General features: G+C 66.9%; 50 protein-coding genes (1 of these 50 running past the window's edge). 33 read left to right on the top strand and 17 right to left on the bottom strand.

Translation table 11 applies throughout. The annotated features are described in order from the left end of the window. Positions 1-1,158, bottom strand: the 5' portion of a protein-coding gene (locus ACNTAO_RS10560; RefSeq protein WP_435161970.1) for an O-acetylhomoserine aminocarboxypropyltransferase/cysteine synthase family protein. 168 nt of this gene lie to the left of the window's left edge; only the first 1,158 of its 1,326 coding nucleotides appear in the window; the start codon lies at positions 1,156-1,158; the stop codon falls past the left edge of the window. Positions 1,159-1,435: 277 nt separating this feature from the next. Here ACNTAO_RS10560 and ACNTAO_RS10555 point away from each other — a divergent pair, with 277 nt between their 5' ends. From ACNTAO_RS10555 to ACNTAO_RS10545, 3 genes are all read left to right on the top strand, one after another. After that, positions 1,436-3,103 (top strand): COG1361 S-layer family protein, encoded by a 1,668-nt coding sequence (locus tag ACNTAO_RS10555; RefSeq protein WP_435161969.1) that lies wholly within the window; start codon positions 1,436-1,438, stop codon positions 3,101-3,103. A gap of 81 nt (positions 3,104-3,184) precedes the next feature. Further along, positions 3,185-5,740, top strand: a complete 2,556-nt coding sequence (locus ACNTAO_RS10550) for an efflux RND transporter permease subunit (protein ID WP_435161968.1) — start codon at positions 3,185-3,187, stop codon at positions 5,738-5,740. A 103-nt stretch (positions 5,741-5,843) separates the two neighbouring features. Further along, a complete protein-coding gene (locus ACNTAO_RS10545) occupies positions 5,844-7,052 on the top strand; it encodes an SPFH domain-containing protein (protein ID WP_435161967.1) in 1,209 nt (402 codons plus the stop codon). A gap of 88 nt (positions 7,053-7,140) precedes the next feature. Here ACNTAO_RS10545 and uvrB read toward each other — a convergent pair whose 3' ends face one another. Further along, entirely contained in the window at positions 7,141-9,192 is a 2,052-nt protein-coding gene (gene uvrB, locus ACNTAO_RS10540; protein WP_435161966.1) for an excinuclease ABC subunit UvrB, read from the bottom strand. Positions 9,193-9,491: 299 nt separating this feature from the next. Between uvrB and ACNTAO_RS10535 the strand changes: the two genes are divergently transcribed. After that, positions 9,492-9,722 (top strand): hypothetical protein, encoded by a 231-nt coding sequence (locus ACNTAO_RS10535; RefSeq protein WP_435161965.1) that lies wholly within the window; start codon positions 9,492-9,494, stop codon positions 9,720-9,722. Positions 9,723-10,105: 383 nt separating this feature from the next. Then, the gene (gene hisG / locus ACNTAO_RS10530; RefSeq protein ID WP_435161964.1) at positions 10,106-10,996 is read left to right on the top strand and encodes an ATP phosphoribosyltransferase; all 891 of its coding nucleotides are present in this window, start codon (positions 10,106-10,108) and stop codon (positions 10,994-10,996) included. A gap of 41 nt (positions 10,997-11,037) precedes the next feature. On the opposite strand, the gene ACNTAO_RS10525 is transcribed toward hisG, so the two are convergent. Both ACNTAO_RS10525 and larB read right to left on the bottom strand, forming a co-directional pair. After that, positions 11,038-11,307 carry a GIY-YIG nuclease family protein gene (locus ACNTAO_RS10525; protein ID WP_435161963.1) on the bottom strand — a complete coding sequence of 90 codons (270 nt, stop codon included), beginning with the start codon at positions 11,305-11,307 and terminating at the stop codon, positions 11,038-11,040. Next, entirely contained in the window at positions 11,304-12,140 is an 837-nt protein-coding gene (gene larB / locus ACNTAO_RS10520; protein WP_435161962.1) for a nickel pincer cofactor biosynthesis protein LarB, read from the bottom strand. The genes ACNTAO_RS10525 and larB overlap by 4 nt, the downstream gene beginning before the upstream one ends. A 227-nt stretch (positions 12,141-12,367) precedes the next feature. Between larB and ACNTAO_RS10515 the strand changes: the two genes are divergently transcribed. Then, positions 12,368-12,535, top strand: a complete 168-nt coding sequence (locus ACNTAO_RS10515; RefSeq protein ID WP_435161961.1) for a DUF1931 family protein — start codon at positions 12,368-12,370, stop codon at positions 12,533-12,535. Between the two features lie 87 nt (positions 12,536-12,622). On the opposite strand, the gene rpiA is transcribed toward ACNTAO_RS10515, so the two are convergent. From rpiA to ACNTAO_RS10500, 3 genes are all read right to left on the bottom strand, one after another. Beyond that, positions 12,623-13,333 (bottom strand): ribose-5-phosphate isomerase RpiA, encoded by a 711-nt coding sequence (gene rpiA / locus ACNTAO_RS10510; protein ID WP_435161960.1) that lies wholly within the window; start codon positions 13,331-13,333, stop codon positions 12,623-12,625. Between the two features lie 56 nt (positions 13,334-13,389). Beyond that, a complete protein-coding gene (locus tag ACNTAO_RS10505) occupies positions 13,390-14,517 on the bottom strand; it encodes an ORC1-type DNA replication protein (RefSeq protein WP_435161959.1) in 1,128 nt (375 codons plus the stop codon). Between the two features lie 87 nt (positions 14,518-14,604). Next, positions 14,605-15,663 (bottom strand): TIGR01177 family methyltransferase, encoded by a 1,059-nt coding sequence (locus tag ACNTAO_RS10500; protein WP_435161958.1) that lies wholly within the window; start codon positions 15,661-15,663, stop codon positions 14,605-14,607. Between the two features lie 162 nt (positions 15,664-15,825). On the opposite strand from ACNTAO_RS10500, the gene ACNTAO_RS10495 reads away from it, so the two are divergent. From ACNTAO_RS10495 to ACNTAO_RS10485, 3 genes are all read left to right on the top strand, one after another. Next, positions 15,826-16,386 (top strand): TATA-box-binding protein, encoded by a 561-nt coding sequence (locus ACNTAO_RS10495; RefSeq protein WP_435161957.1) that lies wholly within the window; start codon positions 15,826-15,828, stop codon positions 16,384-16,386. Between the two features lie 150 nt (positions 16,387-16,536). Further along, positions 16,537-16,953 carry a DoxX family protein gene (locus ACNTAO_RS10490; RefSeq protein WP_435161956.1) on the top strand — a complete coding sequence of 139 codons (417 nt, stop codon included), beginning with the start codon at positions 16,537-16,539 and terminating at the stop codon, positions 16,951-16,953. Positions 16,954-17,093: 140 nt separating this feature from the next. Next, complete coding sequence (locus tag ACNTAO_RS10485; protein ID WP_435161955.1) at positions 17,094-17,453, top strand: DUF7473 family protein; 360 nt, start codon at positions 17,094-17,096, stop codon at positions 17,451-17,453. Between the two features lie 66 nt (positions 17,454-17,519). On the opposite strand, the gene ACNTAO_RS10480 is transcribed toward ACNTAO_RS10485, so the two are convergent. Beyond that, a complete protein-coding gene (locus ACNTAO_RS10480; protein WP_435161954.1) occupies positions 17,520-19,709 on the bottom strand; it encodes an ATP-dependent DNA helicase in 2,190 nt (729 codons plus the stop codon). A 129-nt stretch (positions 19,710-19,838) separates the two neighbouring features. On the opposite strand from ACNTAO_RS10480, the gene trpY reads away from it, so the two are divergent. The 13 genes from trpY to argF all read left to right on the top strand — a co-directional run bounded on the left by trpY (position 19,839) and on the right by argF (position 35,021). Beyond that, positions 19,839-20,339 (top strand): TrpY family transcription regulator, encoded by a 501-nt coding sequence (gene trpY, locus ACNTAO_RS10475; RefSeq protein WP_435161953.1) that lies wholly within the window; start codon positions 19,839-19,841, stop codon positions 20,337-20,339. A 233-nt stretch (positions 20,340-20,572) separates the two neighbouring features. Next, positions 20,573-21,604, top strand: coding sequence for a DNA repair and recombination protein RadA (gene radA, locus ACNTAO_RS10470; RefSeq protein WP_435161952.1), 1,032 nt, complete (start codon positions 20,573-20,575; stop codon positions 21,602-21,604). A 462-nt stretch (positions 21,605-22,066) separates the two neighbouring features. Further along, on the top strand, positions 22,067-23,719 hold the full coding sequence (locus ACNTAO_RS10465) for an ammonium transporter (RefSeq protein WP_435161951.1): 1,653 nt from the start codon (positions 22,067-22,069) through the stop codon (positions 23,717-23,719). A gap of 151 nt (positions 23,720-23,870) precedes the next feature. Then, complete coding sequence (gene hemL / locus ACNTAO_RS10460) at positions 23,871-25,208, top strand: glutamate-1-semialdehyde 2,1-aminomutase (RefSeq protein WP_435161950.1); 1,338 nt, start codon at positions 23,871-23,873, stop codon at positions 25,206-25,208. A gap of 329 nt (positions 25,209-25,537) precedes the next feature. Continuing rightward, positions 25,538-26,767 (top strand): argininosuccinate synthase, encoded by a 1,230-nt coding sequence (locus ACNTAO_RS10455; RefSeq protein WP_435161949.1) that lies wholly within the window; start codon positions 25,538-25,540, stop codon positions 26,765-26,767. Then, positions 26,768-28,300, top strand: coding sequence for an argininosuccinate lyase (argH, locus tag ACNTAO_RS10450; RefSeq protein WP_435161948.1), 1,533 nt, complete (start codon positions 26,768-26,770; stop codon positions 28,298-28,300). It begins immediately after the preceding gene. A 299-nt stretch (positions 28,301-28,599) separates the two neighbouring features. Then, complete coding sequence (gene lysW / locus ACNTAO_RS10445) at positions 28,600-28,788, top strand: lysine biosynthesis protein LysW (protein WP_435161947.1); 189 nt, start codon at positions 28,600-28,602, stop codon at positions 28,786-28,788. 26 nt (positions 28,789-28,814) lie between these two features. Next, the gene (lysX, locus tag ACNTAO_RS10440; RefSeq protein ID WP_435161946.1) at positions 28,815-29,723 is read left to right on the top strand and encodes a lysine biosynthesis protein LysX; all 909 of its coding nucleotides are present in this window, start codon (positions 28,815-28,817) and stop codon (positions 29,721-29,723) included. Continuing rightward, positions 29,720-30,832: an N-acetyl-gamma-glutamyl-phosphate reductase gene (gene argC, locus ACNTAO_RS10435; protein WP_435161945.1), complete on the top strand. Its 1,113-nt coding sequence runs from the start codon at positions 29,720-29,722 to the stop codon at positions 30,830-30,832. Before lysX ends, argC begins: the two co-directional genes overlap by 4 nt. Further along, on the top strand, positions 30,829-31,734 hold the full coding sequence (locus ACNTAO_RS10430; RefSeq protein WP_435161944.1) for an acetylglutamate/acetylaminoadipate kinase: 906 nt from the start codon (positions 30,829-30,831) through the stop codon (positions 31,732-31,734). Before argC ends, ACNTAO_RS10430 begins: the two co-directional genes overlap by 4 nt. Continuing rightward, positions 31,731-32,858: an aspartate aminotransferase family protein gene (locus ACNTAO_RS10425; protein WP_435161943.1), complete on the top strand. Its 1,128-nt coding sequence runs from the start codon at positions 31,731-31,733 to the stop codon at positions 32,856-32,858. Before ACNTAO_RS10430 ends, ACNTAO_RS10425 begins: the two co-directional genes overlap by 4 nt. Next, entirely contained in the window at positions 32,855-34,102 is a 1,248-nt protein-coding gene (locus ACNTAO_RS10420) for a [LysW]-lysine hydrolase (RefSeq protein WP_435161942.1), read from the top strand. The genes ACNTAO_RS10425 and ACNTAO_RS10420 overlap by 4 nt, the downstream gene beginning before the upstream one ends. 19 nt (positions 34,103-34,121) lie before the next feature. Continuing rightward, positions 34,122-35,021: an ornithine carbamoyltransferase gene (argF, locus tag ACNTAO_RS10415; RefSeq protein WP_435161941.1), complete on the top strand. Its 900-nt coding sequence runs from the start codon at positions 34,122-34,124 to the stop codon at positions 35,019-35,021. 219 nt (positions 35,022-35,240) lie between these two features. Here the strand turns inward: argF and ACNTAO_RS10410 are convergent, their stop codons facing one another. After that, positions 35,241-35,549: a rhodanese-like domain-containing protein gene (locus ACNTAO_RS10410; RefSeq protein ID WP_435161988.1), complete on the bottom strand. Its 309-nt coding sequence runs from the start codon at positions 35,547-35,549 to the stop codon at positions 35,241-35,243. A 15-nt stretch (positions 35,550-35,564) separates the two neighbouring features. Between ACNTAO_RS10410 and ACNTAO_RS10405 the strand changes: the two genes are divergently transcribed. After that, on the top strand, positions 35,565-35,693 hold the full coding sequence (locus tag ACNTAO_RS10405) for an AbrB/MazE/SpoVT family DNA-binding domain-containing protein (RefSeq protein ID WP_435161940.1): 129 nt from the start codon (positions 35,565-35,567) through the stop codon (positions 35,691-35,693). A 5-nt stretch (positions 35,694-35,698) separates the two neighbouring features. Next, positions 35,699-36,937: an RNA-guided endonuclease InsQ/TnpB family protein gene (locus ACNTAO_RS10400; RefSeq protein ID WP_435161939.1), complete on the top strand. Its 1,239-nt coding sequence runs from the start codon at positions 35,699-35,701 to the stop codon at positions 36,935-36,937. Positions 36,938-36,950: 13 nt separating this feature from the next. On the opposite strand, the gene ACNTAO_RS10395 is transcribed toward ACNTAO_RS10400, so the two are convergent. After that, positions 36,951-37,082: a rhodanese-like domain-containing protein gene (locus ACNTAO_RS10395; protein WP_435161938.1), complete on the bottom strand. Its 132-nt coding sequence runs from the start codon at positions 37,080-37,082 to the stop codon at positions 36,951-36,953. Positions 37,083-37,203: 121 nt separating this feature from the next. On the opposite strand from ACNTAO_RS10395, the gene ACNTAO_RS10390 reads away from it, so the two are divergent. Then, entirely contained in the window at positions 37,204-38,583 is a 1,380-nt protein-coding gene (locus tag ACNTAO_RS10390; RefSeq protein ID WP_435161937.1) for a phosphoglucomutase/phosphomannomutase family protein, read from the top strand. Positions 38,584-38,810: 227 nt separating this feature from the next. Further along, a complete protein-coding gene (locus ACNTAO_RS10385) occupies positions 38,811-39,554 on the top strand; it encodes a DNA polymerase sliding clamp (protein WP_435161936.1) in 744 nt (247 codons plus the stop codon). Here ACNTAO_RS10385 and ACNTAO_RS10380 read toward each other — a convergent pair. From ACNTAO_RS10380 to nasA (ACNTAO_RS10370), 3 genes are all read right to left on the bottom strand, one after another. Then, entirely contained in the window at positions 39,523-41,295 is a 1,773-nt protein-coding gene (locus ACNTAO_RS10380) for a histidine kinase N-terminal 7TM domain-containing protein (RefSeq protein ID WP_435161935.1), read from the bottom strand. The genes ACNTAO_RS10385 and ACNTAO_RS10380 overlap by 32 nt on opposite strands. Positions 41,296-41,335: 40 nt before the next feature. Further along, entirely contained in the window at positions 41,336-42,634 is a 1,299-nt protein-coding gene (locus ACNTAO_RS10375) for an MFS transporter (protein WP_435161987.1), read from the bottom strand. 521 nt (positions 42,635-43,155) lie between these two features. Further along, positions 43,156-45,258: an assimilatory nitrate reductase NasA gene (gene nasA / locus ACNTAO_RS10370; RefSeq protein ID WP_496923242.1), complete on the bottom strand. Its 2,103-nt coding sequence runs from the start codon at positions 45,256-45,258 to the stop codon at positions 43,156-43,158. 455 nt (positions 45,259-45,713) lie between these two features. Between nasA (ACNTAO_RS10370) and ACNTAO_RS10365 the strand changes: the two genes are divergently transcribed. The 3 genes from ACNTAO_RS10365 to ACNTAO_RS10355 all read left to right on the top strand — a co-directional run bounded on the left by ACNTAO_RS10365 (position 45,714) and on the right by ACNTAO_RS10355 (position 50,020). Beyond that, positions 45,714-47,492: a nitrite/sulfite reductase gene (locus tag ACNTAO_RS10365; RefSeq protein WP_435161933.1), complete on the top strand. Its 1,779-nt coding sequence runs from the start codon at positions 45,714-45,716 to the stop codon at positions 47,490-47,492. A gap of 132 nt (positions 47,493-47,624) precedes the next feature. Beyond that, positions 47,625-49,739 carry an assimilatory nitrate reductase NasA gene (nasA, locus tag ACNTAO_RS10360; RefSeq protein WP_435161932.1) on the top strand — a complete coding sequence of 705 codons (2,115 nt, stop codon included), beginning with the start codon at positions 47,625-47,627 and terminating at the stop codon, positions 49,737-49,739. Positions 49,740-49,744: 5 nt separating this feature from the next. Beyond that, positions 49,745-50,020, top strand: coding sequence for a DUF6360 family protein (locus ACNTAO_RS10355; RefSeq protein ID WP_435161931.1), 276 nt, complete (start codon positions 49,745-49,747; stop codon positions 50,018-50,020). An 88-nt stretch (positions 50,021-50,108) separates the two neighbouring features. Here ACNTAO_RS10355 and ACNTAO_RS10350 read toward each other — a convergent pair whose 3' ends face one another. Continuing rightward, on the bottom strand, positions 50,109-50,702 hold the full coding sequence (locus ACNTAO_RS10350; protein ID WP_435161930.1) for a DUF7474 family protein: 594 nt from the start codon (positions 50,700-50,702) through the stop codon (positions 50,109-50,111). Between the two features lie 169 nt (positions 50,703-50,871). Here ACNTAO_RS10350 and mdh point away from each other — a divergent pair, with 169 nt between their 5' ends. The 3 genes from mdh to ACNTAO_RS10335 all read left to right on the top strand — a co-directional run bounded on the left by mdh (position 50,872) and on the right by ACNTAO_RS10335 (position 53,083). After that, on the top strand, positions 50,872-51,786 hold the full coding sequence (gene mdh, locus ACNTAO_RS10345) for a malate dehydrogenase (RefSeq protein ID WP_435161929.1): 915 nt from the start codon (positions 50,872-50,874) through the stop codon (positions 51,784-51,786). Positions 51,787-51,850: 64 nt separating this feature from the next. Continuing rightward, positions 51,851-52,249 (top strand): DUF5790 family protein, encoded by a 399-nt coding sequence (locus tag ACNTAO_RS10340; RefSeq protein ID WP_435161928.1) that lies wholly within the window; start codon positions 51,851-51,853, stop codon positions 52,247-52,249. A 549-nt stretch (positions 52,250-52,798) separates the two neighbouring features. Further along, positions 52,799-53,083, top strand: coding sequence for a DUF7967 family protein (locus ACNTAO_RS10335; protein WP_435161927.1), 285 nt, complete (start codon positions 52,799-52,801; stop codon positions 53,081-53,083). Between the two features lie 4 nt (positions 53,084-53,087). On the opposite strand, the gene ACNTAO_RS10330 is transcribed toward ACNTAO_RS10335, so the two are convergent. The 3 genes from ACNTAO_RS10330 to ACNTAO_RS10320 form a co-directional block, all read right to left on the bottom strand. Further along, positions 53,088-53,840 (bottom strand): creatininase family protein, encoded by a 753-nt coding sequence (locus ACNTAO_RS10330; protein WP_435161926.1) that lies wholly within the window; start codon positions 53,838-53,840, stop codon positions 53,088-53,090. Between the two features lie 81 nt (positions 53,841-53,921). Then, positions 53,922-55,871 carry an ABC transporter ATP-binding protein gene (locus tag ACNTAO_RS10325; protein ID WP_435161925.1) on the bottom strand — a complete coding sequence of 650 codons (1,950 nt, stop codon included), beginning with the start codon at positions 55,869-55,871 and terminating at the stop codon, positions 53,922-53,924. 176 nt (positions 55,872-56,047) lie between these two features. After that, positions 56,048-56,317 (bottom strand): DUF7538 family protein, encoded by a 270-nt coding sequence (locus tag ACNTAO_RS10320; RefSeq protein ID WP_435161924.1) that lies wholly within the window; start codon positions 56,315-56,317, stop codon positions 56,048-56,050. Between the two features lie 184 nt (positions 56,318-56,501). Here ACNTAO_RS10320 and rnz point away from each other — a divergent pair, with 184 nt between their 5' ends. Beyond that, positions 56,502-57,434 carry a ribonuclease Z gene (gene rnz, locus ACNTAO_RS10315; RefSeq protein WP_435161923.1) on the top strand — a complete coding sequence of 311 codons (933 nt, stop codon included), beginning with the start codon at positions 56,502-56,504 and terminating at the stop codon, positions 57,432-57,434. Positions 57,435-57,671: the final 237 nt, after the last annotated feature.

Below are 57,671 nucleotides of genomic sequence, written 5' to 3'. Positions count from 1 at the left end.
GGCGTCCCCGACGTTCGCGACGAGCGAGGCGAGGTCGGCGTTCTCGACGGTCGCTTTCGCGGCCTCGTAGCCGGCCTCGAGCCCGAACGCGATCATCCCGCCGTAGCCCCCCTCGAGGTACTCGGTGGCTTCCGCGTGCGTCTCGTGGGCTTCGAGACCGGGGTACGTCACCCAGGCGACGTCGTCGTGGTCAGCGAGGTACTCCGCGACGATCCCGGCGTTCTCACAGTGGCGCTCCATCCGCAACGGGAGCGACTCGACCTGTTGGAGCGTGTTCCACGCGTCGAACGGGGCCTGCTGGTTGCCGAGGTCGCGCAGGCCGCGGGTGACGGCCGCGTAGGCGAACGCCGCGTCGCCGAACGCCTCGACGAAGTTCACGCCGTGGTAGGCGGGGTTGTCCGTCGCGATCTCGGGGAACTTCTCGGGGTACTCACCCCACGGGAACGACCCCCCGTCGACGAGCGCGCCGCCGACCGTGGTGCCGTTGCCGGTGAGCCACTTCGTCGTCGACTCCCAGACGAGGTCGGCACCGTGTTCTAACGGCCGGCAGAGCGCGGGCGTCGCGAACGTGTTGTCGACGAAGAGCGGCACCCCGTGGTCGTGGGCGATCTCGGCGACGCGCTCGATGTCGGGGGTGACGAGCGCGGGGTTCCCGATCGTCTCGAGGTGGACGTACGCGGTGTGCTCGTCGATGGCGTCGGCGTATCCCTCGTAGTCGAGCGTGTCGACGAACCGCGTGGTGACCCCGCGGCGCTCGACGGAGTGGGTGAAGTAGGTGTAGGTGCCGCCGTACAGCGCCGAGGAGCTGACGATGTTGTCGCCGGCGGACGCGAGCAGGAACGTCGCGAGGTCGAGCGACGACATTCCCGAGGCGGTGGCGACCGCGGCGACGCCGCCCTCGAGCGAGGCGAGCCGCGCCTCGAGTGCCGCGTTGGTCGGGTTCATGATCCGCGAGTAGACGTTCCCTGCCTCCTCGAGCGCGAACAGCCGTGCGGCGTGGTCGGCGTCCTCGAACTCGTAGGCGGTCGTCTGGTAGATGGGCGTCGCCCGCGCGCCGGTCGCCGGGTCGGGGTCCGTTCCGGCGTGGACGCTTCGCGTGCGGAACGACTGCCCGGTCGACTCGTCGGCTGGCCCGGTCGAACCGTCGTCTGTTGGCATACCCACCGCTCCGGTCGCCACCGGCTAAACCGAACCGACCCGTACAGGAACTGCCGGTAGCTCGGAGCGTCGGGTCGCGTCCCGGTGGCACCCTCGACCAGTGGCCGAGGCGGGCTCATTCTGTTGTGAACAATACGTCCACGACCAATCCGCCGCCGCCCCGCCCAGGCCGACGCTCAGATCGGCACAAATCGCATCTGTAGGCGCTACTGCTCGCGGAACGGATCAACAACTATATCAGCATACGGACGTAGTATTGTACACAGCACGATATACTATGGACGAGAACTCACGCTCACCTGACCCGGCGGCGACCCCGCAGGGACCAACGACGCGAACCGTAGCGACGCTCGCCATGGTCGCGCTCCTCCTCACCGCAGGAATGGCAGCGACCCTCGGCGTCGCAGGAGCCCAGTCGGCGAGCGGCGGCGACCCGGACCTCGAGGCGTACGCGCCCGACCCGACGCTCACGCCGGGCACCGCGTCGACGCTGACGATTCAGATCGCGAACGACGCGACGACACGGTACGATTCACCGCCGGAACGCGCTCGGGTGACGACCGCACGAAACGTCGTCGTCGAACTCGACGCGGCCGACGCGCCGTTGACCGTCGAGACCGCAGAACACTCCGTCGGCTCGATCACCGAGAGCCAGCCGCGGTCGGTGCCGTTCGCCGTCGACGTCCCCGAAGACGCCGCACCCGGCACCTACGAGGTCGACGTGGAGATGACGTACTCGTACACCTCGTTCCGCCGCGCCGACACCGGTGAGAACGAACGGACCTACACCGTGACCGACACCGTCGACGTCGAGATCGACGACGCGCCTCAGTTCCGGCTCACCACGGCCGACGACAGCCAACTGCAGGTCGGTGAGTCCGGACCGTTCGCGGTGACCGTCGAGAACGTCGGCGGGGAGCCCGCACGGAACCTCGCGGTGTCGCTCACCTCGCAGAGCTCGATGGTCGGCTTCGACGGCCAACAGAGCGACGTCGCCCGCATCGACCGGCTGGCGCCCGGTGAGACCGCCGACGTCACCTACGAGGCGGTCGTCAAGCCCGACGCGCCGGTTCGCCAGTACGAACTCGACGGCTCGGTGCGGTACACCGATCCGCAGGGAATAAACGACCGTGACACCGACCTCTCCGTCGGCATCGAGCCGGCCGCAGAACAGGACTTCGCACTCGAGTTGGTCGAGAGCAGCCTTCGCGTCGACACGGAAGGCGACGTGGTGGTCCGCGTCACGAACGACGGTCCGTGGACCGCGAACGACGTCGCACTCGACTTCGCTCGCGAGTACCCGACGCTGCGGCCGCTCGAGGGGTCCGTCTCCGCGGGGACGCTTGAGGCGGGCGAGTCGTCGACCGTCCGGCTCCCGGTCGCGGTGAACGCCGACGGTGAGGCCGTCGAGAAGTCACTCGACATGGTCGTCCAGTACCGGACCGACGCCGACGAACAGCGCCGCGACGAGGACGTCTCGCTCGTGACGCCGATCGCGCCACGGCGTGACGACTTCACCGTCTCCGTCACCGACCCGACCATCGGGGTCGACTCCACCCGGCTGATCGAAGTCGAGGTCACCAACAACCGCAACCAGACGCTCACCGACATCGAGGCGAGCCTCGGTACGAGTGACCCGCTCGACAGCGACGACGACGGCTACGTCGCGTCATTAGAGCCAGGTGAGTCGGCGACGATGACGTTCGAACTCACGACGACCGCGGACGCCAACCCCAAGACGTACGCGGCGAGCATCGACTTCGCGTACGAGGACGAGCGCGGCAAGTCGATGCTGTCTGAGGCCTACCAGCTCCCGATCCGCGTCCAGGACGGGAGCGGTGGCGGCATCCTCTCCGTGCTCCCGTTCGTCGGCCTCGGACTCGTCGGCGTCGGCGCGACCGTCTACGTTCGACGCCGCGGCGGTGGCTTCCCGTGGAACGCGTAAGCCCGTGACGCCATCCAGCGCTTCCACCGCACGGTCCACCGAGCATCACCCACAGACCACTCACCGCACCACCACTGACGCATGACCGACGACGAAACCCACCCACTCCGCGACCGTCTCGAGCAGGTCGGCCGATTCTCCGCCGAGAATCGCCGGACCGTCTTCGCCGTCGTGGCCGCCCTCGTGCTCGTCTCGCTCGTCATCGCGGGCGCGTCGGTCCAGATGAGCCTGGGGATGGAGCTGTACATCGACGACAGCTCCCAGACGAACCAGGACTGGCAGGAGGTCAAAGGCGAGGACGCGTTCGACCTCGGCAACAACGTCTTCGTGATGGTCGAGACCGACCACCTCTACGAGCCGGAGACGATCCGGACGATCGACCGGCTCGACAGGCGATACGCCGCCGCAGACGAGTTCACGAGCGTCACCAGCCTCGCGGACGTGGTTCGTCGGGGGAACGGCGGTGAGATCCCGTCGACCGAACGCGAGGTGCGCGCGTCGATCCGCCGCGTCGAGACGATGGACCCGAGTGCCGCCGCGCTCGTCAGTAACGTCAACCCCGACCGCGAGACGGCGCTCATCGTGGCGACCTACGGTGAGGTCGACGTTCCCGACTCCGAAGACCAGTACTTCGGCTTCCTTCCGGGGACCGCCGCGGGCTACGTCACGGGGGAGGTCGCGGACGCGACCGACCACGTCCGCGTGCCGCCGAACGTCGACGTCACGGTCACCGGCGCGCCCGTCTTCGAGAACGCCGCGTTCGGCCTGATGCTTCCGGAGATGATCCAGCTGTTCGCCGTCGCGTTCGCGATCATCTTCACCGTCGTCTTCCTCGTGATGCGCGGCCGGCTTTACCGCACGTGGAAGGTGCTCATACCCGTCGGGACCGCGATGGTCTCGCTCGTGTACATGCTCGGGATGATGGGCGTCGTGGGGTTCAACTTCAACGCCATCATGCTCGGGGTGTTGCCGATCGCGTTGGGGTTGGGGATCGACTTCAGCCTCCAGTTACACACCCGCTACATCGAAGAACGCGAGAAGGGGCGCGAGCCGGTCGACGCCGCGGGCGCGGCCGCCCGCACCACCGGCAACACGCTGCTTCTTGCGATGGCGACGACGTCTATCGGCCTCGGTGCGCTGTTGGTCTCTGCTGTGCCCCCGACCCGTCAGCTGGGAGCGACCGCGGCCTTCGGCGTGATAGCGGCGACCGCGCTGTCGCTCACGCTGCTCGTCGCGTTGTTGGTTCACTTCGACGACGACGAGTACGAGCTGGTGACCGATTCGGGTGATGCCCCCGCCGACGCGCCGACCGCAGCCACCGACGGCGGCGAGCCGACTGACGACGACCGGTCACGCGACGGCGACGAACCGATCGACGGCTCGTCACCGGACGGCCCAGCTCCGCTCGACCCACCGTCGGCAGACGGCGGCGGTGGCGACGGACCGCTCCCCGAACCCTCGGCCAGCGGCGGTGACCGATCTGATTCAGACGAGTCCTCTACTGGCGTCGTCGGCAGCGACGACCCCGCCTTCGAGCGCTTTATCGGCGCGCTCTCGGGCGGTATCGCCGCCGCGCCGTTGTTGGTGCTGTTGTTGATGGTCGGGGCCATCGGCGGGGGCGCGACCGTCTATCACGACGTGCCGACCACCCAGGAGATGCTCGACTACTGGCCGGACATCGAACAACGCGACGACCTCGAGAGCCTCGAGGACACAGCAGAGAGCCCGAGCGTGATGTACCTCGTCGTCGAGGGCAAAGACGCCTACTCGCCGACGACGTTCGAGCGCGCCTCGGCGTTCGAGACCGAGATCGAGGACCATCCGGACGTGAACGCGGCGATGAGTCCGGTGACCGCCGTCGAGATGGCGAACGACGGGGAGATTCCGGAGAGTCGGGCACGCGTGATCGGTCTCGCCGAACAGCAAGCCGCCTCCGAGCTCATGCCGATCGGGAGTCGCGAGGAGACGCCGGACCGGTTCATCATCCAGCTCTTCGTCGCCGACATCGAGGGCGAGGAGGTTCGACACCTGATCGACGACACCGAGGCCATCGCCGACAAACACCTCTCGACCGAGCGGACGGCGGTGACCGGCAAGCCGGTCGTCAACCGGAACGTCATCGAGAACGTGACGTCCGGGCGCGACCCGATGACGGTGTTGAGCTTCGGGATGGCGACGATCTTCCTCGCGTTGGCGCTTCGGTCGCTGCGTGAGTCCGTGTTGCTCGTCGTCAGCGTCGCGATCAGCGCGGTCATGCTGATCTCGATGGCGATGTACGCCCTCGAGATCCCGTGGAATCCGCTCACCGTCGCGACCGGATCGATCGCACTCGGGGCCGGGATCACCTACGGGATCCACGTCCACGAGCGGTTCAAAGAGGAGCTGTTCACCCACGGGTCGACGCCGACCGAGGCGATGCGCGAGGCGATGGTACGGAAGTCGCGTCCGGTGGTCGGCTCCGGTGCGACCACGCTGTTCGGGTTCGGCGCGCTCGGGATCTCACAGTTCCCGGTGCTCGCGAACTTCGGCATCGCGGTCGCACTCGCGATGACGTTCGCGCTCGTGACCGCGTTCGTGTTCCTCCCGGCGGCCGCGCTGGTGTTGGCGACCCGGACGAACACGTACGCGACCGCCTGAGCCGACCCGACGACGGTCGTCGCGAGACGACCCGACCCCGCGTTTCGCCCCTTCACGCGCGCCTCGTGCGAAGCGTTAACAGCGTCGACCCCCACCAGTGCGTATGGGAACGAACGGGTCTCCGGGCGAACCGCCGACGCTCTCCGCGCTGCTCGGGGCGGTCCCCGACAGCGTCTGGCAGTACACGGCGGTCGCCGCTGCCGCCGTCATCGGCGTCGCCGTGTTGCGTCAGAGCCTCGTCTTCGGCGTCGGCGTGCTCGCGATCCTCCTCGCGCTCGTCACCGTCGCCAGCGCGGTCGAGGTCGTCGACGCCTACGAGAAGGAGGCGCTCACCGTCTTCGGCGAGTACCGAACGCTGTTGTCACCGGGCGTCCACCTGATCCCGCCGTTCGTCTCGCGGACGTACGCGTTCGACATGCGGACACAGACGCTCGACGTGCCGCGACAGGAGGCGATCACTCGGGACAACTCGCCGGTGACCGCCGACGCGGTCGTCTACATCAAGGTGATGGACGCCACGCGTGCCTTCCTCGAGGTCGACGACTACAAGAAAGCGACCTCGAATCTCGCACAGACGACGCTCCGGGCCGTCCTCGGCGACATGGAGCTCGACGACACGCTCTCGCGGCGCGAGCAGATCAACGACCGGATCAACGAGGAACTCGACGAGCCGACCGACGAGTGGGGGATCCGCGTCGAAGGCGTCGAGGTCCGCGAGGTGAGCCCCTCTACCGACGTCAAGCGCGCGATGGAACAACAGACGTCGGCGGAGCGTCGTCGTCGCGCGATGATCCTCGAGGCGCAGGGTGAACGACGCTCGGCGGTCGAGCAGGCGGAGGGTGACAAACAATCGAACATCATCCGCGCGCAGGGCGAAAAACAAAGCCAGATCCTCGAAGCACAGGGCGACGCCATCTCGACGGTGTTACGCGCACGTTCTGCCGAGTCGATGGGCGAGCGAGCCATCATCGAGCGGGGGATGGAGACGCTCGCAGAGATCGGTCAGGGCGACTCGACCACGTTCGTCGTGCCACAAGAGCTCACCAGCCTCGTGGGTCGCTACGGAAAGGGTCTCTCGGGCTCGGACGCCCAACAGATGGAGGGACTCGAGGGGCTCGAGTTCGACGACGACACCCGCGCCATGCTCGGTCTCGACGACATCGACGAGATGCTCGAGGAGCTCGAGACGGTCGGCGACGACGAGGCGGCCGTCACAGATGCGGCCGTCCCCGATGCCGACGGCGACGAACTCGAGCGCGAGGCGGACCGCGACGTGGAGTTGGAAACGGAGAGCGAGCGCCCTGGTCGATGAACGGTGGCTGTGACGCACTCGACACGACGCGGTTGTGGTCGAATCGGACCCACGTTGGAGCTCCGGCGCTCGCTCGCGGCCGCCGTGCTCACTCCTCGCCGATGGGCGCGGGGACGCCGTCGTCCGCCTCGAGTTCGAACGTCTGACGGAGCTCCCGAATCCGGTCACGGATGTCGGCGGCGAGCTCGAACTCGAGGTTGCTCGCGGCCTCGTTCATCCGGTCTTCGAGCGTCTCGATCTGCGCGCTCGCCTCGGCTTCGCTCTCGACATCGTCGACGCGCACCGACGAGGTGTCGGTCTTCGAGCCTGGCAGGTTCGTCTCGCCGACCGGCTTGTCGATCGTCGTCGCCTCGTGGCCGTGCTCGTCGTTGTACTCGAGCTGGATCGCCCGCCGCCGCTGGGTCTCGTCTATCGCCGCCTGCATCGAGTCGGTCACGCGGTCGGCGTACAACACGACCTCGCCGTTGACGTTGCGGGCGGCCCGCCCCATCGTCTGGACGAGCGTCGTCGTCGAGCGGAGGAACCCCTCCTGGTCGGCGTCGAGGATCGCGACGAGGCTCACCTCCGGGATGTCGAGTCCCTCCCGAAGGAGGTTGATCCCGACGAGGACGTCGATGGTCCCGAGCCGGAGGTCGCGGATGATCTCGTGGCGCTCTAAGGTGTCGGTCTCGTCGTGCATGTACGCGACGTCGACGCCGGCCTCCTCGAAGTACTCGGTGAGGTCTTCTGCCATTCGCTTCGTGAGCGTGGTGACGAGGACACGCTCGTCGCGCTCGATCCGCTCGGCTGCCCGGTCGAGGAGGTCGTCGACCTGACCGGTCGCCTCGGTGACCTCAACCTTCGGGTCGACGAGGTGTGTCGGCCGGACGATCTGTTCGACGACGTTCGCCGACTGCTCGCGCTCGTACTCGCCGGGCGTCGCCGAGACGTACAGCGTTCGGTCGGTCTTCGCTTCGAACTCCTCGAAGGTGAGCGGGCGGTTGTCGTAGGCGGTCGGCAGCCGGAAGCCGTTCTCGACGAGCGAGTCCTTCCGAGACTTGTCGCCGGCGAACTGCCCGCGGATCTGCGGGAGCGTCTGGTGTGACTCGTCGATCACGGTGAGGAAGTCGTCGGGGAAGTAATCGAGCAGCGTGTACGGCGCGTCACCCGGGTCGCGGTCGTCCATGTGGACGGAGTAGTTCTCGATCCCCGAGCAGTACCCAGCCTCGCGCAGCATCTCGACGTCGAAGGTGGTGCGCTCTTCTATCCGTTGTGCGGCGACGAGGTCGCCCTGCCGCTCGAAGTACCGCACGCGTTCGTCCATCAGCGTCTCGATCTCCGCTATCGCCTGCTCCAGCTGCTCGTCGGGGATCGAGTAGTGTTCTGCGGGGTGGACCATGACCGCCGGCTCCTCGCTTACGACCTCGCCTTTCATCGGGTCGACCTTGCGCATCCGGTCGATCTCCTCGCCCCACAGCTCGACGCGCACCGCGTACCGGCCGTACATCGGGTAGATCTCGACGGTGTCCCCGCGGACGCGGAAGGTCCCCTGGGCGAAGTCAACGTCGTTGCGCTCGTAGTTCAGGTCGACGAGGTGAGCGAGCAGCGCCTCACGACCCACCTGGTCGCCGACCGCAAGTTCGAGCGCCATCTCTCTGTAGTTCCCCGGGTCGCCGAGCCCGTAGATCGCAGAGACGGAGGCGACGACGATCACGTCGTCGCGGGTGAGAAGCGAGCGGGTCGCGGAGTGACGCAGTCGGTCTATCTCCTCGTTGATCGACATCTCCTTGTCGATGAACGTGTCCGTCTGTTCGACGTACGCCTCCGGCTGGTAGTAGTCGTAGTAGGAGACGAAGTACTCGACGGCGTTGTCCGGGAACAGCTCTCGGAACTCCTCGTATAGCTGGGCGGCGAGCGTCTTGTTGTGGGCGAGCACGAGGGTCGGCTGGTCGAGCGCCTCGGCGACCCACGAGACGGTGTTCGTCTTCCCGGAGCCGGTGACGCCGAGCAAGGTTTGTTCGTCGGCGCCCGACTCGAATCCCGTGACGAGTTCGTCGATCGCCGCCGGCTGGTCGCCGGCCGGCTCGAAGGGGGCGTCGACCCGAAGCGAGCGGTCGACGGTCGGACGGTCCTCAGAGAGGGGGGAGTCGGCGTCGCTCACGATACGCGTCGTTGGGCGGCGAGGCACTTGAGGGGCGCGGCTACGTGGCTGGCGGCGACGAAAACGGTCCCAAGCGGGCGTTTCCATGTGGGGGAAGACCGATTGCTGATCGGACTGCACGCAGATCCGTGTCCCTCCTCACACCGGCCGTCGCGTTCGGCGCGGCCCTCGTCCTGTTCGTCTGGGTCGCGGGTCGGCGCGTGGGTCACCTTCGACGCACACGCCCGCGGAAGCGACCATCTGGGACTCTGGGGCGTGCTCGCTCCGGTCTCGGGGATCGTACTGGCCTGCTACCTGCTGTGGTGGCGCCCCGAGCGCTCCCGCCGTCACGGTGGGAGCGAGCCACCGCTATCGTCGTCGTCGCCGGCCTCGTGGGGCTGGTCGTCGGGAGCCTCGTCTCGCCGCCCGATCCGGCCTCACAGTTGACCGTCTGGCCGGTCGCGTTCGGCAGTTGTCTCCCCGTCGCGTACTGGGTGGTCGAAAGAACGTTCGACCCGACCGGCGACTCGGTGATAAATGATCGACTGTAGATCGGCGGCGGACATCTCCAAAGCCCCAGCCGCGAGGCGGCCAGAGGCGACGTAAGCACCGAGAAGCGAGTGGAACGAGCGACGAGGACGCAGCGAGCGTCTGGCCGCCTCGCGGCTGCCCCTTTGAGTCCCGCCCCGCCCCGCTCCGCACAGCACCTCACGCCTCCCCAGCCTCGTCGGTCGCCGTCGCTTCGCTCGGCGACCGACTCCCTCGCGCGTGCGGTTCGCGGCCAGTCGGCCGCTCTCCGGCACGCGCCACCGCACCACTCGGTGGACCTCGTCTCCCCGTTCCCGCGTTTCCCCGTCCCTCGCGTCTCCCTGTCCCTCGCGTCTCCCCGTTCCCGGACGAAAGCGTTTCCACGTCCCCCTGCGACTCCCCGACTATGCGCATCGCCGTCCCCAACAAGGGCCGCCTGCACGACCCGACTGTCTCACTACTCGAGCGTGCAGGGCTCCACGTCGAGGAAACCGCCGACCGCCAGCTGTACGCCGACACGGTCGATCCCGACGTGACGATCCTCTTCGCGCGAGCGGCCGACATCCCGGAGTACGTCCGCGACGGGGCGGCCGACCTCGGCGTCACCGGCCTCGACCAGGCCGCGGAGTCCGGTGGCGTCGCGCCCACGGCGGCCGCGGCAGACGAGAGCGACCTCGTCGACCTGCTCGACCTCGAGTACGGCTCCTGCCGACTCGTGCTCGCGGCCCCCGAGGGCGACGCGGTGACGACTCCGGCCGACCTCGCGGGCGCGACCGTCGCCACCGAGTTCCCGACCGTCACGCGCGACTACCTGGACCGAGTCGGCGTCGACGCCGACGTCGTCACGGTCACCGGTGCGACGGAGCTGACGCCGCACGTCGACATGGCCGACGCCATCGTCGACATCACCTCGACGGGGACGACCCTCCAGGTGAACCGGCTCGCGGTCGTCGACGAGGTGCTCGACTCGTCGGTGCGGCTGTTCGCCCACCCGGACGTCACGACCGACCCGAAAGTCGAGCAGGTCCGAACCGCCTTCGAGTCGGTGCTCGCGGCGGACGGACGACGGTACCTCATGATGAACGCGCCGAAAGCACGCCTCGAGGAGGTACGAGCTGTGATCCCCGGACTCGGCGGCCCGACCGTGATGGACGTCGAGGCCGACGAACACGGCAACGGGATGGTCGCGGTCCACGCCGTCGTCGAGGCCGACGACGTCTTCGCGACGATAGCCGAGCTGAAGACGGTCGGTGCCAGCGGCATCCTCGTCACGGAGATCGAACGCCTCGTCGAGTGAGCGGCTCGGAGAGTATCCGCCTCCCAGAGCCAGCACCGTGGTCAGTCGTCGGTGCCGGCTCGGTCACGCTCTGCTATCACCCGCTCCTTTTGCGCGCGTGACAGTGACTTGATCGCGTGCTCTCGCGACAGCGCCGCCGAGCGCGAGTCGAACGACTCGACGTGTCGCAGCGTCACCGGCGTGCGTCCGCGGGTGTACTTTGCGCCCTCGCCCGCGTCGTGTTCGGCCACCCGCCGCTCCACGTCGGTCGTGTAGCCGGTGTAGAGGCTCCCGTCGGCACACTCGATCACGTACACGTGGTGGTCGCTCACGACTCGTCCTCACCCACGATCGCTCGAGCGATCAGCCCAGCCTGCGCGCCGGCCACGAACCCGGCCCCGACGTTCACCGTCGTGAGGACGGTACACGACTGGAGCGCGCCGGCGAGCGCCGCGGAGCCGTCGCCCCCCTCACCGTACCCCGAGGCCACGGGCACCGCGATCACGGGTGCGGCGACGAGTCCGGCGACCACCGTCGGTAGCGCCCCCTCACGGCCGGCCGCGACGACGACGACGTCGGCCTCGCGGATTCGCCCGAGCTGGTCGAGCAACCGGTCGAGGTTCGCCACGCCGACGTCGCGTATCCGGTCCACGTCGGCGCCGACCTCGCGGGCGACCACCGCGGCCTCGCCCGCTACCGGCGCGTCAGCCGTCCCCGCGGCCACCACCGCGACCCCCACGTCGAGCGACGGCGGCTCGTACGCCGCCGCGTGGACCACGACGGTTCGCGTCACCTCGTCGTGCTCGACGGTCGCGTCGGGGGCGTCGGCGTCGACGGTCTCGCGGATCGCCGCCGCGTGCTCGGCCGTCGCCCGCGTCACGATCGCTCGGCCGGTGGTCTCGAGCGCCGTCGCCGCCAGTGACGCGGCCTCGATCGGGCGCTTCCCCTCGGCGAGCACCGCCTCTGGAATCCCGCGCCGCCGGTCGCGGTCGGCGTCGAATCGCCCTGCCGCCGTCGTCGCGTACCCCGCGAGTCGTGACTCTGCCTCCTCGACGCCGATGTCGCCCGCCGCGAGAGCGTCGAGCGTCTCCCGGGCCGGCGTCCCGTCCGTCCCCGTCGGCTCACGTCCCGTCTCCTCCTCGTCGGTGCCGTCTGGCGCGTGCATGGCCGATCCTTCGCGGCCCACGGCCTCGTAGCCGTCGATCTGCGCGCTGCGGTGTCGTCCGGTGTGCCCCGCGTCTCGCGTCGGTCCGCGCCGACGGACGTCGCGACACGTCCCCGACGAGTCCGTGCCACGATCCGCCTCCACCCCTCCTGTGATCTGCCGGCACGGGCCCCCTCGCGGCAGAATTCAGGAACGCTTATTAACTATGGCCGGGTAGTCGAGAGCGCATGGCAGACCTCATTGTCAAAGCGGCAGTCAAGGAAGCGCTGGAGGACAAGAACGTCGCGTCGGACTTCTACGATGCGCTGGACGACGAAGTGACCGAGCTGCTCGAAGACGCCGCCCGCCGCGCCGAGGCTAACGACCGGAAGACGGTCCAGCCCCGCGACCTGTAAGGCGCTCACCCTGTCGTTTTATTCTCTCACCCGGAGCGTTGCGGCCGTCTCGGACTCCCGTGTCGGGTCCGGTCGTGGCCCGTCCGGTCACCCCCGGCCTGGGTTCGTGACGTTGACGCCGGTCTCGGTGCCGACGTGAAGCTCGTCTGCGAGCCCGACGAACAGTCCGTGTTCGACGACCCCGGGCGTCTCCGCGAGCGTCCGCGCCAGTGCAGCCGGCTCCGCTATCGGGCCGAAGTCGCAGTCGAGTACGAGGTGACCGTTGTCGGTGACGACCGGTCCGTCCTTTCGCTCGGCTCGCCGCAGCGTCGCGTCGCCGCCCGCAGCCGCGACCGCCTCGGCGACGACCCCGCGGCCGCTCGCGAGCACCTCGATAGGGACCGGGTGTGTGAGGACGTCGGTACACTTCGTCGCGTCCGCAACGACGAGGAACCGGTCTGCGGCCGCGTCGACGAGCTTCTCGCGGGCGTGGGCGGCGCCGCCGCCCTTGATCAGGTCGCCGCCGGCGACACAGTCGGCGCCGTCGACGGCGACGTCGATCCCACCGGCACCCGGACTGGTGACCGCCGCGAGGTCGACGAGCGGGATCCCGGCGTCGAGCGCGAGTTCACGGCTCGCGAACGATGTCGCGACGCCGGTGATCGAGAGCCCGTCGGTGACGCGCTCGCCGAGCGCGCGGATCGCGTGTGCTGCCGTCGAGCCCGTCCCGAGTCCGACCACGTCGCCGTCGGTCACCGCCTCGGCAGCCGACTCGCCTGCCCGCCGCTTCATCGCCTCGCTGCCGCCGCTCGACTTCATGCCCCCTGTGTGTGCGGCGCGATTGAAAAGGCGTCGGCGCGGAGTCACCCCGCCTGTCACTCCAGCCGGTCGAGGATCGCGTCCGCGTCGTACGCAAGCGAGAGTGCCCGCGATCGCCCCCGTCCCTCGACGTCTGCGTACTCGGCGTCGATCACGCCGAGCTGATCGAGTTTGTTGACGATCTCCGAGTACCGGGTGTACCCGAGGTCGGTCTCCGCGTGGAAGGCGTCGTAGACGGTCCCGGCACGTTCGCCGTCGTGCTCGGCGAGCACCCGGACGAGTGCCCGCTCCGTGTCCGAGAGGCCGCGGAGCGACCGCGAGAGGTGGACGTGTTTTGACTTGTCGTAGGCGGCTTCGACGTCTGTCGTCTCGATCGTCTTCGAGGCGCGCATCTCGGCGTTGAGCCCCGCCCGCCGAAGCAGGTCGATGCCCACCCGAAGGTCGGCGCTCTCTGCGGTCAACGCGGCGACCCGTTCGAGCGTCTCCTCGTCGACGACGTCCTCGTGAAAGCCGCGTCTCGCTCGTTCACGGAGGATGTCGACGATCTCCGGGGTGTCGTACACCGGGAAGTACACCTCTTCGGGGCGGAACACCGACTGCACGCGGCCGTCGAGGTCGTCGATGACGTCGAGCCCGAGGTCCGACGAGACGACGACGACGCCGATCTTGGCGCCCGCGTGTGCCTCGTGTGCGCGCAGCAACGAGTAGAGCGCGTCCGACGCCTCATTTTCATAAAACAGGTAGTTCACGTCGTCGAGCGCAACGACCAGCACTTCGTCCTCCTCGACGAGACGGTCGGTGATCTGGCTGAACAGCTTCTTGAACGAAATCCCGGAGGAGGGCGGCTCGTACTCGAAAATTCCCTCGAAGAGCCGTGAGAAGACGGCGTACCGCGTCGAGTCCACCTGGCAGTTGACCCGTACCGTCCGCACCTCGGTCCGGGCGGCGAGCTCGCCGAAGAGCTTCTGGATCGCGGTCGTCTTGCCCGTTCCTGGCGGGCCGCGCACGACCGTGTTCAGCGGCCGCGAGCCGCGAACGGCCGGACGGAGCGCGTACTTCAGGCTCTCGAGTTGGCTCTCGCGGTGGCGGAACGTCTCCGGGACGTGGTCGATCTCGAAGACGGCCTCCTCGCGGAACACCGACTCGTCCCACGAGAGCATGTCGTCGCCGCCGTCCCCGACCATGGTGAACCAACCTCGCGCCGCTCACTTAACCATTGCCCGCGGTGCGGTGACCCCAGACCGCGGCTCGTTCGCCGCCAGCGCGGCCGGTCACCCGCGCGTCAACACGAGGACCCGACGGGTCAGCGAGCGGTGGACGCGTCGGTCGAAGCTCGCGTCGACCACCCACCCGGCACCGCGCGCGAGTCCGCGCCAATCACGGTCGGCGACCACGACGGCGCGCGACGCGACCCTGGCGCTCTCGTCGAGCGCGCCGGCGACGAGGTCGGCCAACTCGTGACGGGCGACCTTCGACTGCCGACCGTACGGCGCGTCGAAGACGACGCCGTCCGCGGCGTCGTCGTCGACCGGAAGCGCCGTCGCGTCGCCACGGAGCACGTGCCACGTCGGCGCTGGGCCCGCTCGCCGCGCGCCAGTCGGTCGATCGCTCGCGTCGAGACACGCGCGGAGATTCTCGCGTGTGCCGGCGACCATCTTCGCCTGCGCGTCACACGCGATGGCGTCTGCGCCGACGAGGCCGGCTTCGATCGGGAGGCCGCCGGTTCCACACATCGGGTCGAGTACCGTCCGTCCGGGGGCGGCTCCGGCGAGGTTCACGTACGCCCGGGCATCTGCGGGCGCCATGCTCCCCGGCTGAAAGAACGGACGATCCGTCGGGTCCGGTGCGAACGCGCGCGACGGCTCGTGGGCGACCCAGCCGAGCGCACACAGCGCCGCCCGCCCCCCGTCTGCCCCGTCGACCGCGTCGTGTTCGGCCCGCGGACCGGCGGCGAACAGCGCCCGCAACACGTGGTCCGGCGTCTCGAGGTCGACGTCGAACCCGCGGCCGACGAGCACACGCCCCAGGGACCGCTCTGCGGCCGTCGTCGAAACCGCCGTCGAGTTGCGGACGTTTCGCGCCCGCACGGCGACGGTACCGGTCCGAGACAACGGAGCCGCCTCGAGGGCAGCGACCGCGGCGTCGACGGACGGGTCGGCTCGCCCGATCGCCGCACAGACTCGACGGGTGTACGCCAGCGCGTCTGCGGTCGAACCGACGCTCCTGGCGCTCGCTATCCCGGGGGCTACAACGCGGACTCCCGCGGCGGCCGTCGCCGCTTCGGCGGCCGCGAACGCGTCCGCCTCGCCGGCCAGCTCGAGCCAGTACACCTCGGTGTTTCGGTGAGCCCATCGCATGAGCGTGACGGATCGGGTGCGCCCGGCTGGCCGGGCCGCGTACGCCTGCACAGCACCTGCACGGGCGACCCCGGAGCGCCGACGGCGACCACTGACCGACTTTGTTAAGTTACCCACCCCTGTAGGTACGCCGGAATGGCCGACCCGAAGGACACGATCACCGTCGAGAACGTCGTCGCCTCTACCGGGATCGGACAGGAGCTCGACCTCCAGAGCGTCGCGATGGACCTCGAGGGTGCCGACTACGACCCCGAGCAGTTTCCCGGTCTGGTCTATCGAACCACGGAACCGAAGTCCGCGGCGCTCATCTTCCGATCCGGCAAGATCGTCTGTACCGGCGCCAACTCGACCGACGCCGTCCACGAGAGTCTCGACCGCGTCTTCGAGAAGCTGCGGGCGCTCCGTATCCCGATCGACGACGACCCCGAGGTCACCGTCCAGAACGTCGTCACCTCCGCGGACCTCGGTGCAGACCTCAACCTCAACGCGATCGCCATCGGCCTCGGATTAGAGCACATCGAGTACGAACCCGAACAGTTTCCAGGGCTGGTCTACCGGATCGACGAGCCGGACGTCGTCGCGTTGTTGTTCGGCAGCGGCAAACTCGTCGTCACCGGCGGCACCGACCCTCAAGACGCCATCGACGCCGTCGACGTGATCACGACGAAGCTCACCGACCTCGGCCTGCTCGGGTGACCGTCCCCTGGCGGCCCGTGCGGTGACCCACGGGTATTCCTCACCAACTAGGGCGTCATACTGCTGGTATCGAGATCCGCGATGCAGGAGCTATCCGTAGCGGCCATCCATCACCCATATTGTTTCCTACAGTGGAGAGTACCTACTCGCATGAACACGATTCTACGCCAATTCAAGCGACCGTTGCTCTATCTGATGGGTCCAGCCTACATCGTCGCAGGCGCGTTGCATTTTGTCGTTCCGGAGTTGTACGTTCAGATTGTCCCACCCATCTTTCCGGCAGCGCTCACGCTCGTCTATCTATCCGGCCTCGCGGAAATAGCGGTTGGGATCGGGCTGTTGATCCCCCGAACTCGACGGCACGCCGCGTGGGCAACGGTCGTGTTACTCGTTGCTATCTTTCCGGCAAACGTCTACATGGCAACGCACGGCGTCGTCATCGAAGGGTTCCCAGGCGGTGGCGATCCGTCCGAGATTGTTCGCTGGGGACGACTCCCACTACAGGCCGTGTTGATTCTCTTCGCACTCTGGTACACTCGCCCATCGAGTGAAACAGACTCCCGGTGATCGATTCTTGACTTCCTCCCACGACTGAAGTCGTGGGCTCTCTCCTCTGTTCTCTGTAGTACATTCGCGCGCTATGACACCCTCCACTAGCGCCAACCGATCCCGTCGGTACTTTGTCGTCCGGCTGCGTACCAGTGTTCATGTCTGCACAGCCCGTGACGCCGGCGGCGGTGCTGGTGACGACCGTCGCGTTCGCGCTGTTTCTCTCCGTGACCGCCCACGTCGCCGCCCGGAACGTCCTCGGCGACGTCGACCCCCGACGCGCGCTCTACGTCGGTCCGCTGCCCGCGATCACGAGCGTCGTCGCCGGTGGGCTCTCGATCCCGGCGGCGGTGACGGTCACCGTCGCACTCGCACTCGATGCGGTCATGTTCCGGTGGAGCTACGAGCAGCCGCCGCGGGTCGTCGCGGTGTTGACGCTCATCCACGCCGTCGTCACCGTCCTCGTCGGCGTCGTTCTCGGCGGTGTCGCGCTGCTGCTCTCGACGCGACCGGGGTGATCTGCACCCTCACCACGTCTCGTGGGGAGATCGACGCCGCCCGGTCGACGTCGCTCGTGACGTCGCTCACGGGTCGGGGGGCGGTCCGTCGTACGCGTCGTGGTCGCGGTAGAAGTTCAACATCGCGAACTTCAGCTTCTCCGGGTCGACGTCTATCAACTCCTCGCGCTCTTCGAGCGGAAACGACCCGCGCACGGAGTACTTTCCCATGTCTGCGGCGGTGTAGCGCCGGTCGGCGAGGATCCGCACCCCGTAATCAGACGGTCCGCGGACGACCCTCCCGAGTGCCTGGCGTGTCTTCCGAATCGTCGGCACCTCGACCGCGTACGCCCACCCAGGGTCGCGCGCACGGTCGTGGTCGGCGAACGCGCGGCCGTACGCCGCCTGGACCGCCTCCATCCGGTCTGAGAGGTGTGGATACGGCACGCCCACGACGACGACGGTTCGGGCGTCGTCGTCGTCGAAGCTTACCCCCTCGGCAAGCGTTCCCCACAGCGAGGTGAACAGCGCGGCGTCGTCCTGCTCAACGAACCTCCGGCGGAGTGCCGCTTCGTCCTCGCCGGGGCCGTCGAGGTAGCGTGGTCCGAGGGTCGCTCCCGTCAGCCCGCCGTCGCCGCCGAGCCGCTCGTAGTACCGCTCGGCTTCCGCGTACGAGGGGAAAAACGCCAGGGTGTTCCCCGGGGTGAAGCGGATAGCGTCCCGAAGCAGCGTCGAGACCGTCTCCTGAGTTTCGGTGTCGCTGCGCTCGGCGGCGAAAAGCGGTGGGGTGTCGACGGCGAACGTCCGACGGTTCGCCTCCGGGTACTCCATCCCGTACGCGAGCGAGGCGGCGTCTTCTAACCCGAGCACCTCTTCTGTCACGTCGAACGGCCGGAGCGTCGCACTCATCAGCACGCTCGCGGCGACCTCCTCGAACAGCTCCGCCGTCACGCGGCTCGGGATGCAAGTGTACAGCTCGGCGCGGCCGTACACCTCGTCCGTCGTTCCGTCGCGCCGGACGGACACGATCGGGTGTTGTCCGAGTTCGGTCCCGGCTTCCATCCACGTCGAGACGAACCGCGCGACCTGCAGGAGCTGACACTCGGTGCGGCTCGTGGTCTCGCCGTCGCGGTACCGTCGCTCGTACTCCTCGTCGAGCGCCTGCCCGAGTTGGACCGCGAGCTCCGTCTCGGCGTCGATCCCCGTCCCTTCGTAGTGGCGGAGGAACGCGAGCGTGAGGTCGTCCCGACGGTCGTCGTTGGCGACGGCGACGTCTTCCCACCGCTCCCCGACGGCCTCGCGCGCCCCGAACCCGAGCGCGTCGTCGTACGTCTCGACGAGCGCGCGCCGGAACGCTCGTACGACGTTCGCCGCCGGCTCGGCGCGCGAGTCGTCGCTCTCCGTTAGCTCCTCGATTGCGGCATCGAGGGTCGTCTCGGTGAGCGTGCGGGTCGCGTGGTCGCGGGCGGCGTCCTCCACGTTGTGTGCCTCGTCGAAGACGGTGAGGATGTCGTCCGGGTCGCGGTCGATCCACCGGAAGAACTGCTCGCGTATCGTCGGGTCGAGCAGGTGGTGGTAGTTACACACGACGAGGTCGACGCCCTCCATCCCTTCTTTGAGGAGTTCGTAGCCGCAGCGTTCTCGCTCGTCAGCGTACGCGTACACGTCCTCGGGCGTGCGAACGTCCTCGAAGAGCCACTCGAAGAACTCGTCTGTGTCCTCTACGAGGTTGTTCCGGTAGTGTGCACAGACGTTCGCCGTCTCGTACTCGTCGAGTTCGCTCTCGAGGTCCTCGAGCTCGTCCATGACCGCCTCGCGGGCCTCGACAGCGCCGGCGTCTCCCTCGCGACTCGCCGCGAGCAACTCGCGCTCACGGGCCTCTAACTCGCGGACGTCTGCTTCCGTCTCGACCAGCTCGCGGGTGGTGTCCCGGAGCGTCTGACACTCCTGGTAGTCGACGCCGATGTGACACATCGACGACTTCCCTTTGAACACCACGGCGCGGATCGGTTCGGTGCGGGTGATCGCGCGAGCGTCCTCGACGAACTGGCGCATTTGTTCGTGGACGTTGGTGGTGATGACGACCGTGCGGTCGTGTTCGCGGGCGTGTGCCAACGCGGGGACGAGCGCCGAGAGCGTCTTGCCAGTCCCCGGCGCGCCCTCGAACAGCACGTCTTGACCCCGTGCTAACGCGTTGGCGACCCGGTCCATCGCCTCGCGCTGGTTCGGGTACGGCTCCTCGTAGGGGAAAAACCGTAGGTGCGACGGCGCTGACACGCCGACGAATTCGTCGGCATCGCGTATAAGCCGTCGGGTGTCACGAGGGACGTGGTCGTCGCCGGCGGTCCGACCGTCGTGTGCGACCGGGTGACTTTTCATCGCGCTCTCTCGAGAGAGGTGTAGCGAATGTTCGACGAGATCCTCGAGAAGTTCGAGGGGTCCCCGAGCCAGCAGGCGGTCATCCGACTGTTCTTAGAGCGCGGCTTCTCGGTCAACGAGGCCGGGCGGGTCGTCTCCGGTGGGATCGAGATTCCGTACACCGGGATCGCCCGCGAACTCGACGTCGACCGTCGCGTGGTCGACTCGACGACGGACGCCATCCTCGCGGATCCGGAGCTCAAACGCATCTTCACGAACATCTCGTCGGTGCCGAGTCTGATGGATCTGGCGCCGGTGCTCGACCTCACGGTGATGACCATCGAGGTCGCGGCCGCCGACGAGGCCGGGATCGTCGCCGAGGTCACCGGGATCCTCGCCGACCACGACGTCTCGATTCGGCAGGTGTTGAGCGACGATCCGGAGTTCACCGACGACCCCAAGCTGTACGTCATCACCGACGCCGAGCTGTCCGGCGACCTGCTCGTCGAGATCCGGTCGCTCCCGTACGTCCACCGCGTCGGCTTCTGAGTCCCACCGCGTCGGCTTCCGACGGCCCTCCGCGGTGAGCCACCCTCCCGTACGAACTCCGTGAGCGTACCAGACGCCCGTCCGTCGCGGTCGTCGAGCCGGCAAACATCCCGTGACACCGGCGACGGCTTATCAGGCACGACGACCCAGTACCCGTCGTCTCCCGCGGCCGTTTTACTTTCACTCGGGTGTAAACCAGACTTTATACCCGAAGCCGCACAAGCTCGGTGTACATGCCTGAAGACGAACTCGAGGACCTTCCTGGCGTCGGCCCGGCGACCGCAGACAAGCTGATCGACAACGGATTCGAGAGCTACCAGTCGATCGCCGTGGCGAGTCCCGGTGAGATGTCGAACACGGCCGACATCGGCGAGTCGTCGGCCGCGGACATCATCAACGCGGCACGCGACGCGGCGGACGTCGGCGGCTTCGAGACGGGCGCGACCGTCCTCGAACGCCGCCAGGAGATCGGCAAGCTCTCCTGGCAGGTCTCGGAGGTCGACGACCTCCTCGGCGGCGGTATCGAGACGCAGTCGATCACCGAGGTGTACGGCGAGTTCGGCTCCGGCAAGTCGCAGGTCACCCACCAGATGGCGGTCAACGTTCAGCTCTCACCGGAACACGGCGGGCTCGACGGCGGCTGCATCTTCGTCGACTCCGAAGACACGTTCCGTCCCGAGCGGATCGACGACATGGTGCGCGGGCTCGACGACGAGATCCTCGCCGCCGAGATGGAGCGCCGAGAGGTCGAGGGGACCCCGGACGACGAGGAGGCGATGGAGACGCTCGTCGGCGCGTTCCTCGATCAGATCCACGTCGCGAAGGCGTTCAACTCCAATCACCAGATCCTCCTCGCCGAGAAGGCCAAAGAACTCGCGGGCGAACACGAAGAGGGCGAGTGGCCGATCCGCATCGTCTGTGTCGACTCGCTCACCGCTCACTTCCGCGCCGAGTACGTCGGTCGAGGCGAACTCGCCGACCGCCAGCAGAAACTCAACAAACACCTCCACGACCTCATGCGAATCGGCGATCTGTACAACACCGCTATCCTCGTCACTAACCAGGTCGCCTCGAACCCCGACTCGTACTTCGGCGATCCGACGCAGGCGATCGGCGGCAACATCCTCGGTCACGCCTCGACGTTCCGGATGTACCTCCGTAAGTCGAAGGGGAACAAGCGTATCGTCAGGCTCGTCGACGCCCCGAACCTCGCCGACGGCGAGGCCGTGATGCGCGTCCAAGGTGAGGGACTCAAAGCCGAGTAGCGACGGGTCGCTCGCTCACACCGCTCGGATCGGGCTGTACGAACGTCAACTTCTCCGGCTATTCGTCGCTACGGTCCGATATTGGGCCGTACACGCGCTCTCGTCGAGTCGCACGCGCGACGCGAATAGCAATATTTGCGCGGGACCGACGCGCACCGGCCCGAACACGCCGATCGTCGCCGTTTTCGACGATCGTGTCGTATCTGTGTCACTACGACCGTCAACCTTCCGTGCAAGAATTGCTCGCCGGCTGTCCAGAATACGACCTTATACATCTTAGATACGTCCTTATATTTGACGCGCTCGATCTGAGCGACAGAATTTTTTCCGGATCTCAACTCAAGTGTTTATATGTGTGGCTTTGCGGAGTGTCTAACGTGATTCACAGCACAAACGCGTGGTCAAACGCCACATTCGAACTGGATCGTACGCGGATCGGCCGGGCCGAGACGGAGGTATCCGATGACTGATATCGCCACGGTCGTCGAGGCGGTCAACCAGACCTGGATACTCACGGTCTCGTTCCTGATCTTCTTCATGCACGCGGGCTTCGCCATGCTCGAGGCAGGGCAGGTCCGCTCGAAGAACGTCGCCAACCAGCTCACGAAGAACATGCTGACGTGGGCGGTCGGCGTCTCCGTGTTCTTCGTCATCGGAACCGGCTTCGAGAGCCTGATGACCGGTGCCGGGTTCGCGCCTGCGGCGGGGGCCGGCGGCTACGTCGGCTGGCTGTACGGGGCCGTCTTCGCGATGACCGCCGCGACGATCGTCTCGGGGGCCGTCGCCGGCCGCGCGAAGCTCCGTGCGTACATAACGTACACGTTCCTGCTCGCGGCCGTGATCTACCCGATGGTCACGGCCATGACGTGGGCTGCACCGGAGACCGGCCTCGTCGAGCAGCTCGTCGGTGCGCCGTTCGCCGACTTCGCCGGCGGCATGATCGTCCACGGCATGGGCGGTATCGCCGGGCTCACGGCCGCGGCGGTGCTCGGTCCACGGATGGATCGCTACAACGACGACGACGGCAGCGTCAATGTCATCCCCGGCCACTCGATGACGTTCGCGGTGCTTGGCACCCTGATGCTTTGTTTCGGCTGGTACGGCTTCAACGTCGGCACCGCGGGCGCGTTCGACCTCGGTGACGGCGCGAACACGCTCAGTCTGGTCGCGATGGGGACGACCATCGCCATGGCAGCCGGCGCCATGGGCGCGGCGGCGGTCACCTGGATACAGTCCGGGAAGGTCGACACGCTGTACACCGCCAACGGCATGCTCGCCGGGCTCGCCGGCATCACGGCGATCCCGAACACGACCGCGTGGTGGGGCGCCTTCGTCGTCGGCGGGCTCGCCGGCATCCAGCTCCCGATCGTCTTCGACTTCGTCTCCGAGCGGCTCAAGATCGACGACGTCTGTGCCGTCTTCCCCGTCCACGGCAGCGCCGGCGTGCTCGGGACCTTGCTGATGCCGTTCGTGGCCGTTCCCGGTGCGTTCGAAGCGAGCGTCGGCACGCAGTTCGTCGCACAGCTGACCGGCGTCGTCATCATCGGCGGCTGGACGCTGACCGCGACCGCGGTCGTCTGGTACGTGCTCAAGGCGCTCGGGCAGGCGCGCGTCACGCCCGACCACGAGCAGGACGGCCTCGACATCGCCGAACACGGCGTCGAGACCTACCCCGAGTTCGGCGGCGAGCGCGTCGCGACCGACGGCGGACCGACCGTCGTTGACACCACCGAGTCTGGCCCGCGCGCCGACGGCGGCGTCGAGGCAGGCTCGCCGATCAAGATGGTCAGTGCGGTCGTCCGCCCCGACAAGCTCGGTGACATCAAACAGGCGCTCGCGGAGATCAACGCGCCCTCGCTCACCGTGACGAACGTCTCTGGCCGCGGCTCACAGCCCGCAAAGACGGGCCAGTGGCGCGGCGAGGAGTTCACCGTCGACCTCCACCAGAAGGTCAAAGTCGATGTCGTCGTCGCGGACATCCCCGCGGACGAGGTCGCCGAGGCCATCTGTGAGGCCGCCTCGACCGGCGAACCGGGCGACGGCAAGGTGTTCATCCTGCCGGTCGAAGACGCCGTGCAGGTCCGCACCGGCAAGAGCGGCACCGAGGCGGTCTGAGGCTCCGACTCAAACACCTCACCGTCGTCACTCGGATCCACTCGCTTGCGGTGCGGTCTGTTCGCCGTTGCGGTCTGTTTTCGGTTCTCGTCGCCACCTGTCGACGCGGCGGTCGACAACGCCTTTCACCCGGGCAGTCGTACGGCTATCTATGGAGCACCAGCGATCTCGCGACCTGTACGACCGCGCGCTGTCGGTGATGCCCGGCGGGGTCAACTCGTCGGTTCGGGCGACGATGCCGCACCCGTTCTTCGTAGAGCGCGGCGACGGGGGTCACGTGATAGACGCCGACGGCAACCGGTACGTCGACTGGGTGATGGGGTACGGACCGTTGTTGTACGGCCACGACCTCCCGGAGCCGGTGTCCGCGGCCGTCCAGTCACACGCGGCCGCGGGACCGATGTACGGCGCACCGACCGAGATCGAGGTCGAACACGCCGAGTTCGTCGCCAGACACGTCCCGAGCGTCGAATCGATCCGCTTCGTCAACTCCGGTACGGAGGCGACGGTGTCTGCGGTCCGGCTGGCGCGAGGTCACACCGGGCGAGACAAGATCGTCGTGATGCAGGGCGGCTACCACGGCGCTCAGGAGTCGACGCTCGTAGAGGGCGGTCCGGAGAATCCGCACCCGTCGACTGCCGGGATCCCCAAGTCGTTCGCCGAACACACCCTGCCGATCCCGTTCAACGACCCGGACGCGGCCACCGAGGTGTTCGCCGAACACGGCGACGACATCGCGGCCGTCCTCGTCGAGCCGATTCTCGCCAACATGGGCATCGTGATGCCGGTCGACGGCTACCACGAGACGCTCCGCGACCTGTGTACAGACCACGGCGCGCTGTTGATCTTCGACGAGGTGATCACGGGCTTTCGGGTCGGCGGCCTCGGCTGTGCACAGTCGCGATTCGGGGTCACGCCCGACCTCACCACGTTCGGAAAGATCATCGGTGGCGGCTTTCCCGTCGGGGCAATCGGGGGTCGCGCGGACGTGATCGAGGGGTTCACGCCCGCGGGCGACGTCTTCCAGTCTGGGACTTTCTCGGGCCACCCGGTGACGATGGCCGCGGGGAAGGCGAGCCTTGAGTACGCCGCCGAACACGACGTCTACGACCACGTGAATCGCCTCGGTCGGCGGCTCCGGGAGGGTATCACCGAGATCTGTCGCGAACGCGCGCCGGAGTACACCGTCGTTGGCACCGACTCGATGTTCAAGACGGTGTTCACCCGTGAGGCACCCGCCGACGTCGACGCCTGCTGTGCGGGAGGCTGTCGACAGGACGCCACCTGTGCCCGGTACGACCACTGTCCGAAGACCGGGGCCGACGTTGCCGACGCGGCGACCGACCGCTGGGAGCGGGTGTTCTGGCAGCGGATGGTAGACGAAGGCGTGTTTCTCACGGCTAACCAGTACGAGTGTCAGTTCGCCTCGTACGCGCACACCGACGAGGATGTCGACCGGACCTTAGAAGCGTACCGCGCCGCTCTGTGAGCGCCGCACCCGCCAGACCCGCGCCGATCCCGGAATACTCTTGTACGAGGCGACTCATACCGTTGTACAATGCTAGCAGTCGCTCGTCCCGACGCGCCTCGCCGAGGCCGACGAGCGCTGCGACTGCGACGAGGTGTCCGACCGCTGCGACCGGTTTCCGGCGCGGCGCGACGACCGGCCCTCCGTGGCCGATAACTTCTCTCCCTCGTCGCGTTCGCGCCAATTCGCCCCAGAGAGCCGTCGCTCTCTCGTGTGAGCGGCGGCGCTCTCAATAAATTCCAAAAATACTATCGGTGAATTTAATACCGGTCCGCCGGTCGTACACGGTAATGACACGCGTTGCACTCGCGTTCAGCGGCGGACTCGACACCACGGTCTGTGTGCCGCTTTTGAAAGAAGAGTACGGCTACGACGAGGTCATCGGCGTCAACGTCGACGTCGGCCAGCCGACAGACGAGTTCGACGAGGCCGAAGAGACGGCCGACGCGCTCGGACTCGACCTCCACGTGGTCGATGCAAAAACCGAGTTTGCCGACCTCTGTTTCGACGCGGTGAAAGCGAACGCGACGTACCAAGGCTACCCGCTCGGCACCGCGCTTGCCCGTCCCGTCATCGCCGAATCGATCCTCGAGGTCGCCGTCGAGGAGGGGTGTGACGCCATCGCACACGGCTGTACGGGGAAGGGGAACGACCAGCTCCGCTTCGAGGCCGTCTGGCGCGGCTCAGATCTCGAGGTCATCGCGCCGGTTCGCGAGCTCGGACTTACCCGCGAGTGGGAGATCGACTACGCAGCAGAAAAGGACCTGCCGGTCGAAGCCGGCGACGGCGGCGTCTGGTCCATCGACGAGAACATCTGGTCGCGTGCGGTCGAGGGCGGGGAGCTCGAGAACCCCGACTACGAGCCGCCGGCGGACATCTACGAGTGGACCGCAGAGCCCGACGGCGAGACCACGATCGAGGTGACGTTCGAGGCGGGCGTCCCCGTCGCCGTCGACGGCGAGGAGATGGGCCCCGTCGCCCTCATCCAGCACCTCAACGAGCACGCGGGCGCGTACGGCGTCGGGCGCACCGACGTGATGGAAGACCGCATGCTCGGCCTCAAGGTGCGCGAGAACTACGAGCACCCGGCCGCGACGGTACTGCTCACCGCCCACCAGGCGCTCGAAGACCTCGTGCTCACGAAGAACGAGCGCTCGTTCAAGGCGGGCATCGAACACGAGTGGGCCGAGAAGGCGTACGAGGGGCTCGTCTTCGCGCCGCTCGTAGACGCGCTCGACGCCTTCATCGACGAGACCCAAGAGACGGTGACCGGCACCGCGACGGTGAAGGTGTCCGGCGGCAGCTGTCGGGTCGTCGCTCGCGACTCGGCGTACGCGGTGTACTCCGAGGAGATGGCGTCGTTCAACACCGAAGACGTCGCCGGCATCGCACAAGAGGACGCCACCGGCGTCGCGAAGTACCACGGGCTCCAAGAGCGGCTCGCGAACGGCGTGGCCGCGTCTGTCTCGGCGCCGGAGCTCGCGACGGACGGACGCGGCGACGCCTCGGGCGACGAGTAGATGCGCGACAGCGAACCCGACTCCGACCGGCAGCCCGACTCCGACGTCGGCTCCGATACCGCCGCGGACGACGAGCGTGGGACGGCCGTTCGTCGCGACCGGTTTAGCGGCGGCCCCGCCCGCGGGTTCCTCTCCAGTTTGGCCGCAGACGAGGCGTTGTTCGTGGCCGACCTCGCGGTCGACCGGGCGCACGTCGTCGGGCTCGCCGAGCAGGGGATTCTCGAGGACGCGGTCGCAGGCTCCATTCTGCGGGCGCTCGCGGACGTGGAGGCCGCCGGTCACGAGGCGCTCCCGGCCGGCGAGGACGTCCACGAGGCCATCGAGACGGCCGTCATCGACCGGGTCGGCCCGGACGGCGGCCGGATGCACACCGCCCGCTCGCGCAACGACGAGGTGGCCACGTGCATCCGATACCGCCTGCGCGAGGACCTCCTCGACGCGGTGGCGGCGACGCTGACGCTCCGCGAGGCGCTCGTCGACGTCGCGGACGCCCACACGAAGACGGTGATGCCGGGGTACACTCACCTGCAGCCCGCACAGCCGACGACGGTCGCCCACTACGTGCTCTCGTACGCGGGTGGGATCGCACGCGACACGACGCGGCTGCTCGACGCGTACGACCGGACGAACCGGTCGCCGCTCGGCGGGGCGGCGTTCGCGGGCACTCCGTTCGATGTCGACCGCGAACGCACCGCCGAGTTGCTCGGCTTCGATGGACTCGTCTTCAACGCGATGGACGCCGTCTCGACGCGCGACTTCCTCGCGGAGGCGGCGACCGCGTCGGCGACGCTCGCGACGACGCTGTCGGGGCTCGCCGAAGACCTGATCGTCTTCTCGAATAAGGGACTCGTACGGCTCGACGACGACTACTCGTCGACCTCCTCTATCATGCCACAGAAGGTGAATCCCGACACGCTGGAGCTGACGCGCGGGGTCGCCGGCGACGCGATCGGAGCGGCGACGGGGACGCTCTCGTTACTCAAGGGACTTCCCCGCGCGTACAACCGTGACCTCCAGCGCGCACACGCGAGTGTACTCGAGACGGTCGACGACGTCCGCGAGGCGACGGCCGTCGCGGCGGGCGCCGTCGCAACGGCCGAGTGGCGGACCGACCGGCTCGCGGCGGCCGCCGGGGCCGGATTCTCGACGGCGACGGGGGTCGCCGACCTGCTCGCGGCCGGTGGGATGCCGTTCCGGACGGCCCACGAGGTTGTCGCGACGGCGGCCGAGACGGTCGACGACGACACGTCACCGTCGGCTGCGGCCGACGTGGTCGCGGCCGCGACGGACGCGGTAGCGGACGAGTCGCTCACGACGTACGCGAGTCGCGCGGCGGTCGAAGCGGCCCTCGACCCGGCAGAGAGCGTCGTGAGTCGCGACTCGACCGGTGGGCCCGCGCCCGATGCGGTCACCGAGGGACTCGGCGTCGCCACCGACGCGCTCACCACGGACCGTGACACGCTCGAGACGCGCCGCGATCGGTTGGCGGCCGCGGCCGAGACGCTCGACCGCGAGGTGGCGTCATATGTGTGATCGCGTGCGCATGTGCTCGGGGGCACGACGCCGACGTGCCCCGACCGCGGACACGCGGCCCGGCGCGGACTCGCCGGTCGAGCGACGTCGACCGCCCCGACGGTTGGCGCCGGCGAGCACCGCTCTGGGGCCGCCTGCGCCGCCGTGTCTCGCACGGATTCGTATTATCGAAAACTGACACTGAATCACACACGAGCGGTCTATCGCCTTCGTGTCCGAGTAGTGTCCTCTCTGCGTACTGTAAACAAAATTATAAGTTCGAAGGGTTTATGTTTTTAGCGACGCGAGTGGTGTGTACGATGACGAGCGAAACCGATCCGGTGCTGGCAGAGGACCCGATCACGGGCGAGGAGATCGAACTTCCCGCCGACGTCGAAGTCGGCGAGATCATCGACAGTCCGGTCACGGGGACCGAACTCGAGGTCATCTCGCTCGATCCCGTCACGCTCGAGGAGGCGCCCGAGCTCGAGGAGGACTGGGGCGAGTAGATGACGGTGACGACAGCGTGGTCGACATGCGTGTAGGCGTGCTCTACTCGCGGATCCGTCGGGACGAGAAGCTCCTGCTTGAAGCGCTCCGCGACCGCGGACACGCCGTCGAGAAGATCGACGTTCGCGACCAGCGGTTCGGCCTGACAGCGACCACCGCTCCCGTCGAGGACCTCGACGTCGTCGTCGACCGCTGTCTCTCGACGAGCCGGTCGCTGTACGCGACGCAGTTCCTCGAGACGTACGGCGTGCCGGTCGTGAACGCGCCAGAAACCGCGGACATCTGTGCCGACAAGGCGAAGAACTCGCTCGCGCTCGCGGCCGCGGACGTGCCGACCCCGGAGACGGAGGTCGCGTTCACGACCGACGCGGCGATGGAGGCGATCGAGTCGTTCGGCTACCCGTGCGTGCTCAAGCCCGTCGTCGGCTCGTGGGGGCGGCTGATGGCGAAGATCGACTCGAAGAGCGCTGCGGAGGCGATCCTCGAACACAAGGCCACGCTCGGCCACTACGAACACAAGGTGTTCTACGTGCAGGAGTTCGTCGATAAGCCCGGCCGCGACATCCGCGTGCTCGCCGCTGACGGGGAGCCGATCGCAGCGATGACCCGCGCGGCGGACCACTGGCTCACGAACGCGGCGAAAGGCGGCGAGACGGCCGCGTTCGACCTCGACGAGGCTGCAACAACGCTCGTCGAGCGCGCCTCCGAGGCGGTCGGCGGCGGCCTCCTCGGGATCGACCTGATGGAGGTCGGCGGGACCGACTCCGGCGCGTACACCGTCCACGAGGTGAACCACACCGTCGAGTTCAAAGCGCTCACCCAGGCGACCGACGTCGACGTCCCCGCGCGGATCGTCGACTGGCTGGAGGCGACCGTGACGGCGCTCGACGACTCCGATCAGACGGACATCGACACCGACGAGGTCACCGCATGAGTGACGTCACTCCGACCGAGGCTGACGCTGACGTCGACGCCGACGCCGACGCCACCGTCGACGCGGACGAATCGTACACTGCGAGTGTCGTCGGCGGCACCGGGTTCACCGGCGGCGAGCTGTTGCGGCTGCTCGCCGGTCACCCGAACGTCGAGGTCGTCCAGGCGACCTCGCGGTCGGCCGACAACATGACCGTCGGTCGCTCACACCCGAACCTCCGCGACCTCGACCTCCGGTTTTCGTCGCCCGACACGCTCGAGTCGGTCGACGTGCTCTTCGCGGCGACGCCACACGGCGTCTCGATGGGGCGGATAGACGCGTTCGACGCGGCGGCCGACACCGTCGTCGACCTCTCGGCCGACTTCCGGCTGCCGACGGCCGCGGCGTACGACGAGTGGTACGACGGCCACGAGGCACCCGCACACCTCGAACGCGCGGCGTACGCGCTTCCGGAGCTCAACCGCGAGAACCTTCCCGGTGCCGAGCTGATCGCCAGCGGCGGCTGTAACGCCACCGCGACGATCCTCGGGCTGAAGCCGCTCGTCGACGCGGGCGTGCTCGGCTCGGACGACGGCGACGTCGTCGTCGACGTGAAGGTCGGCTCCTCCGAGGGGGGTGCCGGTGGCGGGGCGGCCTCATCACACCCCGAGCGCTCGGGCGTAGTGCGCCCGTACGCACCGACCGGGCACCGCCACGAGGCGGAGATCGAAGCGTACCTCGGGCTCGACGTCTCCTTTACCGTTCACGCGGTCGAGATGGTCCGTGGCGCCTCGGCGACGTGTCACGTCTTCCCGGAGGCACCCGTCTCGACGGGCGACCTGTGGCGGGCCTACCGCGAGGCGTACGCCGACGAGCCGTTCGTCCGCATCGTCTCCGGTGGGGGCGGCGTCTACCGGTACCCCGAGCCGAAGGCGGTCGCGGGCACGAACTACGCCGAGGTCGGCTTCGAGCTCGACCCCTCGAACGAGCGGATCGTCGTGTTCTCGGCGATAGACAACATGATGAAGGGATCGGCCGGCCAAGCGGTCCACGCGGCGAACGTCGCGCTCGGACTGCCTGAGACCGCCGGTCTCGAGTTCACGGGATTACACCCAGTGGGGTCGCCATGAGCGGGCCGACCACTCCCCCCGTCGTCGTCAAGGTGGGCGGCGCGGAGGCGGTCGACCCCGCCGGGGCGATTGCGGACGTCGTGAGCCTCACCGAGGCGGGTCGCGACGTCGTAGTCGTTCACGGCGGCTCGACGGTCGTCGACGAGACGATCGAACGACTCGGCATGGAGCCCGAGTACGTCGAGTCCGCCTCTGGCGTCACCGGTCGGTTCACCGACGCCGAGACGATGGAGGCGTTCACGATGGCGATGGCCGGCCGGCTCAACACGCAGCTGACCGCGCAGTGTCGTGCGGCCGGAATCGACGCGGTCGGTCTCTCCGGCGTCGACGGCGGGCTGCTCGCCGGTCCCCGCAAGTCGGCAGTGCGCGTCGTCGAGGACGGCAAACGGAAGATCCGCCGCGGCGAACACTCCGGGCGGATCGAGTCGGTCAACGCCGACCTGCTCGCCGGGCTGCTCGCCGACGGCTACACCCCGGTGCTCTCGCCACCGATGGCCGGCCACGAGTCCGACGGGACCGTGACACCAGTGAACACGGACGCCGACCGCGCGGCCGCCGCTGTCGCGGGCGGCCTCGACGCGACGCTCGTCCTGTTGACGGACGTCGCCGGCGTCTACGCCGATCCGGACGACCCAGACACGCTGATCACGTCGGCGACGACGCCGGCGGAGCTCGAGGCGGTTGAAGCCGCCGCCGAGGGGTTCATGCGGAAGAAGGTGTTAGCCGCGACGGAAGCGCTCGCCGACGGGGCCGACCGCGTCGTCGTCGCCGACGCGAACGCGACCGATCCGATACAGTCGGCACTCGACGGCGCCGGCACGACAATCACCGACTCGGCGCTCGCGGCGGCGGCCGAGCCGGCTGAGACTACCGCTACGGAGTCGGAGGTGAACGACGCGTGAGCGGGTTCGTCTTCTCCGAGAAACCGATCGAGATCACGAGCGGTGACGACGTGTACGTCACCGATGCGAACGGCACCGAGTACCTCGACTTTGGCGCGAGCTACGCGTGTGTCCCGGTCGGTCACTGTCACCCGGCCGTCGTCGACGCGGCGACGACGCAGCTCGAGGACCTCATGTACGTGCAGGCGTCGTACCCGAACGCGGCACGAACCGCGCTGTACGAGCGGCTCGCCGACACCGGGCCGGTCGACGTCGACAACGTCTGGCTGTGTAACTCCGGCACCGAGGCCAACGAGGCCGCACTGAAGTTCGCTCGCGCGGCGACCGGCCGCGAGAAGATCGTCGCGACCACGCAGGGCTTCCACGGTCGAACGATGGGGGCGCTCGCGACGACGTGGAAGGACAAGTACAAGAAGCCGTACGAGCCGCTCGCGGGCGGTGTGGAGTTCGTGCCGTACGGCGACGCCGAGGCGATGCGAGAGGCCGTCGACGAGGAGACCGCCGCGGTGATCCTGGAGCCGCTCCAGGGCGAAGGCGGGATCAACCCGGTCCCGACCGAGTACCTCCAAGCGGTTCGCGTCGCGACGGCCACGAGCGGCGCGGCGATGATCCTCGACGAGGTGCAGACGGGGCTCGGCCGCACCGGGTCGATGTGGGCGGCTGACCAACACGACGTGGTTCCAGACGTGCTCACGACCGCGAAGGGGCTCGGCAGCGGGCTCCCGATCGGGGCGGCGCTCTGTCGCGACTGGATCGCCGAGGCACACGGCGACCACGGCTCGACGTTCTCTGGCGGGCCGGTCGTCTCCGCGGCGGCCGGTGCGACCATCGACGTGATCGAACGCGAGGGGCTCGCTGCACACGCCGACGAGGTCGGCGCGTACCTCCGTTCCGAGGCCGAGCGCCGGCTCGGTGACGACGTCCGTGACGTGCGCGGTGACGGCCTCATGGTCGGCATCGAGGTGAGACGCGGCTCGAACCGGCTGCTCCGTGAGCTGGCGTTGAACCATCAGATACTCGCACTCCCCGCGGGCCGGACCGTGTTGCGGCTGTTGCCGCCGCTCACCGTCACCCGCGACCACGTCGACGAGCTGCTCGACGCCGTCGAAGAGGTGGTGTCGTGAGCCCGACGACCGAGGAGCGACGGGCTGGCGACCAGCGCGACGCCGCCGAGACGGCGACGGACGCCGACGAACACACCGACACCAACGCTTCGCCGACCGACACTGCCGCGGCCGACGCCGGAACCGGCTCCGACGTCGTCGCCGGCGGTGGCTACCCGCGCGCCTGTGACACGCCGGCGCGCAAGTTGTTGTACGACATGGTCGCCATCCCCTCGCCCTCGCGCGAGGAGGCGGCGGCCGCCGAGCGGCTCGTCGACTTCTTCGAGGCCAACGACCGGGAGGCGTGGATCGACGAGGTGGGCAACGTGCGCGCCCCGGCGAACGACGCGGTGTTGCTCACCTCCCACGTCGACACGGTCCCGGGCGACATCCCGGTCGAGGTGCGCCCGGCACCGCCAGCCGGCGAGCTGCCCGACTCCTCGACGGTGCCGATCGGCGAGCCGGGCGAGCCGGTGTTGTGGGGCCGTGGGTCGGTGGACGCCACCGGGCCGCTCGTCGCGATGGCGGTCGCGGCGGTCAAAACCGGCGTCTCCTTCGCGGGCGTCGTGCGCGAGGAGGTCGACTCCGGCGGGGCTCGACACCTCGTCGCAGAGCGCGACGCACCCGGGGCGGTCATCAACGGTGAGCCGTCCGGCTGGGACGGGATCACCTTGGGCTACCGGGGCCTGCTCGAGGGCACGTACGTGAACACCAGCGAGTCGGGCCACTCCTCGCGGCCGGAGCCGAACGCCATCCAGCACGCGATCGACTGGTGGCACGGCGTCGAGGAGGCGTTCACGCCCGCAGACCCTGACACCGCCGTGTTCGAGCAGGTGACGACGAAGCCCATCTCGCTCGACGGCGGGCTCAGCGACGACGGCCTCGCCGTGGAGACGACGATGGACGTCCAGCTGCGGATCCCGCCGTCGCGGCCGGTCGACGAGATCCACGAGCTCGCTGAGGGTGAGCTCTCCACCGGCACGGTCAACTGGGGAGAGCCGATGCCGCCCGTGATGGAGAGCCCTCGGACGGACCTCGCTCGGGCGTTTCGCGTCGCGATCCGTGCGGCCGGCGGCGACGTCAGACTGCTGCGCAAGACCGGCACGAGCGACATGAACCTCTTTGCGGCCGCCTGGGACTGCCCGATGGTGACGTACGGCCCGGGTAACTCCGAGCTGGACCACGCCCCCGACGAACGACTGCCGCTGTCGGCGCTCGACCGCGCCGTGACCGTCCTCACCGACGTCTGTCGCGAGCAGCTGTAGCGCCCACCTCTCCGACACCATGCCACTCGACACCACCGACTTCCTCGACATCGACGACGTGACGCCCGCGGAGCTCGACGCGCTGGTAGACCGTGCTGCCGCGCTCAAAGCCGGCGGGGTCGACCCGCAGCTTCGCGACCGAACGCTCGGGATGATCTTCGAGAAGCCGTCGACGCGAACCCGCGTCTCCTTCGAGACGGGGATGTCGCGGCTCGGCGGTCACGCGATGTTCCTCGGCCCGGACGACATCCAGCTCGGCCACGGCGAGCCGCTTCGCGACACCGCGCGCGTGCTCGGCCGGTACGTCGACGCCGTGATGGCCCGGCTCTTCGATCACGCCGACGCCGAGGTGCTCGCCGAACACGCCGACTGCCCGGTGATAAACGGTCTCACCGACGAGGCACACCCGTGTCAGACCCTCGCAGACCTCCTCACGATCCGGGAGTCGGTCGGCTCGGACGCGACGGTCGCGTGGGTCGGCGACGGCAACAACGTCGGCCAGTCGTTCGTGGTCGGCGCGGCGATGGCCGGGATCGACGTGTCCGTCGCGACGCCCGCCGGCTACGGGATGGACCCCGCGGTGTTCGACCGGGCGGCCGCCTTCGGCGCGGACATCGAGCCGACGACGGACCCGGCACACGTCGTCGCCGACGCCGACGTCGTCTACACCGACGTCTGGATCTCGATGGGCCAGGAGGCCGAGCGCGAGGAGAAGCTCGCGGCGTTCGACGGGTTCCAGGTGAACGCCGACCTGCTCGCCGGCACCGACGCGTCGGTGATGCACTGTCTGCCCGCCCACCGCGGCGAGGAGATCACGAACGACGTGTTGGAGTCGGACCGCGCGCTCGTCTGGGACCAGGCGGAAAACCGGATGCACGCTCAGAACGCGCTGCTCGTCGAGCTGCTCGCAGACGAGTGAGCCGGACCATCCGCCAGACCCAGGTGAACTAGCGCCTATCGCCCGCTTGGCAGCCCACCGCCCGCTTGGCACCCCACCGCCCGCTTGGCGCGCGATCACGCGAGCGACGGCAGTCGCGAGCGTCTCGCGCGAGGGAGCACCCGGCCGCACCGCCGCGGTCCCGGCGGTGCGGTCGGTGCGAGGCTGGGGAGGCGTGTGGCGGTCGCGTCCCGGCCGTCGCTACCGGAGCTTCCACCACAGCGACCGGAGCGTGTACCCGAGCGACCCGCGCTGATACCCGGTCCACCCGCTCATCCCTCCAGCAAGCGTCCGGGCGTCGTATCCCGCCGACTCGAGCAGCGCGGTCGCGCGTTTTGCGACGATCCCCATCTTGCAGACGACGACCACCTCCCGGTCGTCGGGAACCTCGTCGAGGCGCGCCCGGAGCGACGACTCGTCGCCGCGGCCGAGGTCGGTGTACAGGCGGTCAAGGCGACTGCCTCGGGGCTTGACCCCGAGGGTGAAGCCGACAGGATTATTATGATTGATACAGTATGATACAGTATGAGTCAGATGGAGTGTTATCCAAAAATCAGACAGCGTGGCGTCGTCACAATTCCCGAAGAAGTCCGAGATGGGCTTGATCTGGAAGAAGGCGACCAGCTGAAACTCACTGTCGAAAAGTTCAACTAATCACAATGAAACACACGCTCCGCTTCCGCGCATACCTACCCGATAACGTGGCGAGCGAAGCGTGGCGGCACATCGATATCCTCCGGCAGATCCGTAACCATGCCGTGCGAGACTACTACCGCAGTGACTACAACGACAAGCCATCTGACTACGACCAACACAGCAAGCTCAAAGACTGGACAGACCAGTGGCCGACCTTTGCAGAACCGTCGCAACACGCCGCACAACAGGCTATCAGCCAGATTCACAGCGATCTGGAGACGCTTCAAGAACGCCGAGATGCAGGCTACGAGGTCAGGCGGTTGCGCTGGCAAGGCAACGGTGAGTTTCGGTCGGTACCGTACAATCAGTCTAGTCGCTTCAACGTGGATCACAACACGGGCGACGACCGATTCGTGCGACTTCGACTCGAAAAGATTGGCTGGTTCAACATCCGGGCAGACCGCGACGTACCACCGGCAGAGGATATTGACGAGGTTATCCTGAAAAAAGAGCCAACCGGTGAGTGGTACGTCTCACTCGTCACCACTATCGAAGACACACCCGAAAAACCGCCACTCAGCGAGATTGACCCAGAGGACTGTGTTGGTGTTGACCTCGGTATCACGAACTACATCCACACCTCTGAAAACCTGTCTGTGGATACGCTTGACCTGTCCGATGAGTACGACCGTTACGCCCGCGAACAGCGGAAACTCGACCGGAAAGAACACGGGTCGAACAACTGGGAAAACCAACGCCGGAAGGTAGCCCAAGCGAAACGAGCAATCAAGCGGCAGGTGCGAGACTACCAGCATAAGCTCACGACGTGGCTAGTCACAGAGTATGATGTCGTTGCTGTCGAAGACTTAGACGTAAAGCCAATGCTGGAAACCAGTCAGAACGCGAAAAACAAGCAAGACGCTGCGTGGTCACGGTTTATTGAACTGTTGGAATACAAGGCTGACCTACACGGTACCCATGTTGAGAAGGTGAAACCGGAAGGGACGACAAAAGAGTGCGCTGTGTGTAGTGTTGAGACGGATAAGCCGCTGTGGGTGCGAGAACACTCGTGTCCGGCGTGCGGCCATACGGAAGATCGTGACCTGAACGCGGCGAAGAATATTCTCTATCGCGGACTGAAGCAGTTAGGGGCGGGACGCTCCGAAGCAACGCCTGTGGAGATTGGGCTCTCTGCGTTCACACCTCAGCGAGAGGTCGTGGATGCAAAGCGCATCGTGGAAGCAGGAAGCCCCGGGGCTTGACCCCGGGGTGGGTTCACACCGGGACGTTGTGGCTCCCGTCGATCGCGTTCGCGTCGTACGCAGACTCGGGGCGGATGTCCAACAGAAACGGGTCGTCGCCGGCGTCCAAGCGGGCCGCGAGCTCGTCGGGGCGGATGCGACTCATCACCCGTGGTTCGAGGTTCGTGTGCAAAGCCGTACCGCTCTGTGCTCCCCGATGACCGACGGGTACCACTGCACCGAACGCGACACCGCCCATTATGTGCCCGGCGGCCGACATGCTGTGCATGGACGCCATTTCTTTCGGCACGGACGGCTGGCGCGCGACACTCGACGTCTTCACCGACGACCGCGTCCGGATCGTCGGGCAGGCGGTCGCCGACCACCTCGCCGCGGCCGACCACGACGAGCCGGTCGCCGTGGGCTACGACGCCCGCGAGACGAGCGAGGGGTTCGCCGAGAGTCTCGCGGCGGTGCTCGCGGGCAACGGCTTCGACGTCCTCTTGCCGGAACGAGACGTCCCCACCCCGCTCGTCGCCCACGCCATCGTCGCCGAGGGACTCGCCGGCGCGTGTATGGTGACGGCCTCGCACAACCCGCCGGAGTACAACGGCGTGAAGTTTATTCCGAGCGATGGGGCCCCGGCACTGCCGGCCGTTACCGAGGACATCGTCGACCGGTTGGCGACGCCAGACCTTCGGCCCGAAGCCGAGCGCGGGACGATCCAGCGACACGACTTCGTGAGCGGGCACGCCGCGGCCGCTCGCGAGCTCGTCGACGCCGATCTTGACGGGCTCACCGTGGCGTACGACGCGATGCACGGCAGCGGCCGCGGGGTGACCGACGCGCTGCTCGAGTCCGCCGGCGCGGAGGTGCGCCGCCTACGCTGTGACCGGGATCCGACCTTCGGCGGGGAGCCGCCGGAGCCGAGCGCTGAGCACCTCGAGGAGCTCGCCGTACTGGTGACCGACCCAGAGAGCGACGTCGACCTCGGCGTGGCCAACGACGGCGACTCCGACCGGGTCGCCGTGGTGACGCCGGAGCGCGGCGTGCTCGACGCCAATCTGTTTTACGCCGCCTGCTACGACCGGTTGCTCGAGTCGGCTACTGGTCCCGCAGTTCGGACCGTGTCGACGACGTTCCTCGTCGACCGGATCGCCGAGGCACACGGTGAGACGGTGTTCGAGACGCCGGTCGGGTTCAAATGGGTCGCGGAGGCGATGCGCAAGCACGACGCGCTCTTTGGCGGCGAGGAGTCGGGCGGCTTCTCGGTCCGCGGGCACGTCCGCGAGAAGGACGGCGTGTTGATGGCGCTGCTCGCGGCGGACGCGGCCGACGCGGAGCCGTTCGACGACCGAGTCGATCGCCTCCTCAACGAGCACGGAACGATCGCGGCCGGGAAGGTCTCGATAGACTGTCCCGACGACCGCAAAGACGAGGTGCTCGCCGCGCTCGACGACCACATCCCGGAGACCGTCGAGGGGCAGTCGGTGGCCGAGGTCGTCACGCTCGACGGGTTCAAACTGCTGTTGAGAGACGGCTCGTGGCTGCTCGTGCGCCCGTCTGGGACGGAGCCGAAGCTCCGGGTGTACGCGGAAGCGGAGACGGACGACCGCGTTGACGCGCTGCTCGCGGCCGGTCGCGACCTCGTCGAGCCGCTCGTGTGAGGCGACGGCCGTCGGACCACCGAGCCGCCGAGTCGACTCGAGATCGGCGGCATACTCGGGATCAGCGGCCCACTCGGGATTGGTGGCCGGTCCGGACTCGGCGGCCGACGTGGGTTCGGTGACCGGTTCGAAGTCGTGATCGCCCTGGGGGCGTCTGCCGACCCCGCGCCGCGGTCCGAGCCCCGATTGGGTGGGTTTTTAGGGGATACCGCCGTAGCCGAGGGTATATGTTCAAGGCCATCGTGGGCGCGTCGACGCTGCAGGACGCGCTCGACTCGGTCAGCGTGCTGGTCGACGAGTGTAAGATCCGCCTGAACGAGGATGCCCTCTCGATCCGCGCCGTCGACCCCGCCAACGTCGGCATGGTCGATCTCACACTCGAGGCCGCGGCCTTCGAGTCGTACGACGCCGACGGCGGCGTCATCGGGGTAAACCTCGCCCGGCTCGAGGACATCGCCGGGATGGCCGACTCCGGCGATCTGATCCACCTCGAACTCGACGAGGAGACCCGCAAGCTCCACATCGAGATCGACGGCCTGTCGTACACGCTCGCGCTCATCGACCCCGAGTCGATCCGCCAGGAGCCGGACATCCCCGAACTCGACCTGCCGGCCGAGATCGTCGTCGAGGGGGCACAGCTCGACCGCGGCGTCACGGCCGCCGATATGGTGTCGGACCACATCCGCCTGCGTGTCGCCGAGGCCGACGAGGCGTTCCTCGTCGAAGCCGAGGGCGACACCGACGACGTCGACCTCGAACTCACCCGCGAAGACCTCATCGCGCTCACCGCCGGCCCGGCCGACTCGCTGTTCAGTCTCGATTACCTCAAAGACATGAACAAGGCGATCCCCGGCGACGCCGAGGTCACCGTCGAGCTCGGCGAGGAGTTCCCGGTGAAGCTGCACTACGGCTTCGGCGAGGGGCTAGGACAGGTGACGTTCATGCTGGCGCCTCGGATCCAGAGCGACTGACGGTCGTCGTCGGTAGCCGGATCGTCACCCGCGTCCCACGAGGCGTCCGGTCCGCGTAGGTTACCGTCGCGCCGAGTGCACTCGCGCTCCACTCGATCACCCACAGCCCCAGCCCCGAGCCGTGTTCGAGGGCCGTCTCGCGTCCCGACTCGATCGCCGCCACCTCGTGGTCGGGGATGCCCGGTCCGTCGTCTTCGACGACGATCTCGAGTCCAGTTCCGTCTCCGTCAACGTCGTCACCCCCGTCCGTCGCCGTGGTCCGGAGCGTAACCCGTGCCCACGCCTCGCCGTCGTCGCGCTCTGTCCCCTCGCCGTCGTGGTGTTCGATCGCGTTCTCGACGGCGTTCTCGAGCATCGCCCGAATCGCGTCCCGTCTGGCCCGTATCGTCGTCGTCGTCGAGTCGTCGACGACGCACTCGATGGACGCATTTGGTTCGCGCTCGCGGGCGGCTGTGACGACGGCGCCGGCCTCCTCGCGCACGTCGACCGTGACGGAGTCGCCCGTGGCGAGCACCGAGTCGACCGTGCTCGCCTTCTCACCGAGCCCGGCGAGTGCGTCGGCCCGGCGTTCGATCGCGTCTGCCATCCGCACGAGTTCGGGGTCGTCGAGCCGGTCTGCCAACAGCTCCCCGTACCCCGTGAGCACGCCGGCGTCGTTCCGGAGGTTGTGCCGGAGCACTCGGGTGAGCACCTCGAGTCGTTGTCGTCGCCGCTCGCGTTCGGTGACCTCAGAGAGGACGACGGTGTAGCCGACGTGGGCCGCACTCGGATCCGTCAGCCGTGAGACGGACAGCTGGTAGCTCCGGGTCACGCCGTCGACGTCGAGCCCGACGGTCGCTCCGTCCGTCTCGAGGTCGATCGGCGCGTCGACGACCTCGTCGATCGGACGCTCTCTGGCGGCTTCGGTTTCGTATCCGAACACCCGCTCGGCGGCTGGATTGAGCCGGACGACGCGGCGGTCGAGCGCGAGCACCGCGACCGGGTCGTCGAGGTCGTCGATCGCGGTGCGCTCTGCGGCACGGCTGGTCGTCGGGTGCCGCTCGAACATCGACGCGCGACGAAACGCGTACGCGTCGAGGAGGACGTGTGGGACGAATAACACCGGTGCCAGCTGAAGCTGTGGCGTCGGTCCGACACCGAGCGCCCAGCCGATGAGCGCGAGTCCGGGCGGCAGCGAGCTCAGCGCGACCGCAGCGCTCTCGCGTTTGTACAACGGACCGTAACTGAGCAGCGTGTCGACGAGGAGGAAGACCCCGCTGGCGACGAGCACCGTCTCAACCGCGACGACGAGGACGGCCCACGGACCGAGCGTGTACGACACGGTCGAGACGCCGAAGACGGGGTCGATCTGCAGCCCCGTCCAGACGAGACCGTGGGTCGCGTTCGTCGCGACGAGGAGCGTCGAGAGCGCGCCGAAGCCGAGGACGGCCGTGAACAGCCGGCTTCGTCTCACGTCGCTTCGTCCGGTGTAGCCGAGCGCGAAGCCGAGAAACGCGATACCGGTCCAGACGATGCCGATCCACGTCGTCGCCTCGAGCGCGGCCCGGACGAGCCGCTGGTCGACGAGCAGCCCCGCGCCGTACGAGAGACACCACGTCGCCTGTGCGGCGAACACTCCGAGGAACCAGTCGACGCCGGGCCGACCTCGGCGTCTGCGGAGACCGAGCGCGAGCCCGATCGCCCCGATGCCGCCGGCGAACGAGCCGAGCGTCGGCCACGCGAGAAGTGAACCGGCAGTCACACGACGTGATACGGGCTGCGCGCGCCTAAATGCTCTTTTTTTAATCGTCTGCCACCGAGACGGTCTCGTCCCGGCTGACGAACCCGTCGTCGGTCGCTCTGGCGGCGACCGATGGCTGAAAGACCCAGGCCGTCACCAGTAGAATCGGAACCATCGACAGGGCGACGACCGAGTAGCCGACGTGGAGGTTCGGTAAGAACGGTGCCGCGTACACGAGCGGGTAGACGATCCCCCCGACGGTGCCGACCCCGCCGACGACGCCGGCGACCGCGCCGGAACTGTTCGGGAACATCGCCGGCACCTGTGCGAAGATCGCGCCCTCGGCGAATGCACACCCCATCCCGACAAGGAACCCGACGCCCACGGCGAGTAACACTTGCCCGCTCAAGCCGGCGACGGTCATGGCGAGCATCGCCACGAAGACGAGACACAGCGAGAGGAACGTCCACTGCTCGCGGTACCGCCCTTCGAACACCGGGAGGATGTCTCGCTCGTTGCGAGCCAGCACGTCGCTTATGTATCCACCGAACGGCCGCAACAATCCGGCTGCAATCGAGAACGTCGCGGCGAACGTCGACGCTAGCACGAGGTCGTTCGTGTTGAACCCTTCACGGTAGTAGGTCGCCAGCCAGCCGTTCATCGACAGCTCGAGTCCGAACGTCATCACGTACGCAAACGCCAACACGACCGTTCCGTACCGTGTTGCGGTGAAGAGCCACTCTTTTATGCTCGCTTTGTTTTTCGTCGCGACGCGTTTTTGCTCGCTCTTTGCGGCCTCACCGAAGACGTAGTAGACGCCGGCGAGCAGGATCGACACGACGCCGGTGTAAAAGAACGCGGCACGCCAGTTCGTCGAAAACAGTGGACCGTTCCACCCGGTGGAAAACACGCGTGGGAGAATGAGCGCCCCGCCGGCCGCGCCCGCGTTCCCGATCCCCGCGTAGATTCCCTCTGCGGTTCCTAACTCGTCGGCTTCGAACCACTCCGAGACGTGCTGAATGCCGATCACGAACGTGATGCCCGCGGTCGCCACGATGAGTCGCGTAAAAAAGAACACCGCGTACGACTCGGCAAAGGCGCTCCAGATCGAGAACACGCCGACGTACGCGAGTACGATAGCGAAGATGACCGGTGCACCGAATCGGTCCGAGAGCCACCCGGTGAGGATGCGGCCGAACGGGGCGAGCCAGATGGCCGCACTGGCCAACACGCCGATCTCGGCGAGTGACAGGCCGAACTCCTCGGCCATCGGCCCGGTGAAGGGGGCAAACGAGAACCAGATGAGAAACGAGAAGTTGAACCCAACCGTCGCGAGCAACAGCGTTCGGTACTTCGTCATCGGCAGTGGACTGTTCATACGGCGCGTCCCTCCGTCTCGTTCTGCTCTCTCTTACCCACCGTTTTACACACGTGCTGTTTGTCTGATCGGCTGTGATCTACTTGAATCATAGCCGGATTCTCAACTAAAGGGTGTACTTGTACGGCCGCACTGTTCGTCTCGATATGTGGTGGAATCTGTTCGCATTTCCTGCGACCAGTGTCGTATTTGTAGTTTTCCACGTCAATACACAATATTGCCGTAGTTAATAAACGATACTATTGACATATGTTTACATTGAGGCGAATATAGACCACATTCTAACGTACGTGGCTCTGACAATATTAGTTCAGATACTCACGAGAGAAATTAATTTCTTTCACACGATGCTATCGATTTTCGAAGATCCTACAGAGAACAGAGGAGAGAGCCCACGACTTCAGTCGTGGGAGGAAGTCAAAATCGGTATCTCAGATCAACTCTCGCATTCAGCTGTACACCTCTCTTTGATGGGCTAAGACGTCGATAATACGACGTAGAGGTCACTCAGAACTGGCGGGAGTGTTGAGCTTTTGTCTATCTGTCGGCGGCGAGAGCTTCACCGCACACTGCTTGAGATTTGGTTCCGCAGAGTCCGGGTCAACAGCGGCAAGGGTTAGTTCGTTGATTTCTGCGTCGTGAATCGGGAGCCACACCATCCCAGGCGGAACGTTGTCGCTGGGACTGATATCAACCGTAATACTGCCGCGACGGGACGTTATCTCCGTTTGTCCGTGGTTGAGCGCGGCGAGTGACTGAACGATCGTGTCTGGATGAACTCTCGCTCTCGGGAGGCTGGTTCGACTTCCCGACCGCACGCCAGTGTTGTACACACCACCAACGCGGCCAGTCGTCAGCGTGAGCGGATACGAGTCGTCCGCTGGTTCCGGCACACGACTGTGTGTCACCGTCGAGAACTGGGCTCGGCCGGAGTCCGTATGAAACGTCCACCCGCCGCGATCGTAGTACCGGTACCCCCCCTCCGATTCAATCGTTGGTGCAGGCCAGCGAACCGCGAGCTCGTCTTCAAGTCGTTCATAGCTCACACCCGAGAGGTCAGCACTCGTCCCTGCAGTCATCGTCCGTATCTCGTCAAATACCGACGCAGGATCGACCGGCGGCGTATCGTAGACTCCGGGTTGAATTTGGTTTCCGATCGCCGCAATGATATCAATGTCCTGCCGTGCCTCCCCTGGAGGATCAGTTGCGGCCGTGACACGAGAAACGCGACGTTCCATATTCGTGGTCGTCCCCCGAGACTCTCCCCACGTTGCGGCCGGGAGGACGACGTCGGCACAGGCTACGGTGTCTGAATGGAATGCGTCTTGAACGATCACAAAGGTATCCTGTAGCGCTCGCTTCACGTGGCTTGCATCCGGCATTCCTGCCGCAGGATTCGTTGCGACAGTCCAACAAATTTCGATATTATCGCGTGCCAGTTCGTCAATAATACGGACGAATCCCGGGCCGGACGAGGGGGGGAGCCGGCTCAATGGCACCCCCCACGTGTCTGCTATCATCCGCCTACTGGCAGCGTCGTCGAACGGACGATGACCGGGCCACGTGTTCTTCGAAGCGCATACGCGGTTTCCCATCGAGTTGGCCTGTCCGGTCAACGAGAACGGCCCACTCCCCGGTCCCATGTTGCCCGTTGCTAAACACAAATCAATGAGCGATCTGGCCGTCCTCGTTCCCTGGATGCTCTGATTGACACCCATGCCCCAGTAGACGAGCGTATTTGACCCGAGTGCGGCCGCGATCTCGTGAACCGTCTTGACTGAAACACCTGCGGTCGATGCGGCCGTAGCGAGTTCCGGCAACGACGCACACATCTCCTCGTACCCTTCTGTGTGCTTCTCGACGAACTGTTCGTCGACGTCGTTCGACGAACGTACTGCACACAACACGGCACGGGCAAGCGCGAGATCGGTCCCAGGCTCCGGCCGAACGTGGACATCTGCATGGCCTGCTGTTTGTGTCTCAACGGGGTCCACAACGACGAGTGAACTTCCCGCCGCTGCTGCACTCGACCGTATCCATCGGAACAAGACCGGATGGGCGACTGCCGGATTTGCGCCCCATATGAGGTGCGTCTGTGCATCTGGTACATCGTCGTACGTCGGCGGTGGGGCGTCGCTCCCAAACGCTTGGTAGTACGCCGAGACGGCGCTCGCCATACACAGCGTGGTATTCGCGTCGTAATGTTGCGTTCCGATGACGCCTCGTGCCATCTTCCCGAGCGCGTACGCCGCCTCGTTCGTCTGCTGGCCGCTACCAAAGATCGACACGGTATCCGGGTCGGTCCGGACTGCATCAATGAGTCGTGTCGTTACGACACCGAGAGCGGTGTCCCAATCTGTCGGCTGTAACGAGTTTCCACGGCGAATCAGTGGGCGAGTCAACCGGTCTCCACCGGGACGTGCCGTTTCGTTCATGCCACGTTGACACGCCTCCCCGCTGGTCGCCGGATGTGCCGGATTCTCCGTGATTGCAACCAGTTCCGAGTCGACCTGACTCGGGCGTTGCAGGTAACCGCACCCGACTGCACACCGCATACACGTCGTCGGCCGGTCGCCAGTCGTATCTCGTCGGCCTGGGCCGTTCATATTATCTGCCCGAATTCACCAGACTGATCTGTTGATAATCTATTGTTCAGCATCATTGTCTGTCTGGTAGGTAACTGTGGACAACCGTCCCATCGTGATAATAGTTGTTTATCACTAATATTGCGAGTATTTCACCATGTGCGACCAGTAAATAGAGCATATAATGCACATTGTATGTATCCGATCACCTGGTAGTGTTCCCTTGTTCTGGTCGCTTCTTTCGATCCCGAAACTATCGTCCAGAAAAATACAAACAATATAATACGTGTATCTACAAGTGAAATTATCAGCCGTCTACACAGCCAGAATGACATTTTCCATACAGCGCAATTATTTCTTTATTTGTTAAATAGACAGCATTTTATGCCAGGATATTAATTCTGTGACGAAACGATGAGGCGATTACAAAGCAAAGAGGCGGTATCGCTTGCGAGACACGCTAGTGAGGATCGCGTATGACACACAAAAAGGAGGGGTGGAAAGACGAACTGTACGGCAATGACGTACGTGCGAAGATCCTTGAGTTCGCCGACCGGGGGTGGGAGTCGATTCCGGACGACGAGCGGGAGGCTTGGTTCTCGCGATTCAAGTTTTGGGGCGTCTTCCACCAGCGTTCCGGCCAGGAGAGCTACTTCATGATGCGGCTGGCAAACACGAACGGTGTGCTCACTGCTTCTCAGCTGCGTACTGTTGGGGAGGTAGCAGCCGAGTACGCCGTCGGGCCCGTCGAAAATCCTGAATTCGGCGACGCGTGGATCGACTTTACCACGAGACAATCAATCCAGCTCCACTGGCTCAAGCTCGAGGACATCCCCGAAATTTGGGATCGACTCGAGGCGGTTGGCCTTTCTTCTCGGTCTTCAGGCGGCGATACGATGCGAAACATTGCTGGGTGTCCCGTCGCTGGACGAGACAAACACGAGTTCGTCGACGCTCAGCCGGTGCTTGATGAGATCGCTGCGTCGATCCGGGCGGATGACGACCTCGCCAATATGCCCCGAAAGTTCAACATCAGCGTCACTGGCTGTCGTGAGGGGTGTGCACAGGATTCAATCAACGGTATCGGGCTTGAGCCCGCAGAGAAGATCATCGACGGCGAGCCTACGCGGGGGTTCAACGTTCGCGTTGGCGGGGGACTCGGTGGACGCGAACCGCGTCGAGCGCGGAGTCTCGATATTTTTGTCGAGCCGGAGAACGCCTGTACCGTGGTTAGAGCCTTCGTACAGCTCTACTTTGACCACGGAGACCGCTCGAATCGACAGAAGAACCGAAGCCGATTCTTCGTCGACGAGTGGGGAACAACGGAGATTCGCGAGCGGCTCATATCGTCATACGTAGACATTCCGCTCCACCACGAGGGTACGAACCTGCGCGACGAGTACACGTACAACGCCGGAAAAACCCCTGCGGAGGGAAAACACGATCACATCGGTGTCCACGAGCAGTCTGATGGACGGTACTACGTCGGCCTTTCCGTTCCAGTCGGTCGGCTCACTGCCACGGAGACGGTCGAGCTGGCAGACCTCGCAGATACACACGGGTCCGGCGCGATTCGACTTACGCGACGACAGAACCCACTCATCATGGATGTCCCCGAAACAGCGCTCGATGACCTCCTCGCGGCTGACCTCCTCTCGGTACATAGCCCCACACCGAACGTGTTCACTCGCGGGTCGATGGCATGTACTGGAACCGAATTCTGTTCGCTCGCACTCACCGAGACGAAAGCTCGAATGGCCACACTGCTCCGGTGGCTCCGTGCAAACGTCGAGCTTCCGGCCGACGTCAAACAACTCAAAATACACTACTCGGGCTGTACGGCAGACTGTGGCCAAGCGATGACCGCTGACATCGGATTACAGGGGATGCGTGCACGGAAAGACGGTGAGATCGTCGAGGCACTAGACGTCGGGGTCGGAGGGGGAGTCGGCCCCGACCCAACCTTCGTCGAGTGGATCCGACAGCGCGTCCCAGCCGACGAGGTTCCTGGACTATTACGCAACCTTCTGGTGGCGTTCGGCACACACAGAACGGAGGGACAGACGTTCCGAGAGTGGGTTGCAGCGACCGACCAATCCTCATTGGTCGCCTTTGCAGCTCCTGAGGAGGTTGAGGGGTACACAGACCCATGTCTCCACGACGCAAAACAGTCGTGGTATCCGTTCGCAGATGGAGACAGTCCGGCACCAACGACCGCCGACGGGACACCCATTGCAACCGAGAGCGATGACTGAACGCTCCGTTGCAGGCGATGACAGTGAACCGAAAGAACTGTTAGCGCTCCGCTCAGTCGCCCCAATGGATGTCGCACCAGAGCTATTTCGGCCGGTCGAGGTAGACGACAGTTCAATGTCACCAGATCCATAATGAACGATGCCGTCCCCACGACGTGTATGCGGTGTGCAGTCGGCTGTGGCCACCTCACTGGACGCGTCGATTCCGGATACGGTATCGATGGCGTTCGTGGTGACGGTAGGCATCCTACGAACCGAGGATTAGCCTGTGCCCGCGGCATCGACGAGACACGGAACCCGGACGGAGACTGGCTGACGCGGCCGTACGTTCGAAAAGACGGCGACCTCCAGCCGACCACCTGGGACACCGCGCTGTCAGAAGCGCTCGCTGCGTTCGCTTCGACGCTCTCGCGCACGCGAGACGGCGTCGCCGTCTTGGGCAGTGGCCAGCAGACGAACGAGGCGGCGTACGCGCTCGGCAAGGTGGCTCGTGGGGGATTCGGGACCCGATACTACGACGCCAACACGACGCTGTGTATGGCGAGTGCGGTCACCGCGTACGTCGACGCGTTCGGCAGCGACGCCCCGCCGCCGACGTACGACGACATCGAGGACGCGCGAACGCACCTCGTCTGGGGGGCGAACCCGGCGGTCGCACACCCGGTGATGTTTCGGTGGATCGAGGCGAGCGCCGCCGCCGACGACAGCCGTCTCGTCGTCGTCGACCCGGTGGCGACCCGGACTGCCGACGCGAGCGACGAACACGTCGCCCCTGCCCCTGGCACCGATCTCGCGCTCGCTCGGGCCGTGCTCGCCCGCGTCGCAGAGCGCGGTGACGTCGACGAGACGTTCGTCGAACGGTCGACGACCGGGTTCGCGTCGCTGAAGGCGACACTCCCCGACGTCGCCGACGCGGCCGAGACCGCGGGCGTCTCCGTGTCGACGGTCGACCGGCTCGCTGCCGCGCTCAGCGACGAGACGCTCGTCTACTGGGGTATGGGCGTCAATCAGAGCGCGCAGGGAACCGCGACCGCGGGGGCGCTCATCGACTTATGTCTCGCGACGGGGAACCTGGGGCCGGGGAGTGGACCGTTCTCGTTGACCGGACAGGCCAACTCCATGGGGACGCGCGTGTGTTCCTCGAAGGGGACGTGGCCGGGGATGCGGTCGTTCACCGATCCGAACGAACGAGCCACGATCGCAGACGCCTGGGACGTCCCCGTCGAGCGACTCCCGGACGACCCCGGTCCTGGTCCGGTCGAAACCGTCGCGGCGATCGCCGACGGTCCGGTGGAGACGGTGTGGGCCGTCGCGACGAATCCTGCAGCCGGGCTTCCCGACGCCTCGGTCGCCAAAGACCGCCTGGCGGACGCGTTCCTCGTCGCCCAAGACGCGTTTCACACCGAGACGACCGAGCTCGCAGACGTCGTCCTCCCGGCTGCAACGTGGGGGGAGACGGACGGCACGGCGATCAACATGGAACGACGCGTCTCGCGGGTGCGCCCCGCGTCGGCGCTCGCACCGGGAATTAGGACGGACCTCGACATCATCACCACGATCGGCGAGTCGATCGCCCCCGGGCTGTTTCCGGCGACCGCGCCCGCTGCCGTCTTCGACGAGCTCGCCGCGCTCACCGCGGGGACGCCGGCCGACCTCTCGGGGATCAGCCACGACCGGCTCGACCGCGAGCTGGCCGTGCGATGGCCGGCGCCGTCGGCCGTCTCCGAGGGCGGGTACCAGTACTACGCAGCCGGCGAGTGGGCCTTCGAGACGCCCTCGGGCCGCGCTCGCTTCTCGACGGCGACACACACTGGCGTTCCCGAGCCCGTCGACGACGCGTACCCGCTCACGCTCACGACGGCCCGCGAGCCGGACGCGTACAACACCGGTGTCCGCTCGCGCGACGCAGAGACGGCGGCGCACCCGGTCGCCAGGGTGCACCCGGACACCGCAGCGTCCGTCGCTGCCGACACCCCGTCGTGTGAGCCGGACGAGGGCGCGTCGGGGACGTTCGCACGGGTGTCCTCGCGTCGTGCGACGGTACCCGTCGAACTCACCGTCGATCCGGCGGTCCCGGCCGGGATGGTGTGGCTTCCGATCCACCACCCAGCGACGAACGCCCTCACGCTTCCGGTGACGGACCCCCGCTCGCACGAGCCGAACTTCAAACAGTGTGCGGTCGCACTCGACCCGATCGCCGGCGACCACGCCGAACGCGCTCCGCGCTCCTCGGCTACGGACGACTGATCCCGATGTCGCATCGCATCCTCTCCGTTACGGCATACACGACGCTCGACCTGGTCACAGCGGACGTCGCGACGGCCGAGACGTCGCTCGTCACCGACGGCGTGGTGGACGTCTCGGTCGCCGACGCCCATCCGAACCGGGTGACGCTCGGCGTCGAGCTCGATCTCGTCGAGACCGAGGCGATACCCGCCCACGCCGACCGGGTTCGGCTGTCGCCTACCCAGGCCCGGTCGCTCGCTGCGGACCTCGAGCGGTACGCAGACGAGGCAGACGAGGGCTGACAGCTGGGGCGTCTCTCACGACGGTCGCACCGGCTCGTCGCTCGGGTAGGTGCGGGGGCGAACGCCGACGGCGGGAGCCGCGGGCCGCTCACCCGTGGCGTTCGATGACCCGCTTCGCGGCCGTCCCCTTCTCTTTCCACCCGTATCCGGCGTCGTACACGTGGCGTTTCGACTCGACGAGCTCCTCGGGGGTGGACTCTTCGAACCCGCCGCGGTCCCACGCGCCCGACGTTTCGAGCCACTCGATCACGTTCGCTTTCGTCTCTTCCCAGGAGAGCCCGACCATCTCGTACCACGCGACCATCGCGAAGACGGCGTTGTCGTGACACCCCGGGACCGAACCGCGCTCGTACACGGTTCGCATCGGTTCGCGGGTCGGCTCCGAGACGCGCTCTTTGAACTCCGCGGCGGTGAGCAGTCTGAGCTGCCCGTTGTCTCGCACCACGCGCTGTTCGCGTTCGAGTGTGCCGAGTGCGGCCTTGTGTAGGCCGTCCCACTCGGCGTCGACCGCAGCGCGCAGGGCCGACTCCGTGAGCCCGTCTGGGCTCGTGGTCAACACGGCGAGGAGATCGGTGTACGCCTTCTCGACGGTCGGCCAGCTCACGCCCTCGAACGCGCAGTCGGCCTCGTGGAGGCTGTTCGTCGTTCGACAGCCCGGACACGGGTAGCGGAACGTCGGCACGAGGTAATCGTCGGTGCCGCCGGGAGTTAGTCGTTTCGTGGTGGTCGTCGTCTCGCGGTGGTCGTCGTCTCGCGGTGGTCGTCTCGTGACGACCGCTGCTGTGCGCGTCGGTCCGTCGCTCTCGGCTTCCGAAACGTTTACTCACCGGCCGGTCGCCGTATAAGCTGAGATGACAAAGGTCAGCGTGATCGGCGCGGCAGGGACCGTCGGAGCCGCCGCCGGCTACAACCTCGCACTGCGTGACGTGGTCGACGAACTCGTCTTCGTCGACATCCCCGACCAGCGGGAGACGACGATCGGCCAGGCGGCCGATACGAACCACGGCGTCGCGTACGACGCGAACACGACCGTCAGCCAGGGCGAGTACGCGGACACCGCCGGCTCCGACGTCGTCGTGATCACGGCGGGCATCCCCCGCCAGGAGGGACAGACCCGCATCGACCTCGCCGGCGACAACGCCCCGATCATGGCCGACATCGGCGCGCAGCTGGCCGAGTACAACGACGACTTCGTCACCGTCACCACCTCCAATCCGGTCGACTTGCTCAACCGGCACCTCTACGAGGCGGGCGACCGCGACCGCCACCAGGTCGTCGGCTTCGGCGGTCGACTCGACTCCGCACGATTCCGCTACGTCCTCGCCGAGCGGTTCGACGCACCGGTGAAGAACGTCGAGGCCACGATCCTCGGCGAGCACGGCGACGCACAGGCGCCGGTGTTCTCGAAGGTGCGGGTCGACGGCCGCGACCCGTCGTTCGACGACGACGAGAAGGAGGCGATCCTCGCCGACCTCCAGGAGTCGGCGATGGACGTGATAAGCCGCAAGGGCGCGACCCAGTGGGGGCCTGCGACCGGCGTCGCCCACACCGTCGAGGCGATCCTCGAGGACACCGGGGAGGTGCTCCCGTGCTCTGTGGTCCTCGACGGCGAATACGGCTACGAGGACACGGCGCTCGGCGTCCCGGCGAAACTCGGCTCGAACGGCATCGAGGAAGTCGTCGAGTGGGAGCTCGACGACTACGAGACCGAGCTGCTCGATGCGGCGGCCGAGAAGCTCTCCGAGCAGTACGACGAGATCGCCTGAGTACGCTGCGTTCACTTTCGCTTTCGGGCAGGGGTATAAGCCCCGCCGGTGCGAGCACACCGATATGAGCCAGTCGACGTTCGACGACGACGACCTGTTCGGCGAGGCTGCAGCAGAGACCCGCGCGGAGGTACACGACCACCTCGCTGCGGCCCGCGAGGAGCTGCCGGACCCGGACGACGTGTGGACGACCGACGCCGACAACGTGCTCGGGGCGCTCAACGGCCTCAAATCGGCGCTCGACGCCGGCGACGCCGTCGAGCACGTTCGCTCGGCGAAGAAGGCGTACGTTCTCGGTGAGCGTGCCGACGCCTTCGACGACGCGGACGACCTCGAAGCCGAGATCGCGGCGATCGAGTCGCTCGTCGGCGACATAGAGACGGCCGCCGAGGAGGCCGCCTCGCTCACCGGCACGGTGCCCGCGATCCGTGGTGCGCTCCAGGACGCGGTCGACGACGAGTAGGTGCCATGTGTGGTCGTGCTGGTCACAGGGCACCAATTACCGCCACATTGTCCCCAATATGTGTATGGCGGTGAGTATGTGCGCAAGACGACTCCGCGACATCTGGACACCAGTTGGTCACACCCTCCTCAGCTGATTCCAGACGCGTGCGGTAGGTGGGTAGCCAACACGACTCCGCGACACCCGGGCACTCCTTCGCCCCGCCCTCCCGGGCCGATTCCGTACGTGTGTGAACGTGGTTGTGTGACGAACACGACTCCGCGATACCCGGGCACTCCTTCGCCACACCCTCCCCAGCCGATTCGCTCTCGTACGTGTGTGGTAGCAATTCCGTGACGAACACGACTCCGCGATACCCGGGCACCTGTTGGCCACACCCTCCCCAGCCGATTCGCTCGTCGCCTTCGGCGACTCGCTCATCCCTCGCACGCGCTCGCGGGCACGCTTCGCGGCCCGCGAGGCGCGCGCCACCGCAGAGTGCTGGTGTGGATTGTGCGCTCGCCGGACTCGTCCACAACGACTTAGCCGCTGGTGAGCGGACGGCGCCACATGGCAGACACGTCACGCGAAACGACGCGCGTCTGGCTCGTCGAGCGAACCTACTCCGACGACGAACAGAACATCGTGATCTTGACGTACGCGACCCCAGACGGCGAGCGATACCTCCGCAAAGAGCGTGCGCTCACCTCGTTTTCGGACGTCAGAGATACCACTGCGGCCGTCGAGGCCACTTCTGGAGAACTCGGTCGCGTTGCCGACCCACAAGTTGAGGATCAGTACGCAACGGAGGCACGACGCATGCAACGCGCACACGAGCCCGACGACGTGATCTGAGCCGCTACCGATCGACGACGGCGACCGCAAGCGTACAGAGCGCCTCGCTCGCGAGCGCCAACAACTCCTGGCCGCGAGCCGCGTCGCCCGCGGTCGGGTCGCCGACGACGCCGTTGTCGGTGAACGCGTCCGCGTCGTGTGCGAGGTTCACGCCCACGACCCACTCGCCCCACCGATCGGCGGCACCCTCGCGTGCCGACTCGATCGCGTCCTCCCGGACGAGTTCGGGGTGTGTCGCCCGCAACAACGCGGTTTCGAGCGGGCCGGCGTGACCCATGTCGCCCGTGTGCTCGCCGACCGCTTCGAACCAGGTGAACGCGACGCCATAGCCGTCGTGGGCCGACTCGCGTGAGAACCGGCGGGCGACCGTCGCGAGCGCCTCGACGTTGCCCCCGTGCCCGTTTACGAAGACGATACGGTCGATGCCGCTCGCGCCGAGTGACGCGGCCGCCTCGCGGACGTACGCCCGAAACGCGTCCGGCGAGACCCACATCGTCCCGTCGAACGCCCGGTGCTCCTCGGAGACCCCGACCGGGACCGTCGGCGTCACGAGCGCCTCCCCGCGAGCGGTCGCCTCGTCCTCGCCTGCGCTGGTCTCGTACCTCGACGCGGCCGCCTCAGCGACCGCGGTCGCGGTCAGGGCGTCGGTTGCGAGCGGAGCGTGCGGTCCGTGCTGTTCGGTGCTCCCGACCGGCAGGAACGCCACGTCGACGTCGGCGTCCCGGACCTCGGTCCAGGTCGACTCGGCGAGGTTCATAGCCACTCGTCGGCGCCGCGGTGTGGTATAGTCGGCGGTCGCGCTCGGCTCACAGTCGCATCGCCGCTCATTCGGCTTCGCTCAGTCGTCGTCGCTCTCGGCGTCTTCGAGCAGCTGTGCCGTTCGTTCTTGGGCACGTTCGATAAACGTCTGGGGCAGCTCTTCTATCTCACCCGCCTGGACGCCCCACAGGTGCGCGTAGAGCCCGTCGATCGCCAGCAGCTCCTCGTGGGTGCCCCGTTCGACGACCTCGCCGCCCTCCAAGACGAGGATCGTGTCGGCGTCTTTCACCGTCGAGAGCCGGTGGGCGATCGCGAACGTGGTCCGGTCCGTGGTGAGTCGGTCTATCGACCGCTGGATGAGCATCTCCGTCTCGGTGTCGACGTCGGAGGTGGCCTCGTCGAGGACGAGCACGTCGGGGTCTTTAAGCACCGCTCGCGCGATGGTGATTCGTTGCCGCTGCCCGCCGGAGAGCTTCACGCCCCGCTCGCCGACCATCGTGTCGTAGCCGTCCGGCAGGTTCTGGATGAACGCGTGTGCCTCGGCTACCTCGGCCGCCTCGCGGATCTCCGCGTCGGTCGCCTCGAACGTCCCGTACGCGATGTTCTCGCGAACGGTGCCGTAAAACAGGTACGACGACTGTCCCACGTACCCGATCGCGGCGCGCAACGACCGGAGTGAGACGTCGGCGACGTCTTGGCCGTCGATGCAGATTGCTCCCTCGTCGACGTCGTACATGCGAAGCAGCAGCTTGAGGACGGTCGACTTGCCGGCGCCGGTCGGCCCGACGAGCGCGAGCGTCTCGCCGCCCTCGACGGTGAAGTCGACGTCGGTGAGGATCGGCTCCTCGTCGTAGCCGAACGAGACGTCGTCGTAGACGACGCGGCCAGACTCGACGGCGAGGTCCGCGGCGTCCGGGTCTTGGTCGAGTCGCCCTGGCTCGTCCATCAGCCCGAAGACCCGTGCCGAGGAGGCTCGCGCTCGCTGGTACATGTTGATTATCTGGCCGAACTGGGCCATCGGCCAGATGAACCGCTGGGTGTAGAGGATGAACACAACGAACATCCCGACCGAGAGGTCACCGGTGAACGGGCCCGGGGCGGTTCCGCGGAACACCCACAGTCCGCCGACGACGAAGGTGAGACCGAACCCGATTCCGGCGAGCACGCGGAGCGCCGGAAAGAACGTGATCCGGGTGCGGATGGCGTCCCAGTTCGCGTCGAAGTACTCCATCGAGACGTCGTCGACGCGGTCGGACTCGTACGGCTCCGTGTTCGACGACTTGATGACCTGGATCCCCCCAAGGTTGTTCTCGAGTCGCGAGTTGAGCTGGCCGACGGACGACCGCACCGCGGCGTACTTCGGCTGGATAATCTTGATAAAGAGGTAGGTGAAGCCGGCGATGATGGGGACCGGAAACAACGCCACGAGCGCGAGTTGTGGGTTGATCCAGACCAGCAGTCCGCCGATGCCGACGACCATCACGGAGAGCCGGAACAACGAGTTCATCCCGTCGTTCAAAAACCGCTCCAGCCGGTTCACGTCGTTCGAGAGGATCGACATCATCTCGCCGGTCTGTTTGTCGGCGAAAAAGCCCATGTTCAGCCGCTGCATCTGGTCGTACGTGTCAGTCCGGACGTCGTGTTGGACGTGCTGGGCGAACGCGTTGAACCCCCAGTTGCGCACCCAGTGGAAGCCCGCACCGAGCACGAACGCCCCGCCGATGACGGCGACGGTGAACCAGAACTGCTCGGTACGACCGACCGGAAGCCACGCGTCGGGGACGACGACGAGGGGGACTTGGTCGCCGAACCGAGCGTCCTCGTAGAAGATCGCGTCGATGGCGATGCCGAGCATCAACGGCGGGAGGAGGTCGAGGAGTCTGGCCGCGATGCTGGCGACGACCCCGACACTCACCTGTGGGAGGTAGGGCCGACCGTACGCGAGAAACAGCCGCTTCATCGGGTTCTCGACGGCTTCACGTTGCGCCTCGAACGGGTCGTCCTCGTCCGGGGGCGCGGAACCGCTCATACGATTCGTACCGGTCTGGCGGGGAAATAGGTTGGCTTCGGTGGTCGACGTGGCGCGTCGGTGACGACCATCGCCGCCCGACGACGCGGGGTATCGGTCGGCCGTGAGCCGACTGTCCGTGAGCCGACTGGCCGCGTGTCGACTGGTCGATTCGTGTCACAGCTGTCCGCAGCCGCTCACACCGGTTGGCGTTCTACGTCGGGGTCGACGCCAGCGGTCGCGAGGTCCTCGCGGATCCGCCGCCGGAGGGGATTTGGAATCGCCTCGCGGGGAACCGGCGTGGCGGATTCGGACTCGTCTGGAACCGTCCAGTAGACGACGACCTCGGCCCCCGCGTAGAACTCGATGGCGAACCGGTCCCCGCCGCCATCGTAGTGGACGCGGGCCGCTACCCCCTCGCCGCGCCAGCCCTCCTGTTTCACCAGTCCGGCGATCGAATCGCGCATGGCTCCCGTCGGGACGGCGAACACATGTCGGCTTCGACCGGTCGCGTCGAGACGCCATGCGGCGAGTGGGTACGGGCGAGAGCATCGGTTGGGTCGGCACACACCGGTGGGTCGGCATCCACCGGTGAGTCGACTCACACGGCCGGCTCGAAAGGGGTAAACCGGCGCCGGCCACAGGGCGGATATGTCTCTTCGCGTCACGTTCCTCGGGACGGGCGGGGCCGTTCCGACCACCGAGCGCGCCCCGAGCGCCCTCTTCGTCAACCGCGAGGGCGACCACCTGCTGTTCGACTGCGGCGAGGGCACCCAGCGCGGGATGATGCGGTTCGGCACCGGCTTCGGCGTCGACCGGATCTTCGTCTCGCATCTCCACGGCGACCACGTCCTCGGCATCCCGGGGCTCGTCCAGACGCTCGGGTTCACCGACCGCACCGAGCCGCTCACGATCCACTGTCCGCCGGGCACGAGCGAGGACCTCGACGCGCTGGTCCACGCGGCGGGCCACCAGCCGCGGTTTCCCGTGCGGATCGAGGAGGTCGCGCCGGGCGCGGTCGCCTACGAGGCCGACGCGTACACGGTGTCCGCCTTCGAGACGGCCCACCGCACGCGCTCGCAAGGGTACGTCCTCGCCGAGGACGACCGGAAGGGCCGGTTCGACCGCCCTCGCGCCGAGGAGCTCGGCGTCCCGGTCGGTCCGGCGTTCGGCCGGCTCCACGCGGGCGAGACGGTCGAACTCGAGGACGGCACCGTGGTCGAACCCGAGCAGGTCGTCGGCCCGCCGCGACCCGGCCGAACGCTCGTGTACACCGCAGACACCCGGCCGGTAGACGAGACGGTCGCGGTCGCCGAGGGGGCCGATCTGTTGGTCCACGACGCGACGTTCGCCGACGACATGGCCGGTCGCGCCCGCGAGACCGCTCACTCGACGGGTCGGGAGGCTGGGACGATCGCGCGCCGGGCCGACGTCGCTCGGCTGGCGTTGGTTCACATCTCCTCGCGGTACGCCGGCGACGCGTCGGCGATCCGGCAGGACGCACAGGAGGCGTTTGACGGCGCGTGTCTCCTCCCGGACGACGGCACCGAGATACGCGTGCCGTTTCCGGATGCGACCGCGTGAGCGCTGGGTCGCACGCTGTGCATATGCTGGTACAGCATTCAATACGGTATCGCACGCACCCTACGTCGGGGGAATCACCTCGGGCCACCGGCGTCCGGCCGGCGGCCCGCGCGTGTGTGACCGGATCCAGGCAGCCGAGAGTAGATCGAGCGGTCGGCCGGCGGTATCGCCCAGTCACCCCCCGCCACTGCCACAGGCAATCTGTTACCACTCGCCGCGGACATGCCCGGCCGTCAG

Source organism: Halorubrum zhoui (assembly GCF_051194155.1).
In the GTDB taxonomy this organism is placed as follows: Archaea; Halobacteriota; Halobacteria; order Halobacteriales; family Haloferacaceae; genus Halorubrum.
This window is presented reverse-complemented; position numbering and strand designations above follow the sequence as displayed.

What these genes read in the sequence shown, in the direction of transcription:
- ACNTAO_RS10555 (WP_435161969.1), top strand. Translation starts at nt 1,436, where the DNA reads ATGGACGAGAACTCACGCTCACCTGACCCGGCGGCGACCCCGCAGGGA.
- ACNTAO_RS10550 (WP_435161968.1), top strand. Translation starts at nt 3,185, where the DNA reads ATGACCGACGACGAAACCCACCCACTCCGCGACCGTCTCGAGCAGGTC.
- ACNTAO_RS10545 (WP_435161967.1), top strand. Translation starts at nt 5,844, where the DNA reads ATGGGAACGAACGGGTCTCCGGGCGAACCGCCGACGCTCTCCGCGCTG.
- hisG (WP_435161964.1), top strand. Translation starts at nt 10,106, where the DNA reads ATGCGCATCGCCGTCCCCAACAAGGGCCGCCTGCACGACCCGACTGTC.
- larB (WP_435161962.1), bottom strand. Translation starts at nt 12,140, where the DNA reads ATGCACGCGCCAGACGGCACCGACGAGGAGGAGACGGGACGTGAGCCG.
- ACNTAO_RS10515 (WP_435161961.1), top strand. Translation starts at nt 12,368, where the DNA reads ATGGCAGACCTCATTGTCAAAGCGGCAGTCAAGGAAGCGCTGGAGGAC.
- rpiA (WP_435161960.1), bottom strand. Translation starts at nt 13,333, where the DNA reads ATGAAGTCGAGCGGCGGCAGCGAGGCGATGAAGCGGCGGGCAGGCGAG.
- ACNTAO_RS10505 (WP_435161959.1), bottom strand. Translation starts at nt 14,517, where the DNA reads ATGGTCGGGGACGGCGGCGACGACATGCTCTCGTGGGACGAGTCGGTG.
- ACNTAO_RS10495 (WP_435161957.1), top strand. Translation starts at nt 15,826, where the DNA reads ATGGCCGACCCGAAGGACACGATCACCGTCGAGAACGTCGTCGCCTCT.
- ACNTAO_RS10490 (WP_435161956.1), top strand. Translation starts at nt 16,537, where the DNA reads ATGAACACGATTCTACGCCAATTCAAGCGACCGTTGCTCTATCTGATG.
- ACNTAO_RS10485 (WP_435161955.1), top strand. Translation starts at nt 17,094, where the DNA reads ATGTCTGCACAGCCCGTGACGCCGGCGGCGGTGCTGGTGACGACCGTC.
- trpY (WP_435161953.1), top strand. Translation starts at nt 19,839, where the DNA reads ATGTTCGACGAGATCCTCGAGAAGTTCGAGGGGTCCCCGAGCCAGCAG.
- radA (WP_435161952.1), top strand. Translation starts at nt 20,573, where the DNA reads ATGCCTGAAGACGAACTCGAGGACCTTCCTGGCGTCGGCCCGGCGACC.
- ACNTAO_RS10465 (WP_435161951.1), top strand. Translation starts at nt 22,067, where the DNA reads ATGACTGATATCGCCACGGTCGTCGAGGCGGTCAACCAGACCTGGATA.
- hemL (WP_435161950.1), top strand. Translation starts at nt 23,871, where the DNA reads ATGGAGCACCAGCGATCTCGCGACCTGTACGACCGCGCGCTGTCGGTG.
- ACNTAO_RS10455 (WP_435161949.1), top strand. Translation starts at nt 25,538, where the DNA reads ATGACACGCGTTGCACTCGCGTTCAGCGGCGGACTCGACACCACGGTC.
- argH (WP_435161948.1), top strand. Translation starts at nt 26,768, where the DNA reads ATGCGCGACAGCGAACCCGACTCCGACCGGCAGCCCGACTCCGACGTC.
- lysW (WP_435161947.1), top strand. Translation starts at nt 28,600, where the DNA reads ATGACGAGCGAAACCGATCCGGTGCTGGCAGAGGACCCGATCACGGGC.
- lysX (WP_435161946.1), top strand. Translation starts at nt 28,815, where the DNA reads ATGCGTGTAGGCGTGCTCTACTCGCGGATCCGTCGGGACGAGAAGCTC.
- argC (WP_435161945.1), top strand. Translation starts at nt 29,720, where the DNA reads ATGAGTGACGTCACTCCGACCGAGGCTGACGCTGACGTCGACGCCGAC.
- ACNTAO_RS10430 (WP_435161944.1), top strand. Translation starts at nt 30,829, where the DNA reads ATGAGCGGGCCGACCACTCCCCCCGTCGTCGTCAAGGTGGGCGGCGCG.
- argF (WP_435161941.1), top strand. Translation starts at nt 34,122, where the DNA reads ATGCCACTCGACACCACCGACTTCCTCGACATCGACGACGTGACGCCC.
- ACNTAO_RS10405 (WP_435161940.1), top strand. Translation starts at nt 35,565, where the DNA reads ATGAGTCAGATGGAGTGTTATCCAAAAATCAGACAGCGTGGCGTCGTC.
- ACNTAO_RS10400 (WP_435161939.1), top strand. Translation starts at nt 35,699, where the DNA reads ATGAAACACACGCTCCGCTTCCGCGCATACCTACCCGATAACGTGGCG.
- ACNTAO_RS10395 (WP_435161938.1), bottom strand. Translation starts at nt 37,082, where the DNA reads ATGAGTCGCATCCGCCCCGACGAGCTCGCGGCCCGCTTGGACGCCGGC.
- ACNTAO_RS10390 (WP_435161937.1), top strand. Translation starts at nt 37,204, where the DNA reads ATGGACGCCATTTCTTTCGGCACGGACGGCTGGCGCGCGACACTCGAC.
- ACNTAO_RS10385 (WP_435161936.1), top strand. Translation starts at nt 38,811, where the DNA reads ATGTTCAAGGCCATCGTGGGCGCGTCGACGCTGCAGGACGCGCTCGAC.
- ACNTAO_RS10375 (WP_435161987.1), bottom strand. Translation starts at nt 42,634, where the DNA reads ATGACGAAGTACCGAACGCTGTTGCTCGCGACGGTTGGGTTCAACTTC.
- nasA (WP_496923242.1), bottom strand. Translation starts at nt 45,258, where the DNA reads ATGAACGGCCCAGGCCGACGAGATACGACTGGCGACCGGCCGACGACG.
- ACNTAO_RS10365 (WP_435161933.1), top strand. Translation starts at nt 45,714, where the DNA reads ATGACACACAAAAAGGAGGGGTGGAAAGACGAACTGTACGGCAATGAC.
- nasA (WP_435161932.1), top strand. Translation starts at nt 47,625, where the DNA reads ATGAACGATGCCGTCCCCACGACGTGTATGCGGTGTGCAGTCGGCTGT.
- ACNTAO_RS10355 (WP_435161931.1), top strand. Translation starts at nt 49,745, where the DNA reads ATGTCGCATCGCATCCTCTCCGTTACGGCATACACGACGCTCGACCTG.
- mdh (WP_435161929.1), top strand. Translation starts at nt 50,872, where the DNA reads ATGACAAAGGTCAGCGTGATCGGCGCGGCAGGGACCGTCGGAGCCGCC.
- ACNTAO_RS10340 (WP_435161928.1), top strand. Translation starts at nt 51,851, where the DNA reads ATGAGCCAGTCGACGTTCGACGACGACGACCTGTTCGGCGAGGCTGCA.
- ACNTAO_RS10335 (WP_435161927.1), top strand. Translation starts at nt 52,799, where the DNA reads ATGGCAGACACGTCACGCGAAACGACGCGCGTCTGGCTCGTCGAGCGA.
- ACNTAO_RS10330 (WP_435161926.1), bottom strand. Translation starts at nt 53,840, where the DNA reads ATGAACCTCGCCGAGTCGACCTGGACCGAGGTCCGGGACGCCGACGTC.
- ACNTAO_RS10325 (WP_435161925.1), bottom strand. Translation starts at nt 55,871, where the DNA reads ATGAGCGGTTCCGCGCCCCCGGACGAGGACGACCCGTTCGAGGCGCAA.
- ACNTAO_RS10320 (WP_435161924.1), bottom strand. Translation starts at nt 56,317, where the DNA reads ATGCGCGATTCGATCGCCGGACTGGTGAAACAGGAGGGCTGGCGCGGC.
- rnz (WP_435161923.1), top strand. Translation starts at nt 56,502, where the DNA reads ATGTCTCTTCGCGTCACGTTCCTCGGGACGGGCGGGGCCGTTCCGACC.